At 41.1% G+C, this 57,671-nt stretch carries 60 protein-coding genes (1 of these 60 running past the window's edge); 22 read left to right on the top strand and 38 right to left on the bottom strand.

From position 1 onward, the window contains the following. The 17 genes from AB4513_RS18650 to rfbB all read right to left on the bottom strand — a co-directional run. Positions 1–939 carry the 5' portion of a DUF563 domain-containing protein gene (locus AB4513_RS18650; protein ID WP_009847942.1) on the bottom strand. It extends 360 nt beyond the left edge of the window, so only the first 939 of its 1,299 coding nucleotides appear in the window; it begins with the start codon at positions 937–939; its stop codon lies beyond the left edge, outside the window. 68 nt (positions 940–1,007) lie between these two features. After that, positions 1,008–1,964, bottom strand: a complete 957-nt coding sequence (locus tag AB4513_RS18645) for a hypothetical protein (protein WP_009847943.1) — start codon at positions 1,962–1,964, stop codon at positions 1,008–1,010. Continuing rightward, positions 1,951–2,610: an acetyltransferase gene (locus AB4513_RS18640; RefSeq protein WP_009847944.1), complete on the bottom strand. Its 660-nt coding sequence runs from the start codon at positions 2,608–2,610 to the stop codon at positions 1,951–1,953. The genes AB4513_RS18645 and AB4513_RS18640 overlap by 14 nt, the downstream gene beginning before the upstream one ends. A gap of 9 nt (positions 2,611–2,619) precedes the next feature. Continuing rightward, positions 2,620–3,249 (bottom strand): class I SAM-dependent methyltransferase, encoded by a 630-nt coding sequence (locus AB4513_RS18635; RefSeq protein WP_009847945.1) that lies wholly within the window; start codon positions 3,247–3,249, stop codon positions 2,620–2,622. Positions 3,250–3,320: 71 nt separating this feature from the next. Next, positions 3,321–4,511 (bottom strand): glycosyltransferase, encoded by a 1,191-nt coding sequence (locus tag AB4513_RS18630; RefSeq protein WP_102257562.1) that lies wholly within the window; start codon positions 4,509–4,511, stop codon positions 3,321–3,323. Between the two features lie 23 nt (positions 4,512–4,534). Next, on the bottom strand, positions 4,535–5,206 hold the full coding sequence (locus AB4513_RS18625; protein WP_009847947.1) for a WbqC family protein: 672 nt from the start codon (positions 5,204–5,206) through the stop codon (positions 4,535–4,537). Then, positions 5,203–6,312 (bottom strand): DegT/DnrJ/EryC1/StrS aminotransferase family protein, encoded by a 1,110-nt coding sequence (locus AB4513_RS18620; RefSeq protein ID WP_009847948.1) that lies wholly within the window; start codon positions 6,310–6,312, stop codon positions 5,203–5,205. Before AB4513_RS18620 ends, AB4513_RS18625 begins: the two co-directional genes overlap by 4 nt. Next, entirely contained in the window at positions 6,309–6,947 is a 639-nt protein-coding gene (locus AB4513_RS18615; RefSeq protein WP_009847949.1) for a sulfotransferase, read from the bottom strand. The genes AB4513_RS18620 and AB4513_RS18615 overlap by 4 nt, the downstream gene beginning before the upstream one ends. Before the next feature lie 54 nt (positions 6,948–7,001). Next, complete coding sequence (locus AB4513_RS18610; protein WP_009847950.1) at positions 7,002–8,321, bottom strand: ABC transporter ATP-binding protein; 1,320 nt, start codon at positions 8,319–8,321, stop codon at positions 7,002–7,004. A gap of 12 nt (positions 8,322–8,333) precedes the next feature. Beyond that, on the bottom strand, positions 8,334–9,140 hold the full coding sequence (locus tag AB4513_RS18605) for an ABC transporter permease (protein WP_009847951.1): 807 nt from the start codon (positions 9,138–9,140) through the stop codon (positions 8,334–8,336). Positions 9,141–9,206: 66 nt separating this feature from the next. Further along, complete coding sequence (rfbC, locus tag AB4513_RS18600; RefSeq protein WP_009847952.1) at positions 9,207–9,752, bottom strand: dTDP-4-dehydrorhamnose 3,5-epimerase; 546 nt, start codon at positions 9,750–9,752, stop codon at positions 9,207–9,209. 1 nt (position 9,753) lies between these two features. After that, positions 9,754–11,343 carry a hypothetical protein gene (locus tag AB4513_RS18595; RefSeq protein ID WP_009847953.1) on the bottom strand — a complete coding sequence of 530 codons (1,590 nt, stop codon included), beginning with the start codon at positions 11,341–11,343 and terminating at the stop codon, positions 9,754–9,756. Positions 11,344–11,362: 19 nt separating this feature from the next. Further along, on the bottom strand, positions 11,363–11,701 hold the full coding sequence (locus AB4513_RS18590; RefSeq protein WP_032555297.1) for a hypothetical protein: 339 nt from the start codon (positions 11,699–11,701) through the stop codon (positions 11,363–11,365). Positions 11,702–11,703: 2 nt separating this feature from the next. Further along, entirely contained in the window at positions 11,704–12,663 is a 960-nt protein-coding gene (locus AB4513_RS18585; protein ID WP_009847954.1) for a glycosyltransferase family 2 protein, read from the bottom strand. After that, positions 12,656–13,537 (bottom strand): dTDP-4-dehydrorhamnose reductase, encoded by an 882-nt coding sequence (gene rfbD, locus AB4513_RS18580; RefSeq protein ID WP_009847955.1) that lies wholly within the window; start codon positions 13,535–13,537, stop codon positions 12,656–12,658. The genes AB4513_RS18585 and rfbD overlap by 8 nt, the downstream gene beginning before the upstream one ends. Further along, the gene (gene rfbA / locus AB4513_RS18575) at positions 13,537–14,424 is read right to left on the bottom strand and encodes a glucose-1-phosphate thymidylyltransferase RfbA (protein ID WP_009847956.1); all 888 of its coding nucleotides are present in this window, start codon (positions 14,422–14,424) and stop codon (positions 13,537–13,539) included. Before rfbA ends, rfbD begins: the two co-directional genes overlap by 1 nt. Then, complete coding sequence (rfbB, locus tag AB4513_RS18570; RefSeq protein ID WP_102257561.1) at positions 14,424–15,521, bottom strand: dTDP-glucose 4,6-dehydratase; 1,098 nt, start codon at positions 15,519–15,521, stop codon at positions 14,424–14,426. The genes rfbA and rfbB overlap by 1 nt, the downstream gene beginning before the upstream one ends. Before the next feature lie 288 nt (positions 15,522–15,809). On the opposite strand from rfbB, the gene AB4513_RS18565 reads away from it, so the two are divergent. The 5 genes from AB4513_RS18565 (at position 15,810) to AB4513_RS18545 (ending at position 20,345) form a co-directional block, all read left to right on the top strand. Continuing rightward, complete coding sequence (locus AB4513_RS18565; protein ID WP_009847958.1) at positions 15,810–16,244, top strand: rhodanese-like domain-containing protein; 435 nt, start codon at positions 15,810–15,812, stop codon at positions 16,242–16,244. 99 nt (positions 16,245–16,343) lie between these two features. Then, on the top strand, positions 16,344–16,811 hold the full coding sequence (secB, locus tag AB4513_RS18560) for a protein-export chaperone SecB (RefSeq protein WP_009847959.1): 468 nt from the start codon (positions 16,344–16,346) through the stop codon (positions 16,809–16,811). A gap of 178 nt (positions 16,812–16,989) precedes the next feature. Continuing rightward, entirely contained in the window at positions 16,990–18,036 is a 1,047-nt protein-coding gene (gpsA, locus tag AB4513_RS18555) for an NAD(P)H-dependent glycerol-3-phosphate dehydrogenase (protein ID WP_009847960.1), read from the top strand. Between the two features lie 262 nt (positions 18,037–18,298). Further along, entirely contained in the window at positions 18,299–19,120 is an 822-nt protein-coding gene (gene cysE / locus AB4513_RS18550; RefSeq protein ID WP_009847961.1) for a serine O-acetyltransferase, read from the top strand. Positions 19,121–19,193: 73 nt separating this feature from the next. After that, positions 19,194–20,345 carry a murein hydrolase activator EnvC gene (locus AB4513_RS18545; RefSeq protein WP_261879032.1) on the top strand — a complete coding sequence of 384 codons (1,152 nt, stop codon included), beginning with the start codon at positions 19,194–19,196 and terminating at the stop codon, positions 20,343–20,345. 281 nt (positions 20,346–20,626) lie between these two features. On the opposite strand, the gene AB4513_RS18540 is transcribed toward AB4513_RS18545, so the two are convergent. Then, entirely contained in the window at positions 20,627–21,265 is a 639-nt protein-coding gene (locus AB4513_RS18540; protein ID WP_009847963.1) for a TetR/AcrR family transcriptional regulator, read from the bottom strand. Positions 21,266–21,486: 221 nt separating this feature from the next. Between AB4513_RS18540 and rfaD the strand changes: the two genes are divergently transcribed. Beyond that, the gene (gene rfaD / locus AB4513_RS18535) at positions 21,487–22,428 is read left to right on the top strand and encodes an ADP-glyceromanno-heptose 6-epimerase (protein ID WP_009847964.1); all 942 of its coding nucleotides are present in this window, start codon (positions 21,487–21,489) and stop codon (positions 22,426–22,428) included. 75 nt (positions 22,429–22,503) lie between these two features. Beyond that, positions 22,504–23,457: a lauroyl-Kdo(2)-lipid IV(A) myristoyltransferase gene (gene lpxM / locus AB4513_RS18530; protein WP_032555298.1), complete on the top strand. Its 954-nt coding sequence runs from the start codon at positions 22,504–22,506 to the stop codon at positions 23,455–23,457. Between the two features lie 79 nt (positions 23,458–23,536). Here the strand turns inward: lpxM and AB4513_RS18525 are convergent, their stop codons facing one another. From AB4513_RS18525 to AB4513_RS18500, 6 genes are read right to left on the bottom strand one after another with little or no spacing between them, the layout of a single operon-like run. Next, entirely contained in the window at positions 23,537–24,211 is a 675-nt protein-coding gene (locus AB4513_RS18525; RefSeq protein WP_009847966.1) for a CatB-related O-acetyltransferase, read from the bottom strand. Between the two features lie 7 nt (positions 24,212–24,218). Then, positions 24,219–25,106 carry a lipopolysaccharide biosynthesis protein gene (locus AB4513_RS18520; RefSeq protein WP_102257560.1) on the bottom strand — a complete coding sequence of 296 codons (888 nt, stop codon included), beginning with the start codon at positions 25,104–25,106 and terminating at the stop codon, positions 24,219–24,221. After that, the gene (locus AB4513_RS18515) at positions 25,096–26,052 is read right to left on the bottom strand and encodes a glycosyltransferase (RefSeq protein WP_009847968.1); all 957 of its coding nucleotides are present in this window, start codon (positions 26,050–26,052) and stop codon (positions 25,096–25,098) included. Before AB4513_RS18515 ends, AB4513_RS18520 begins: the two co-directional genes overlap by 11 nt. Positions 26,053–26,078: 26 nt before the next feature. Further along, on the bottom strand, positions 26,079–26,558 hold the full coding sequence (gene coaD / locus AB4513_RS18510) for a pantetheine-phosphate adenylyltransferase (protein WP_009847969.1): 480 nt from the start codon (positions 26,556–26,558) through the stop codon (positions 26,079–26,081). 9 nt (positions 26,559–26,567) lie between these two features. Continuing rightward, on the bottom strand, positions 26,568–27,632 hold the full coding sequence (locus tag AB4513_RS18505; protein ID WP_009847970.1) for a glycosyltransferase family 9 protein: 1,065 nt from the start codon (positions 27,630–27,632) through the stop codon (positions 26,568–26,570). Further along, complete coding sequence (locus tag AB4513_RS18500; RefSeq protein WP_032555300.1) at positions 27,625–28,725, bottom strand: glycosyltransferase family 9 protein; 1,101 nt, start codon at positions 28,723–28,725, stop codon at positions 27,625–27,627. Before AB4513_RS18500 ends, AB4513_RS18505 begins: the two co-directional genes overlap by 8 nt. Positions 28,726–28,796: 71 nt before the next feature. Between AB4513_RS18500 and AB4513_RS18495 the strand changes: the two genes are divergently transcribed. Further along, positions 28,797–29,519 carry a 3-deoxy-D-manno-octulosonic acid kinase gene (locus tag AB4513_RS18495; RefSeq protein WP_009847972.1) on the top strand — a complete coding sequence of 241 codons (723 nt, stop codon included), beginning with the start codon at positions 28,797–28,799 and terminating at the stop codon, positions 29,517–29,519. 1 nt (position 29,520) lies between these two features. On the opposite strand, the gene AB4513_RS18490 is transcribed toward AB4513_RS18495, so the two are convergent. The 10 genes from AB4513_RS18490 to radC form a co-directional block, all read right to left on the bottom strand. Next, positions 29,521–30,414: a hypothetical protein gene (locus AB4513_RS18490; RefSeq protein ID WP_009847973.1), complete on the bottom strand. Its 894-nt coding sequence runs from the start codon at positions 30,412–30,414 to the stop codon at positions 29,521–29,523. A 3-nt stretch (positions 30,415–30,417) separates the two neighbouring features. Beyond that, positions 30,418–31,158 carry a glycosyltransferase family 25 protein gene (locus AB4513_RS18485; RefSeq protein ID WP_009847974.1) on the bottom strand — a complete coding sequence of 247 codons (741 nt, stop codon included), beginning with the start codon at positions 31,156–31,158 and terminating at the stop codon, positions 30,418–30,420. Then, on the bottom strand, positions 31,155–32,459 hold the full coding sequence (gene waaA, locus AB4513_RS18480; RefSeq protein WP_009847975.1) for a lipid IV(A) 3-deoxy-D-manno-octulosonic acid transferase: 1,305 nt from the start codon (positions 32,457–32,459) through the stop codon (positions 31,155–31,157). The genes AB4513_RS18485 and waaA overlap by 4 nt, the downstream gene beginning before the upstream one ends. Positions 32,460–32,472: 13 nt before the next feature. After that, positions 32,473–33,528 (bottom strand): lipopolysaccharide heptosyltransferase II, encoded by a 1,056-nt coding sequence (waaF, locus tag AB4513_RS18475; RefSeq protein ID WP_009847976.1) that lies wholly within the window; start codon positions 33,526–33,528, stop codon positions 32,473–32,475. Further along, entirely contained in the window at positions 33,525–34,475 is a 951-nt protein-coding gene (locus tag AB4513_RS18470) for a glycosyl transferase family 90 (protein WP_009847977.1), read from the bottom strand. Before AB4513_RS18470 ends, waaF begins: the two co-directional genes overlap by 4 nt. 208 nt (positions 34,476–34,683) lie before the next feature. Further along, positions 34,684–35,493: a bifunctional DNA-formamidopyrimidine glycosylase/DNA-(apurinic or apyrimidinic site) lyase gene (gene mutM / locus AB4513_RS18465; RefSeq protein WP_009847978.1), complete on the bottom strand. Its 810-nt coding sequence runs from the start codon at positions 35,491–35,493 to the stop codon at positions 34,684–34,686. A gap of 2 nt (positions 35,494–35,495) precedes the next feature. Further along, positions 35,496–36,044 carry a hypothetical protein gene (locus AB4513_RS18460; RefSeq protein WP_009847979.1) on the bottom strand — a complete coding sequence of 183 codons (549 nt, stop codon included), beginning with the start codon at positions 36,042–36,044 and terminating at the stop codon, positions 35,496–35,498. A gap of 291 nt (positions 36,045–36,335) precedes the next feature. Beyond that, the gene (rpmG, locus tag AB4513_RS18455; RefSeq protein ID WP_002535344.1) at positions 36,336–36,503 is read right to left on the bottom strand and encodes a 50S ribosomal protein L33; all 168 of its coding nucleotides are present in this window, start codon (positions 36,501–36,503) and stop codon (positions 36,336–36,338) included. 13 nt (positions 36,504–36,516) lie between these two features. Then, entirely contained in the window at positions 36,517–36,753 is a 237-nt protein-coding gene (gene rpmB / locus AB4513_RS18450; RefSeq protein WP_004728407.1) for a 50S ribosomal protein L28, read from the bottom strand. A gap of 292 nt (positions 36,754–37,045) precedes the next feature. After that, positions 37,046–37,720 (bottom strand): DNA repair protein RadC, encoded by a 675-nt coding sequence (radC, locus tag AB4513_RS18445; protein WP_012603038.1) that lies wholly within the window; start codon positions 37,718–37,720, stop codon positions 37,046–37,048. A gap of 223 nt (positions 37,721–37,943) precedes the next feature. On the opposite strand from radC, the gene coaBC reads away from it, so the two are divergent. The 3 genes from coaBC to AB4513_RS18430 all read left to right on the top strand — a co-directional run bounded on the left by coaBC (position 37,944) and on the right by AB4513_RS18430 (position 40,919). Next, positions 37,944–39,185, top strand: a complete 1,242-nt coding sequence (gene coaBC / locus AB4513_RS18440) for a bifunctional phosphopantothenoylcysteine decarboxylase/phosphopantothenate--cysteine ligase CoaBC (protein ID WP_102257559.1) — start codon at positions 37,944–37,946, stop codon at positions 39,183–39,185. A gap of 139 nt (positions 39,186–39,324) precedes the next feature. Further along, entirely contained in the window at positions 39,325–39,915 is a 591-nt protein-coding gene (gene slmA, locus AB4513_RS18435) for a nucleoid occlusion factor SlmA (RefSeq protein WP_004741428.1), read from the top strand. 23 nt (positions 39,916–39,938) lie between these two features. Next, positions 39,939–40,919 carry a Kdo(2)-lipid IV(A) acyltransferase gene (locus tag AB4513_RS18430; protein ID WP_029223859.1) on the top strand — a complete coding sequence of 327 codons (981 nt, stop codon included), beginning with the start codon at positions 39,939–39,941 and terminating at the stop codon, positions 40,917–40,919. A 133-nt stretch (positions 40,920–41,052) separates the two neighbouring features. Here the strand turns inward: AB4513_RS18430 and pyrE are convergent, their stop codons facing one another. Next, positions 41,053–41,694 carry an orotate phosphoribosyltransferase gene (gene pyrE, locus AB4513_RS18425; RefSeq protein WP_009847982.1) on the bottom strand — a complete coding sequence of 214 codons (642 nt, stop codon included), beginning with the start codon at positions 41,692–41,694 and terminating at the stop codon, positions 41,053–41,055. Between the two features lie 105 nt (positions 41,695–41,799). After that, positions 41,800–42,516 carry a ribonuclease PH gene (gene rph / locus AB4513_RS18420; protein WP_004735726.1) on the bottom strand — a complete coding sequence of 239 codons (717 nt, stop codon included), beginning with the start codon at positions 42,514–42,516 and terminating at the stop codon, positions 41,800–41,802. Between the two features lie 248 nt (positions 42,517–42,764). Here rph and AB4513_RS18415 point away from each other — a divergent pair, with 248 nt between their 5' ends. After that, positions 42,765–43,631, top strand: a complete 867-nt coding sequence (locus tag AB4513_RS18415) for a YicC/YloC family endoribonuclease (protein ID WP_029225400.1) — start codon at positions 42,765–42,767, stop codon at positions 43,629–43,631. Positions 43,632–43,956: 325 nt separating this feature from the next. On the opposite strand, the gene AB4513_RS18410 is transcribed toward AB4513_RS18415, so the two are convergent. Together AB4513_RS18410 and ulaR are read right to left on the bottom strand one after the other, a co-directional pair. Then, on the bottom strand, positions 43,957–44,169 hold the full coding sequence (locus AB4513_RS18410) for a cold-shock protein (RefSeq protein WP_004735656.1): 213 nt from the start codon (positions 44,167–44,169) through the stop codon (positions 43,957–43,959). A gap of 429 nt (positions 44,170–44,598) precedes the next feature. Beyond that, complete coding sequence (ulaR, locus tag AB4513_RS18405) at positions 44,599–45,375, bottom strand: HTH-type transcriptional regulator UlaR (protein WP_009847985.1); 777 nt, start codon at positions 45,373–45,375, stop codon at positions 44,599–44,601. Between the two features lie 211 nt (positions 45,376–45,586). Here ulaR and AB4513_RS18400 point away from each other — a divergent pair, with 211 nt between their 5' ends. The 10 genes from AB4513_RS18400 to AB4513_RS18355 all read left to right on the top strand — a co-directional run bounded on the left by AB4513_RS18400 (position 45,587) and on the right by AB4513_RS18355 (position 57,558). Then, positions 45,587–46,429: an HAD family hydrolase gene (locus tag AB4513_RS18400; protein WP_086050247.1), complete on the top strand. Its 843-nt coding sequence runs from the start codon at positions 45,587–45,589 to the stop codon at positions 46,427–46,429. A 9-nt stretch (positions 46,430–46,438) separates the two neighbouring features. Next, the gene (locus AB4513_RS18395; RefSeq protein WP_012603032.1) at positions 46,439–47,170 is read left to right on the top strand and encodes a ribulose-phosphate 3-epimerase; all 732 of its coding nucleotides are present in this window, start codon (positions 46,439–46,441) and stop codon (positions 47,168–47,170) included. Positions 47,171–47,286: 116 nt separating this feature from the next. Beyond that, the gene (locus AB4513_RS18390; protein WP_102257558.1) at positions 47,287–48,447 is read left to right on the top strand and encodes an iron-containing alcohol dehydrogenase; all 1,161 of its coding nucleotides are present in this window, start codon (positions 47,287–47,289) and stop codon (positions 48,445–48,447) included. 53 nt (positions 48,448–48,500) lie between these two features. Beyond that, positions 48,501–49,244, top strand: coding sequence for an HAD family phosphatase (locus tag AB4513_RS18385; RefSeq protein ID WP_017099279.1), 744 nt, complete (start codon positions 48,501–48,503; stop codon positions 49,242–49,244). Then, positions 49,241–50,194, top strand: coding sequence for a transaldolase (gene tal, locus AB4513_RS18380; protein WP_102257557.1), 954 nt, complete (start codon positions 49,241–49,243; stop codon positions 50,192–50,194). The genes AB4513_RS18385 and tal overlap by 4 nt, the downstream gene beginning before the upstream one ends. A gap of 10 nt (positions 50,195–50,204) precedes the next feature. Then, positions 50,205–52,199 (top strand): transketolase, encoded by a 1,995-nt coding sequence (tkt, locus tag AB4513_RS18375; RefSeq protein WP_102257556.1) that lies wholly within the window; start codon positions 50,205–50,207, stop codon positions 52,197–52,199. A 1-nt stretch (position 52,200) separates the two neighbouring features. Continuing rightward, positions 52,201–52,914, top strand: coding sequence for a ribose-5-phosphate isomerase RpiA (gene rpiA, locus AB4513_RS18370; RefSeq protein ID WP_017099276.1), 714 nt, complete (start codon positions 52,201–52,203; stop codon positions 52,912–52,914). Positions 52,915–52,994: 80 nt separating this feature from the next. Next, the gene (locus AB4513_RS18365) at positions 52,995–54,425 is read left to right on the top strand and encodes a Sapep family Mn(2+)-dependent dipeptidase (protein ID WP_102257555.1); all 1,431 of its coding nucleotides are present in this window, start codon (positions 52,995–52,997) and stop codon (positions 54,423–54,425) included. A gap of 9 nt (positions 54,426–54,434) precedes the next feature. Beyond that, positions 54,435–56,018, top strand: a complete 1,584-nt coding sequence (locus tag AB4513_RS18360) for a PTS transporter subunit EIIC (protein ID WP_009847994.1) — start codon at positions 54,435–54,437, stop codon at positions 56,016–56,018. Positions 56,019–56,139: 121 nt separating this feature from the next. Next, positions 56,140–57,558: an alginate export family protein gene (locus tag AB4513_RS18355; RefSeq protein ID WP_009847995.1), complete on the top strand. Its 1,419-nt coding sequence runs from the start codon at positions 56,140–56,142 to the stop codon at positions 57,556–57,558. Positions 57,559–57,671 lie beyond the last annotated feature (113 nt).

Below are 57,671 nucleotides of genomic sequence, written 5' to 3'. Positions count from 1 at the left end.
CTTCCTTAGCTTGGTGTTTTCTCTTTGTAAGTATATTTTTTTATTTTTCAAAATATAATTGTTCGATAGTGTGTTTTTTGACAATTTATCTTTAACTTTTTTCAAACAATCAGAAGAAACAAAAAATTCCTTTTTCGGATTAGGCAAAGACCGAGTATTATCAAGAGAAGTCCATAAAGGAGTACAATAGATTAAACTTTCGCAATAAACTAACTGACCCTTTTTTACGTGACAGAGATGATATTCAGTATTTTTTAACTCAGACAAGAGAAGTTCGATAAGGGAAAGACTTTGTTGAGGGGTTCCCTCTTCAACTAAAATGGTTATTTTTTCATCTTTAGATTCAATATACTCCATCATATTAGCTAGCTTTGGTATAACTTCTGTAACCCAGTGATAATAATTAGTCGAATGTTCTTTTAATAAACTTACCACTAATCCATCTAGAGTTAACTTTTCACGAATAAACGAAATCTGAAAATCAAAACCTTCCAGTTCTTCATATTTCAAGAAAATATCTGGCCGCTTTAAATCATGAATATTTTCCATTAGGCTTAATTCATGATGGTACATATTTATTCCGGAAATTACAGCATCTGTAGAACCAATAACCTGAACTCCGCTTAAACGCACAACTTTAGTATCAGGTAATCTACCTTCAAGCGATGAACGTTTACATTCCTGATTATCTACATACAAGAGTGGACCTTGTACACTTGCATAGCGTTCAGATACATGTTGGATAATTTCACATCCCCCCCCCAATAACTCTAAATCCCCGACTAGTCTTACATCGAAACGATTTTCTTCGGGTTTATTTTCCTTAGATTTAAATAAACTTATTAGCCTAAAAAAAACATGGCGGTAGAATATAATACTGTCAATATATTGGTGACGAATAAACCTAGGGAACAAATAATATAGACTTCTCAATAACATTTAAAATCCATTTGTAATTTTACAAACTAATAAAACAAAAATTTCAATTCAATATCGAACGATAATTATCATTTCAACAAACGAGCATACCCAAAGCCTGATCGGCCAAAACCATTACCGTTATAAAACATAAGATAACTCTCTTTTACTTTTATTACATGGGGATATGCTATCATTTCAGAATCCCAGCCCGAAGCGCTAATATCAATTCCTGCAAGGTCGTCATTTCGATTCCAAACAATGCCATCCTTCGACTCGGCATATCCAATACGATAGCTAGCTTTTGGATCAGTTCTATAGTTTGTGAAATTACGGTATGAAAACCACATTCGATATCTTCCGTTTTCTTTGACTACAGAAGCTTTTACGATACCTGCCTCTTCCTCATTTTTATAGTCTATAGCGACTTTTCCTTCTCTGACCCAATTGATCCCATCTTCAGACTCAGCATATTTGATATGGTAACGTGGTTCCGATTTACCATTGACAACCTTCCAACCAGTACAGGATAAGTACCAATTTTTCCAAACACCATCATCAAATAAAACGCAAGTAGACGCCGAAAAATAAGGTTCTTTCCAATCTCTATCCCACAACGGCCCTTCGGAGAACCTAACAAATTTATCATCGGAAGAAGAAGCGATTGCTAAACCTACACTGTTGTGATAGGAAATATTATCCCTTACATTCCACCCGATATAATATAACCATCGTTCATCACCTCGATTAACAACCCATGATGGCATTACACCTCTATCATCAAATGTACCTAAGCTTCCAAGGTCAAGTAGAGGGCTTTCATTAATATGAATAATTTCTAAAGGGTTATCTGCATTAAGATCGACAAATGTTGGTAGACTTAAACCATCAATATTTCTAGTGGAAAAGTATACACGTATAATATTCTTATCTTCAATATAATCAGCAACTGGAGCTTGGGCATGAGTAACACTCCAAGGTATAGTGTTGTTGGGTTTATATATCAGCCCCACCTTTTCCCATTTATAATGATTAAAATACGTCATAGCTAAAACGAGTCCCTTTTTTCTTTGCGGGATGACCGATATACACTCCCCACTCTTCTGTTTCTTTTAAAGTTAGACACGAAGACATTGATAAGAGTGTGCCTTTGGCTAGATTGGAACCATCTCTTATAGTCGAATTAACACCTAGAAAGCAATTCTCGCCAATTACACAGTGCCCTGACATTACGACATGTGAAGTAAAAAAAACATGGTCTTTAACTATACCATGGTGCCCAATATGGTTCCCACTCCACAACACTACATTATTCCCAATTACAGAAAATGGTTGAATAGTATTATTTTCCAATATAAAACAATTCTCTCCAATTACATTGTTAAAAACTGTAGCTTTTGAACTGACATACGAAATGAAGTCATACCCTTTTTCTTTACCTTCTAAGTATACTTTTTCTCTTAGAGTATTCATTCTCTTTGCCATCATTGGCGCAAACAAATCATATTGTTCTGGAGGGTATTTTTTTTCCAACTCTTCAAAAGGTATAACAGGAAGATTATTATATCTTTTACATTTCATGTATTTTTCATGGACTGTAAAAGCAACTACTTTGTAAGGTGAATCCGTAGTCAAATAGTAATACGCAAGTTCGGCAAAGTCTTCAACCCCAAATACAACAATTGGCTTCATCACTAGTCCCTACTTATAGACGTAAACTGTATATTCATATAAACCATAGTCATTCCGTATGATATATTTCCTTGAGACATTTTTTGACAAGAACTCTGTGAGCAAGTCCAGAGAAAGGTGAAATAAATCATCCCTCTCCCAATCTACATTTTTTGACATTACATTGAACGCCATACCTATATTTACCTTTGCAAAAACACGAGTAAGTACAGCTTTGAAAAAGGATAACATTTCTTCGAATGAGAGGTCACATTTTTCAGTAAATACTCCATTTAGAATAGCGTAGTCAAACTGTGGTAATTCGGTATCGTTATTTAATATATCAACACAATAGTAGCTGTTGCCTGGAAATTTCTCCTTAGACAAGGTCACAAACTTCCTTGATATATCAAGGCCTGAATAATCTACATTATTAAGCTCTACATCTTTCAAGTATTCAAAAAAATGAGAAGCCCCACAGCCAAAGTCTAACAAGGAAATACGCGAGTTAAGATCTTCTTGTACAATTAAATCTTTCATAATTGCATATCGTAACCTCGCATCTTCTTTATTTGGCCAATCGACACCTAAATGAGTGTCACCATATAAATCTAAACATTTTTCGTAATGTTTCATTATCGTAAGATGTTGATTTTTCATAACTAGCCCTATGATTAAATCTTAGCAAAAACTGTTTTCAATCGCTAAGGTATTAAATTTGACTTAAAAGATCAGGAAAAAATAGCAAGGCAACGTTTATATATATTTATAAAAAGCCTTGATAGTTTATTTAAAAAAGTAGGTCTATCTAGACGTTCAAGTAATTGATTGTTTATAGCTTTCATTTCAATAACTTGGTCATTTATAGCTCTAATTTCATAATTTTTCACTTCTAATTTTTTTTGCATGACCTCAATGAAATCTTCCTTACCTTTTATTTTGCTTTTTAAAAGGTCTATTTCATCTTGCTGATAGCCGATTGACAACTGCAAACTCTGTATTACTTCAGAATTTTCATTAATCCTTTTCTCACTAGATTGATTATGTTCATAGAAATACTCAACTAACTTTAAAAGCTCGTTGTATTCAAAAACATTCAAATTTTCAATAATTTCTTGCTTATAATTCTTGTATTCACATAAGGAAGATCTAATGTATAACGGCATATAGTTTTGTTCATATCTTTGTCTAAAGCCACGATTATATCTAACGATCGATTCTAAGTTTTTCTTTAATTGAAATAGCTTACTTAAACGACTCCACTCGCCATTTTTGTGAATCCTATACGATGACATAGATTCATCAATATAGTGAATCGGACCAAGTTCCGACATCAATGTTAATAAGAGCCAGTCGCCAGGATTTTCCCTAAAGAAGTCAAAATCTATTTTTTTCATCATATTTATTCGATATAACATCGACGATGTATGAAAATATGCTAGTCCCTTTGTAAAATCGTCAATCGTAAAAGTATTTTTTATACTTTGATTAACAATATATTCGTTGTCGCTTTTGCTTTGGTTTTTAATAACTTTAGTATTGTGTGAACAACCGGCGTGATCAGGTAGTTTTTCCAACATTTCAAACTGTTTTTGTAGCTTATTTTCATCAGTCCAATAATCATCGCCTTCACAAAGAGCAATATATTTAGCACCACTATTAAGGCATCTAGGATAAAGATCATCAATAACAGATTTTCCCCCTGTATTTTTTTCAGGAAGAATCAACTCCAATTTAGAGCCATACCTACGTCGAAGATCAAAACACTTATCTCTCGTACCATCAATCGAACAATCATCTAAAAGAATCAATTTAAATGTAAATGTTGTCTTTTGACTCATGACTGATTCAACAGCTTGTTCAATATAATCTATATGGTTATAAGTACACATCCATACGATTACTAAAGGAGGATTATTCATTATAACTCCATGAAAAACAGTTATTATAGATACGTCTTCCCATTGAACATAAGAACGTCTATGATCGAAAGATTACTGACAAACTCATTAGAAAACTGGTCATAGACCAAAGATTTGTTCTCCATAAATCTTAGTTCAATATTGTTATTTAAGAATGCACCTCCAGCATAGAGGTCCCTCCCACCGAGTGCATTTATATATACACTAGCACATTCCTTTTGGCATATGTCGATTATTCTATCTTGCCCTTTTAACTGGGAGTTATTGTAGCGAGACGAGCTTATAACGAACTCTGAATTAATATCTAAGTGTTTAGAAATATTAACTATGCTATTGGTTATAAAGTCAGATAAGCTCTCTGATTTATAACCAATGATTTTACTTACCAAAGCGTAAGTTTCTTCAAAATGAGGGGCTCTTTTATAATTTAACTCAATTGTTTTAAGAAATTTGCTCTTCCATAATGAGATTTGGGGAGATAGCAATATTTCATTTATACGCCTATTCTGGCTAGCATTAACCAGAGGCATTGTAAACATTTTTGGCTCTCCGGATATTAATATCCGATTCCTATTTACCCATCCTTTTTTTATATAGTTGACATCATCATAAATTATAAATTTGTCGACTGACTTAATTAGCTCAAAATAACCGAAGTATGGGAAAAAGTAGGGTTGCATTATTGCTACTTTCATCGTGAGGCCCTAATCACATCAATTACGTTACTTGCATCATCTATATTAAGGTCAGAGTATATTGGGAGGCATAAAACTCTAGCACTTATTTTTTTTGCAACGCTAAGACTACCTTGTCTAAAAATTTCTCGATTGTTTTTATAAACATCAAAATCAGATACTAGCGGATAAAAGTATTTTCTAGATAAAATATTGTTATCTTTTAATATTTCATAAAGCATATCACGATCAATACCAAATTCACGTTCATTAACTACTATTGGAAAGTATGAGTAATTATATTTTACGTTATCAGATTCCTTCAGAACTTCGATACCAGGCACGTCAGATAGCTTTTCACGGTACAAATCAGAAATGCTCTTGCAATGAGTGATTTGCTCCTCAACATACTTTAACTGAGCTAAGCCAAAAGCAGCCTGTACTTCATTCATTTTGCCATTAATCCCAATATCAACCACCGATTCTTCTCCAGCAAAGCCAAAGTTTTTCAAGAAATCGATCTTTTTCTTCATATCAGGACAGTTTGTTATTAGAGCTCCACCTTCAATCGTATTGAATACCTTTGTTGCATGAAAACTCATCATTGATAAGTCACCGAAATTTAAAATAGACTCACCGTCAACTTCAACACCAAAGGAATGAGCTGCATCATAGAAAACTTTCAAATCATATTTATCAGCAATAGATTTTAGAGCTTTTACATCACATGGGGTTCCATAAACATGAACTGGCATTATAGCTTGCGTTTTTTCAGAGATTAAGCTCTCTATCTTAGAGGGATCCAAATTATAGCTATCGGGATCTATATCACAAAACACAGGGGTACAACCATTCCATTCAATTGCATGAGAAGTTGCTACAAACGTAAAAGGAGTGGTGATAACTTCTCCAGTTATCCCTAAAGCTTTGAGACCAGTCAATAAAGCAATAGTACCATTACAAAATAAAGAAACGTACTTAACTCCAAGATGGTTGGCTAAAGCTCTTTCTAGTTCTTGGTGATAATGCCCCCCATTAGTAAGCCATTTCCTATCCCAGATATCCTCTAGCATTTGGTTAAATTCACTAAGAGGCGGAAATGAGGGCTGTGTTACTTTAATTTTCATGTCTTATTCTCCCAAGGAAAAGAGCCATCGCTCTCAACACGAACCCCTACAAAATCCGCAAGCTTTTGATAAGAGTTTGTCTCCGCAACATTTAAAACCAATAAATTTTCTGGCTTATCTTTAAAGAATTCTTTTACGTCCTTCTCGTGCTTTTCGTATAAATCCATGTAATGCTTCTTATCATAAAGCGGTACGTTTGGATAACCATACATAACTTTCATTGCATCCAAACTATACCCTTTATAGCGATACATAGAGTTATCTAGATCATGTTTAGAGGGTAAGCTATTCTTATCAGTTGAAAAGACTTTGGAATGAAACCGAGTAAGAGACTCATACCACTGCTCTGAAGAATCTCTCAACGTCAAAATAAACTTGGCATTTGGGTATTGTTCAAAGATTTTTATATATGTTCCAGGTAGAGAAAAAGGAATATCTTGAAAAGCGTCAGCCATTTCACAAAATCTGAGTATTTTTTCAAATTGATTATTATTCCAATCAAATATTAGCATTTCCGCTGTTGCTTGGTCCCCTAAAGTAAAACCAAATAATCGAAATGCATTTTCTAATGAAGTTGTACCTGTTTTATTGAACCCTATACAGAAATACTTTGTGTTATTGTTAATTGCACTCATTTATATATCAACCATTATATATCACTCTAGAATTACAGTAGCCTCTGATTTTTTCTAAATCTCTTTCACTGTTAACTTAGGAAACACATGAACTTTGGACCATAATGTTATTTCCGGTCTAACTTTAACTTTAAACAAGTAGGCATTAGGTATTGCATCTATAAAATTATAGGACACATTTTCCACTAGTGTTGACGTAATTGTAGCTTGGATTGAGTAATGGTTATATTGTAATGGAAGTCTAAAGTCATAATCGACAATATGACGACTTCCTTTCTTTATATCAATTAACTCCCCCTCAGAAAGAAGGCAACCTCCTGATATAATATTAATTTTCTTGTCATCAAAAACCTGAAAATTAACGCTCACTTTGTCTTCTATATCACTTTCGATATGTATTCTTAGTCTAACTTCTTCATTAAAGTCAGCCTCATGCACTAATTCGCCATTCTTGTCTAAAAGTTCAACTAAAGTTATGTTTGCGCCGCCTGAACCGTATCGAAATTCTGCAACACGCGTCTTAAACACTTTTAAGCTCTTTAGATCTCTTGTCTCTTTGAGCTCAGCACGTGGTAATATATTGGAATTCAGTTCGGGTTTATCAACCACAGCAAGGTCTTTAGAAATACGATCGCTTTGTGCCTCTCGCATCTCTCTCATATATAATTCAGCGACTTCTCCAGCGTGACCTTCAGCATGAAGAACTCCATTTTTTATGTAGATTGCCCTCTCACACAAACTCTTCACACTACTGATATCATGACTAACGAAAAGAATAGTAGTGCCATTCTCTTGAATTCTTTTCATTGCTGTCATACATTTAGCTTGAAAGTTCATGTCACCGACGGCTAATGCCTCATCCACAATTAGTATGTCGGGATCAATACTGATAGCTATAGAAAATGCTAATCGTGCAAACATCCCCGAAGAATAACCACGCACAGGTTGATTAATGTGATCACCTATGTCTGCAAATGCAATGATCTGATCTAGTTTTTTGTCGACACTTTCTTTAGACACTCCCATCAAAGAACTGTTAACATAAATATTTTCAATTCCAGTCAGTTCATTATTGAATCCGGTTCCTAGCTCCAATATAGATGATACAACGCCGTTTACTTGAGAAGCTCCTGATGTAGGAGTTAGAACTCCAGTGATAATCTTGAGAAGTGTTGACTTACCTGCACCATTTTGACCAATTATTCCAACAGTTTCACCTTTGTGGATATCGAAGCTTACATCTCGAAGTGCATAGAAGTCTTCATGGTAGACTTTTCTAAATGGGTGAAGAGCCTCTTTAAAGCGGTCCTTTGGATTATGGTACATTGGATAAGTCTTGGTTACGCCTTTGCAACTTATGGCAAGTTCATTCATAATTTAAACCTTCTATAATACATCCGCAAAGTGCGGCTTTAATCTTTTGAAACAAACAACACCAAATAATAAAGTAACAAAAGTCACAAACCAGAAGTATGCGGTCCAACTCATAGACTCCCAAAACCAAAGATCCGTTGTTAATGTGTTTCTATAGCCTTCAGTAATATAGAATACTGGGTTTAATTTAAATACCCACTGATATTGTTGGGGCACCATTGCGATATCCCAAAAAATCGGAGTGCCCCAAAAACCTAATTGTATTAGAACTGCGATAAACTGACCGATATCACGGAAGAAAATAACTATAGACGAGGTAATCCAAGACACTCCAATCATCAAAAGTAGTGAGCATATTAAGTAGTATGGTATTTGAAGCCAATTTAAACTTGGGTAATAACCATAAGCAAACGCAATTGAAAAAAGAATGGCTATAAAGAATAAGTGAATAATTAGTGCTGATATCAGTTTTACTATCGGTAGTAAACTAACCCTAAAAACAATTTTCTTTACAATATTTGCTTGTTCTACAATTGAATTAGTCGCATTTGACAACATTTCTGCTATGAAGAACCAAGGAATCATAGCTGAGACAAGCCAAAGTGTAAATGGAACTCCATTGGATGTAGGCTGCGCCTTAAAGCCAACTTGGAAAACGAACCATATAACCATAATCGTAACAAGTGGTTGAATAAATGCCCAAACACCACCAAATAGAGAGCCTAGGTATCTATTTTGGATATCTCGCTTGGCCATAGTAATTAATAACTCACGACTACTATAAATGCCCTTAATGAACTTTAATGGTATTTTATACATTTCCCTACCTTAAAATTTAATATAATAGCTTCTTAAGTTTAAGCTATTTAATCACGAATTATCAAACTATAGTGGAATGATTTCGTTAATTCTTTTTCCTATACTATCTTTTTCTGACAGAGTTGGTGGACTCTCAATTGGCCATTTAATATTTACGGTTTCATCTTTCCAGAATAAACAGTGCTCAGCTTCAGGGTTATAATAGTCCGTACATTTATAAACGAACTCTGCTTCTTCACTAGTCACATAAAATCCATGAGCAAAACCTTCCGGAACCCACAATTGACGTTTATTTTCAGCAGATAATAATTCCCCCACCCATTGTCCAAAAGTCGGTGAGTCTTTTCTAATATCAACAGCCACATCAAATACCTCACCGGACACAACTCGAACTAGCTTTCCTTGGGTATTTTGGGTTTGGTAATGTAAGCCACGTAAAATACCTTTTTTAGATTTGGAGTGGTTATCTTGAACAAATGACGTTGCTTTACCGGTTACGAGCTTTTCAAATTTATCTTGGCTCCAAGTCTCCATAAAGAAACCACGCTCATCACCAAACACACTCGGCTCTATAATTTTTACATCGCGAATAATTGTATTAATTACTTTCATTTTATTCTACCAATGATTTATAATAAACTGTTACTGCGTCACTGTTAATAATACTACCCTTATATTCTTTGTATCCAACCTTAAATTTATTATCATTAGTGTCATCAATAACAAAATCATAATCATCATTTAAGTTAAAGTTAGCTTTCTTGCACTGATAGTATCCATCCTCATTGGATTCATGCCACACATAACAACCTGACCTTGAATATAATGTGAATTTATTGTCTATTTTTGTTCTTATATATAAATTCATTACTGAAGAGGAATAGTCCAAATAATTACCCTCTTTCAAGTTGTAGTAAATATTCAAATCCTTATTTCCTTCCACCTCGTTCAAATAACTTGAAATAACCCCTAGCCGAACCTGCTTTGCTTTCGAACTTGAAAGTTGGGTGACACTAATAACACATGTTTGATACGTAAAAAACACAAAAGTAACTATAAAAATAGCTCTCGCTGATCTATTCTTCCACTTTAACATCTCAGAATTTTCAAACATATCAGCGAATACATAACAGCATGAAAGAAAGATTAATAGGTTTGCAGCACTAAAATAGTAAAAACCTGAGGGCATTTTCAATGCAAATATTCCAAATGCATATGCATTTGCGCCTAGAAACAAGACAAACGCTCTCTGCAAATATCCACTACTTAATCCATTAATAATAAAAACAATAGATATAGCCAATGATAATAATAAGAATGGATAGTGGTATAACCCTTGAATACTGAAAGTGTATTCTAAGTATTGGATTAAGTCTCCTCCTTGCGTATATAATTCCCCCTTTGTTTGTAGTGATTGAATAATAATATACGAAATAAAGAACAGTACACTCATTACTAGCAAATACAATTCAAACGATAACTTTTTATACCAAAATTTCAAGTCAAGAATATCTTTATAGCTAATGATATTTTTTGATATCTTCAGGATAATCATTGCAGCTGAAAAAGCCAAATATATGACTAACGTAGGTTCTTTATAGTAAAGAGAAATACTTGCAAAAAGCAGACCTAATTTAATTCTACGTGTATCAGTTGATTCAAATGTAAAATAAAGGAACAGTAACAAAAAAAACAGTTGGTTTCGTTCCGGTATGATCAGGTTTGAAAATGATACTGATAGTGAGGAAATAAATATAGGGATTATCAATAATAACTTTAAATTATTACTTCTAAGTGGGATTAATTTATACAAGCAGAAAATTGAAATCAATGATTGTATAAAAGGGAGAGAAAACAAGCCTAAGAATCCAAACTTTTCTAATGTCAAAAAGTTGAATTCTTGGTGACCCAATGGAAAAAATCTCCCACTGTATAAAACAGGCCGTATGAGTGAATTTAAATAACCTACAGAGTCAGAGTGACGATATTCCAACGGTAAGAATAAGTTTAGCGCATAGATTGAAACCCCACCAATGAAAATAGCCACAACAATTACACTGAAAAAAGTTTTCTCTTTTAAGATTTTAACTTCAATATTATCTTTAAACATACCACAGACAATCGACTTCGGCTTGATGAAAATTAATATGGGGATTATCACTCCAAGAAAAACTAGAGAGAAGCAAATTTGGTCCAAACTCATGTCTAAAAACCTTATTATTCTATTTAATAGATAGTAATACTATACCAAATATAGTTAATACAACCCCTGATATTTGCAATCCACTTAAATACTCAGAGAATATAAAAACACCACTGAGGGTGATGCATAAAATAGTCAAGCCAGCCATAACAGGCGAAACTATCGATAATGGATACATAGAGTATATTTTTAGTGTAATAAGAAAACTACCGCCATAAAAAAATAGTGCCAATAACACACCATAGAGAAAACCATTACTTATAGATAATGGAAACACACGCCCACTACAGTATTTAAGTAATACCTGTGCAGAAACATTTAGTGAAATAGCAATAGCTATATATAAGATCCCTCCCATAATTATATCCTATTATTATTTTCTGTAACTCTGTCGATAATATACGTAGGTGCTTTATTCACTTCTATGAAAACCCTTCCTATATATTCACCAATAACGCTTAAGCCGATTAATTGAATACCACCTAGAAAATATATTGGCAGTGTAATTGACGCCCAACCAGGAACAGTTCCACCAAATATAATTGACATTGATAAAATATATAGCGACATTAAAATGCAAGTGAGAACAATAAGACCACCAAGTGCTGCAAACAATCTAAGAGGGACTATTGAAAAGGAAATAATTCCGCTTAACGCAAGATTCATCATTTTTTCAAACGTATATTTACTTTCACCATGTTCTCTATCGTAAACATCAAACTCAACAATTGAAGATCGTAAACCTAATGTTGGAATGATCCCACGTAAGAAAGGGTTTTTCCCATCATGTGACGACAAGATATCTAGGGCTTTATTTGACAAGCCTCGATAATCAGCATGACCTGGAACTAGGTCAATGCCTAGTTTTTTTGCTAATCTATAGAAACATTTTGCTAACGTTTTTTTTAATAATCCATCTGTATTTCTATCTTTCCTGACACCATAAACCACATCATTCCCATTCTTAAAGTCCAAAATGAAATCTTCTATTACAGAAGGGTCTTGTTGCAAATCCGCATCTAGGGAAATAGAGAAATCACACTTGTCTACCGAACAATCCAAGCCTGATTTCAGTGCGACTTGGTGCCCTTTATTAATGGAAAGCTTGATTCCTTTTATTTTATCATTATTTTCGGCTAGTGCTTCAATTCGAGACCATGTATCATCTTTTGAACCATCATCCACAAACAATATATCACTGGATATGTCAATCACCGCTCTATCAATGAGGTTTTCATATATAACTAATAGCTTCTCTGCACACTTATTAATATTAACTCCTTCATTGTAAGAAGGAATTATAAGTCTTAGTTTATTCATATCTTTTTATACCTAATTTTAGTCGACTCACCCAATCGCTTGCATTTATCCCAAACGTATTACGTATTAGTGTTGTATTGAGCTTAGAATTTTCTGGACGCTTAGCGAGAGTTGGGTACTCTTCAGTCGTTATTGAGTTAACTGCTGGTGAACACTTCAGGACACCTTGTTCAACCGCTTCATCAAAAATAGCTTGCGCAAACTGGCTCCAGCTTACATGTGGTAATCCAGAGAAGTGGTAAATACCAAACCTATCAGTTTCTCCATTACAAATAGCCTTAGCGATAGTTACTAACGCAGATGCGATATCACCGGCATAAGTCGGCCCACCAAACTGATCTCCCACAATACTTAGAGATTCATAGCTATTTGCTAAACGCAACATGGTCTTAACAAAGTTATTGCCATTCTCACCAAACACCCACGCAGTACGAAGGATAATATGTTTTTTACACTCTTGTGCTACGGCGATTTCACCTGCTAGTTTACTTTTACCGTAAACACCTTGAGGGTTTGTAGCATCCGTTTCTGCATATTCGCCTACTTTATCTCCATCAAAAACATAATCCGTAGAGATATGCAGCATTGCAGCACCAACGCTCTGCGCTGCTTGTGCGAGGTATTTTGGACCATCACGGTTTATCGCATAAGAAAGGTCAAGCTCCTCTTCAGCCTTATCAACCGCTGTATGTGCCGCTGCATTAATAATGATGCTAGGCTCAAATTCAGCCACAATAGCATTAACGGCCTCTTGACTAGTAATATCAAGATGCTCTCTATCAAGAGCTAATACTGCTATATTTTCATTATTGGCTAATTGTTTAGTTAGACAAGAGCCCACTTGACCATGACAACCGGTAATTAATACACGCATTAAGCATCAGCCCTCTTTTGAGATTCACTAACTAGGCGCGTTAAGTACTGACCATATTCATTTTTCATCATTGGTTTAGCTAGAGTCAGAACTTGTTCATCACTCAACCAACCGTTACGCCAAGCGATTTCTTCTAAACACGCGACTTTCAAACCTTGGACATTTTCAATCGTTTGGACGAAAGAAGAGGCTTCGTGTAGGCTTTCATGCGTACCGGTATCTAGCCACGCAAAACCGCGACCTAATAATTCCACATTCAGTGAACCATCGTTTAAGTACATTTCATTTAGCGTGGTAATTTCTAACTCACCACGATGAGAGGGCTTCACTTGCTTGGCCATTTCCACCACGCGATTATCGTAGAAATACAAACCCGTTACCGCGTAATTGGATTTTGGTGTTGCCGGCTTTTCTTCAATCGAAATCGCTTTCATCTCTTCATCAAATTCGACCACACCAAAACGCTCTGGGTCTTTGACTTGGTAGCCAAAAACTGTCGCACCACTTTCACGGCTGGCAGCATTTTTTAAAGTGTCACTAAATGATTGCCCATAGAAGATATTGTCGCCGAGTACTAAACAAACAGAATCATCACCAATAAAATCTTCACCTATAATGAAAGCTTGTGCTAAACCATCTGGGCTTGGTTGAATAGCATACTCAAGACTAATACCAAAATCAGAACCATCACCAAGCAAGCGCTTAAAACCTGCATTATCTTCTGGAGTCGTGATAATCAAGATGTCTTTGATTCCAGCTAACATCAATGTAGAAATCGGGTAAAACACCATTGGTTTGTCGTAGATCGGCAAGAGTTGCTTTGATACACCACGAGTCAATGGGTACAAACGAGTGCCTGAACCACCAGCTAGAACAATACCTTTCATTATTTACTTCCCTTTGATTCAGTTTTTTCTACACCTAAACGCTCACGTTGGTAACTACCATCTTGTACATTTTGACACCACGCTGAATTGTCTAGATACCATTGCACCGTTTTACGAAGACCTGTTTCAAACGTCTCCTCGGGTGTCCAACCTAACTCACGCTGCATTTTAGATGAGTCAATGGCGTAACGGCGGTCATGACCAGGGCGGTCTTGAACATAGGTAATTTGTTCTGCATACGCTGACTCTTTCGGTACTAAAGTATCTAAGATGTCACAAATAGTGTTTACGACTTCGAGGTTTTTCTTCTCGTTGTGGCCACCAATATTGTATGTCTCCCCGACTTTACCTTCAGACACTACTTTGTAGAGTGCCCGTGCATGATCTTCAACAAACAACCAGTCACGAATTTGGTCGCCTTTACCATAGATAGGAAGGTCTTTTCCTTCTAAAGCATTCAAAATGACTAATGGGATCAATTTTTCAGGAAAATGGTAAGGACCATAGTTGTTAGAGCAATTGGTTACGATAGTAGGGAGACCGTAAGTACGTAACCATGCGCGTACTAAGTGATCACTTGATGCTTTTGAAGCAGAGTATGGACTTGATGGTTCATACGAGGTTGTTTCCAAGAACATTGGCAGCTCAGTCCCTTCTGGAACTTCATCCGGATGCGGAAGGTCGCCATACACTTCATCAGTAGAGATATGGTGAAAACGAAATTCTGCTTTTGCACCCTCTTCAAGCTTATTCCAATATTCACGTGTCGCTTCTAGCAAGGTATAAGTGCCGACAATATTGGTTTCGATAAACGCTGCAGGGCCGGTAATAGAGCGATCAACATGTGACTCAGCAGCTAGATGCATGACAGCATCCGGTTTGTGCTCAGAGAACACTCGGTCAAGCTCTGAACGATTACAGATATCCACTTGCTCGAACGCGTAACGTCCATTCGAATCTACTTCTATAAGAGATTCTAGATTACCTGCATAAGTGAGTTTATCAACGTTTACCACACTGTCCGTTGTCTTATTTATAATGTGACGTATAACTGCTGAGCCAATAAAACCAGCACCACCGGTGACTAATATCTTCACAAAAACTCCTAAAATAAACCTTGATAATCAACAGACCAACACGCAGTAGCACTACTATCAGGCACGCTACCGCCCTTTGGTCAATAAGCGAAAACCACACTGCGCATTTAAAACTAAAAATGTAAATACAGCTATTATCTATGTAACGGGAAATATAATCAAAAAAAATCGTTAAACTTTGCTCCTGAGAGTGTTCAAAGTTTGATAATCCTATGTACACCAAACTCCAAATCTCGCTATACTCTTGGCCTATAGTTTTTCGCCCAATAACGAATAAGAGTTCAAGGTATGCAAGAGTTAGTTCCATTTGTTCAAGATAATATGATTTTAGCCATCGTATGGATCGGCTTGGTTGTTGCCATCATTGCGAACGTTATCAAGACATCAAACGCAGCTTACAAAGAGATCACGGCAGCGCAAACCACACACATGATTAATCGTGAAAACGGTGTTGTGGTTGATATTCGTACTAAGGATGAGTTCAAAAAGGGCCATATTACTGACGCAGTTCACATTTTGCCGTCAGATATCAAAGCAAATAGCTTTGGTAGCCTTGAAAGCCACAAAGCCGACCCAATCATCGTAGTATGTAAGACAGGTCAAACAGCTCAAGAAAGCGCTAACCTACTGGTTAAAGCTGGTTTCGAAAACGTAAGCGTGCTGAAAAGCGGCTTAGTGGCTTGGAGCGAAGCTAACCTACCTTTGGTGAAAGGTAAAAAGTAGTTAAAGGTAAGCTGACCTAACTAAACGAATATGACTTTAAGGTTTTGTTCAACAGAGATGGCGAACGAAGCCTAATTATAAATTTTTAAGGATAAGAAAATGGCTGAAGCAGCACAACAAGACGCACAACAGAACTTCGCAATCCAACGTATCTTCCTAAAAGACGTATCTTTCGAAGCGCCAAACTCTCCAGACATGTTTCAAAAAGAGTGGAACCCAGATGTAAAACTGGACCTAGACACTCAAAGCCGTGAACTTGGCGAAGGCGTGTACGAAGTAATCCTACGTCTAACGGTTACAGTTAAGAATGCAGAAGACACTGCATTCCTTTGTGAAGTTCAACAAGGCGGCATCTTCTCTGCAAGCGAAATGGAAGCTGGCCAACTAGCTCATTGCCTAGGTGCATTTTGCCCGAACATCCTGTTCCCATACGCTCGAGAAACAATTTCTAGCCTAGTGGTTAAAGGTACGTTCCCACAACTGAACCTAGCACCAGTTAACTTTGATGCTTTGTTCATGAACTACCTACAAAACCAAGCTCAGCAAGCTGAAGGCGAACAGGCTTAAGTCTCAAAGTAGAACTTAACTCCAACGATTCAAGCGCTAGTTAGCTTTTAAATGCACATCGCAACTTCTGCGATGTGCATTTTTTCTTTACACTGTACTAAAATTGAAAGCTCCTCTGATTTTAGTGGAAAGCTTTTCCAGAACTCTTCGATTTCCCTCATTATTTTTAGGTGGAAGCATGACAGAAACAATTCGCCCGACAATCTCGACAAACGCTTACGGCAAAGAGATCGCCATGACAGTAATTGGCGCAGGTTCTTACGGAACCTCTTTAGCTATCTCTCTAGCGCGTAACGGTGCAAACGTTGTTCTGTGGGGGCATGATCCTGTTCACATGGCTCGTCTCGAATCCGAGCGCGCAAATAATGAATTTCTACCAAATATCGACTTCCCAGAAAGCCTAATCATCGAGTCAGACCTTGAGAAGGCAGTAACAGCAAGTCGTGATCTTCTTGTTGTCGTCCCTAGCCACGTATTTGATATCGTTTTAAATAGCCTTAAGCCTCACTTAACAGATTGTTCTCGTATCTGCTGGGCTACTAAAGGTTTAGAGCCGGAAACTGGTCGCCTGCTAAAAGATGTCGCTCACGATGTGCTTGGTAATGGGTACTCGTTAGCAGTTCTATCAGGACCTACCTTCGCCAAAGAGCTTGCGATGGGTATGCCAACGGCAATCTCTGTGGCTTCCCCTGATGCAGAATTCCTTGAGCAACTTCAAGAAAAGATTCACTGTGGCAAAACGTTCCGTGTGTACGCAAATTCAGATTTTATTGGCATGCAGCTTGGTGGCGCGGTTAAAAACGTTATCGCCATTGGTGCTGGCATGTCGGATGGTATTGGTTTTGGTGCCAATGCACGTACTGCACTTATCACTCGCGGTCTAGCTGAGATGAGTCGACTAGGCGCAGCTCTTGGTGCGCAACCAGAAACCTTCATGGGCATGGCTGGATTGGGTGACCTAGTGCTAACCTGTACTGATAACCAATCACGTAACCGTCGCTTTGGTTTGGCACTTGGCGCAGGTAAAGATGTAGATACAGCACAAGACGAAATTGGCCAAGTAGTGGAAGGTTATCGCAACACCAAAGAAGTTTGGTTACTATCAGAACGTATGGGCGTTGAAATGCCCATTGTTGAACAGATTTATCAAGTGTTGTATCAAGGGAAAGATGCACACCTAGCAGCACAAGATCTGCTTGCTAGAGACAAAAAGTCAGAAAGATAGTAAGAGCAGATACGAAATTAGAGTAAGCGAGATACGAAGAGAGTTAGAGGTACGGGTAATCAAGATGCGAATAGCATAAAGTAAATGACCCGAACAAAGTTCTCCAACTCGCTCGTACCTCACTCTTGAAGATGACGTTAGTATAATGCTCGTCATTGAAGAATGAAGTATCTGGAATCTCATTTACGCTAATTGGCTTTTCTAAGCTCTTCATATCTCTCATCTCGCTACGCGTATCTGGTTTAAAGGAATGGATGGAAAAATGAAACACTGTGAACAGCAAAAAGTTTGGCAATGCATAGTGAAGGAAGCTCGACAGCAGTCAGAGCAAGAACCTATGCTTGCGAGTTTTTATCATGCCACGATCATCAACCATGAAAGTTTAGGCGCAGCCCTTAGCTACATCCTAGCAAACAAGCTAAAGACGGCTTCAATGCCAGCAATGGCAGTACGTGAAGTGGTTGAACAAGCATTTAAGCAGGATCAATCGATTATTGATGCGGCAGCTTGTGATATTTGCGCGACGGTAAATCGAGATCCTGCGGTCGAGATGTACTCGATGCCTCTACTTTATCTGAAAGGCTACCACGCTCTGCAAGGTTACCGAGTAGCTAACTGGTTGTGGAAACAAGGGCGTATCGCACTTGCTACTTACCTACAAAACCAAATTTCAGTTGCTTGCCAAGTTGATATTCACCCAGCGGCTCGTATCGGTAAAGCTATCATGCTCGACCACGCCACTGGTATCGTGATTGGTGAAACTGCTGTCGTCGAAAATGATGTATCGATCCTTCAAGACGTTACCCTTGGTGGTACTGGTAAAGAAGGCGGCGACCGTCACCCCAAAATCCGCGAAGGCGTAATGATTGGGGCCGGAGCTAAAATACTCGGCAACATTGAAGTAGGTGAAGGCGCGAAGATTGGTTCATGCTCTGTGGTACTACAAGCCGTGCCACCTCATACAACAGTCGCAGGCGTTCCTGCAAAAATTGTCGGAAAACCGAAAACAGATAAACCATCTTTAGATATGGACCAAGGCTTCAATGGTCGCTCGCAAAATTTCATTCATGGTGATGGAATATAAGAGCTGATTCTAGGTTCGATGAGCCGAGATACGAAAGACTTAAGAGCAGATGCTGAAAACTAATAAGAGCAACATGACGATAATGATGAAACCAGTCCAAGTAATTAGCACTGTTCTTTTGATATCTTCCAGCCTTTGCGCTGTTCTTTTCTCTGCATCGCCACTTGCCGCATCGAAAGGGGAGCTGAAAGGTGTGTCGAGTGAGATATCTCGTCAACAAAAAACACTATCCTCACAACAGAAGAAGCTCGACAATTTACAGGCAAACCTCAAGCAACAAGAGCTCTCTATCTCCTTGCTTGAAAAAGCCATTAAAACAAGTAAAAAACAACTCAATACCGCCAATGCTAATGTTGCTAGCTTAGATAATAAGATTAAAGCGCTTACAGCACAGAAAAAAGCCCATACCGACAAGTTAGAGCAGCTGATTCAGACTTACTACATGACCAGCAGAGCCAAAGCCTCTTCTCACATCTTAAATACTGGCGTTGAAGAGGACCGCATTAGTCACTATTACCAACACCTCGCCAAAGCGCGATCTGCAACAATCAAAACGATCGAACAAACTCAACTTGAATTAGAAGAAAGCCATAAGCAACGCCAACTTGAGCAAGAACAAATAGCAACGCTGTTAAATCAACAGGTAGCAAAGCGCAACAAACTATCGCAGACCCAAACACAGCGTAAAAAGACTGTCGGCAGTATTAAGAAAAACATCTCTGGCGACAAAAATTACTTAGCCGAACTTCAACGTAATGAAACTCGCCTAAAAGCCGAAATAGCGAAAGCAGAAAAAGCCGCACGAGAGAGACGCAATGCTGTCCCTATGGATGGCTTAGCCAAACGTAAAGGTAAACTGCCTTGGCCAATCAAAGATAAAGTTCTGCATAACTACGGCTCACGCCAAACTGGCCAAGTAAATTGGAAAGGCATGGTGATCAAAGCGAAATACGGTCAGCAGGTAAAATCTGTTTACTCAGGCACCGTCGTATTCGCAGAGTATTTACGTGGGTATGGCTTAGTGGTGCTGCTTGATCACGGTAAAGGCGACATGACACTGTATGGCTTTAACCAAGCGCTTTTAAAGAAAGAAGGTGACAAGGTTAAAGCGGGTGAGGCGATAGCTCTCGCCGGTGACACTGGTGGACAAACCCGACCATCGCTGTACTTTGAAATTCGTAGAAACAGCCAAGCTCAAAACCCGAAAAGATGGTTGGTTAGGTAAAAACAGATACGAGATATAAGTAACCGAGATGCGAAGAACAAGCCCAAAGAGCTGAAAATTTCCGAATTCGCATTAATCAAACTCAGTCATTCCAGAATTGAGGGACGAAATATCTGGAATCTCGCTTGAGATTGCTACCCTCGAGGATAAAGAGAGATTCCCTATCACGCTCGTTCCTCGCTGTAGGGAATGACGTCACGATTTATATCCCACCACTCGAATCTGCGCTTTTCCGCTCTCGTTACCCGAATCCGACTTACCGCTTACCCACATCTTCGCTTTTATTTGCTGTTCAGCGCTCTTACACCATCTTCTAACAATGTCAGTTGCTCAAAGCCTTGAGTCGTTGCAATCGGTTTAACGGTTGCGATCATCTGCAGCATTCCTTGGTGAACAACTTGCTCCGTAATTTGAGATTTTGGAGACATCGCCGACTGATACGCCAACCAACCCGATGCGATCAAGTGGAGAGATGTGACCATCGACTTCATTTCTGTATCTGTTGCTTTTAGCAAGTTCAACTCAACAAAAGCTCTCATAATATCCACAAGATTCGTTTGCAGCTTTTCTTGAACGGCCATGTAATCAAGATGCAGCTTTTCATCACGAGACAATATTTCAGGCAGGTTCGCATAGAAGAATCGGTACTTCCACATCAATGTGAAGATTGAATCTAAGTAGCTTTTTAGTAGCGTCAGGCTTTCTTGCTGCCCTTGAATCGGAGTAAACCTTTCAAGTAACTCAGTCGAGTAGAGAGTAAAGATATCACGTACAATTTCTTGTTTGTTGCGGAAGTGGTAGTAGAGGTTACCTGGGCTGATTTCGATGTGCTCAGCAATATGATTGGTCGTAATACTACGCTCGCCGTGCTCATTAAAAAGCTCTAGAGCTGCGTAAACAATCTTGTCACGTGTTTTCATTAGTAATTAGATCCCTATCCGTTTAGTGGTTCAGTATATCGCCACTAAACAGATAGATCGACCTGTTCACATCTGGTCGAATTAGCTCTGACGAAAATGGATAGAATATCTCAATTAACATCACTACATTACACTAGAATTAAAGAATTATTCCGCTAGCTCGCTTCGTTTGTTCCTTGCTATACTCGTGTGAGTTTGTATTCAAAAAAGTAGGAAGAAATATGATTATCGTAACTGGTGGTGCAGGCATGATTGGCAGCAATATTGTTAAGGCGCTCAATGAAGCAGGCCACAACGATATTCTAGTTGTCGACAACTTAAAAGATGGCAAAAAATTTAAGAACCTGGTTGACCTAGATATCACCGATTACATGGATCGTGATGACTTTCTAACTCAAGTTATGGCTGGCGATGATTTCGGTCACATTGAGGCTGTTTTCCATGAAGGTGCATGCTCAGCAACCACAGAGTGGGATGGCAAATACATGATGCTAAACAACTACGAATACTCGAAAGAGTTGCTGCATTACTGTATCGAGCGCGAGATTCCGTTCTTGTATGCTTCTTCTGCTGCCACTTATGGTGAAACCGATACCTTTATTGAAGAGCCGCAGTACGAAGGCGCGCTAAACGTATACGGCTATTCAAAACAGCGATTTGATAACTATGTGCGTCGCTTAACTGCAGATGCAACCGCACACAACGAAACGCTTTCTCAAATCACTGGGTTTCGATACTTCAATGTCTACGGTCCACGTGAACAGCACAAAGGCAGCATGGCTTCTGTCGCTTTCCACCTAAACAATCAAATGAACGCTGGTGAAAACCCGAAATTATTCGCAGGAAGCGAAACCTTCAAGCGTGATTTTGTGTATGTTGGTGATGTTGCGGCCGTAAACCTGTGGTTCTTAAAAAATGGCGTATCAGGTATCTTCAACCTAGGTACAGGTAATGCCGAATCATTTGAAGAAGTCGCAAAAGCGGTGATTAAGCATCACGGTAAGGGAGAGATTGAAACTATCCCATTCCCTGAGCATTTGAAAGGTGCTTACCAAGAGTTTACTCAAGCTGATTTAACTAAGTTGCGTAATGCCGGTTGCGATGTTCAATTTAAATCGGTTGCTGAAGGCGTCAGCGAGTACATGCAGTCAGTTAATCGCTAGATTACACTCTCCCGAAAACAAGCTAACGGTATACTGTTAGCTTGTTCAATATATATCGCCAGTTAAAGGTTTACAGTGACAACTCAACGCGACGACTACGATCCTAAAGCATACAACCCCAAATTCATCAGTGCGTTTTTATCACCAAAACACTGGGGAACTTGGCTCGGGCTATGCCTATGTCTACCCATTTCTTTGCTGCCAAACTCGATTCGAGTAGCCATAGCAAAATTCGTGGCGACAAAAATGGCGAAGAAGCAACGTGGCTCAGTACAAAAGGCACGTATAAACCTCGCGCTTTGTTTTCCAGAAAAGTCTGTTCAAGAGCGTGAAACCATTCTAACCAATTGCCTAACAACTGCTGGCGCCTTTTTACTTGGTTTTCCTGCCATATCATTACGCAGTAAACGTTGGCTTGAAAAACACTCAGAAATCATTGGATTAGAACACTTACAACAGCTACAAAAAGACAATCAAAGTGCTATTTTGCTCGTACCTCACTCTTGGTGCATCGACATTCCGGCTATCCTTTTAGCTTCAAGAGGCTTGCCCGTTTCTGCGATGGCAAATAGCCAGAAAAACCCTCTGACCGATTTGCTCATGCACAAGCAAAGAGTTCAGTATGGCGGACGAGTTTATGATCGCAGTGGAGGCATTAAGCCTTTTATCAAATCAGTCAAAGATGGCTACTTGGGATATTACCTGCCAGATCAAGACCATGGCCCAGAGCAAAGTGTATTCTCAGATTTCTTTGCGACTGAAAAAGCAACCTTGCCCGGACTAGGAAAACTAGCAAAAGTAAGCCGAGCGAAGATCGTTCCAACCTTTGCCAGCTATAATATTGAGACGGGTAAATACGAAATTGAAATCAAAGCACCCATTGAGTTATCCGGCGATGAACATCAAGACGCTAGGGCAATGAATGAAGTCGTTGAAGGTTTTGTTAATCCGAAACCTGAGCAGTACATGTGGATTTTAAAGTTATTAAAAACACGTAGGAACGGACAAGACCCATATGTGGGTTATTAACCTACATATGGGTATAAACCTACATATGGGTATAAACCTACACGTAGGCATATAGACTCGATTGATTAGTTAGAAGTTTCTAACTAATCAATAACTTAAAATCTTTGATGTTAATAAAGGCACCTTGATGCTCTTTGATTTTTTCAAGTGGCCATTCCCACCACTGTTCCATTAAAAGAGCTTCCCTTTCCTCTTCAGTAAAGCGCTTCTTAATCTCTTTCGCTGGAACACCGCCCACAATACTGAATGCTTCTACATCTTTGGTCACAATAGAACCTGTTGCAATCACTGCACCATGCCCGATAGCCACTCCTGGGAATATTTTCACGTCTTCACCAATCCAAACATCGGATCCAACAACAACTTGATAATGCTCCTCAACATACTTAGTATGCGAGTAAATAGTACCTTTGTTAAAATCCAATCCTTGTTTCTGCATCAATCGATGATCTGCTCGATGAAAGCAAGGGTGAGTCGACACATAATCATTGATCGGGTGGTTATTTAGGACAATTTTCACATTATTAGCAATCGAGCAAAAACGACCTATTTTGACATTGTTCATATTACAATGAGTATCAATATAAGTACCGAAGCCAATATATGAAGCATTCACATCACAATCGCTTGCTACAGAGTTACAGCCTTCAAATTGAGTGTCTGTAAAGTTTGATTTTCGAGAAAGGAAGTTCTTCTGTTTTTTTTGATCACGAATGAATATTAGCTTCTTAATCTTGCGTATGATTTTTTTCATAATGAGTCTATTCGCCATTACCAGATAGGAGTTTGTGATAAAAACCATCAACAGTGTAATCTTCAAGCTTAATCAAAACTGATTCGTCAAACTCGCTAGAAATAAAGTATTCCATACTACCAGTAAGTTCATTTAGAGAGTCAAATATAAGAAAGTTATCTTTTGAGTATAAAGGATGATTATAAAGACTCGTATTATTCGTGATTACTTTTTTTCGAGCATACAATGCTTCTTTAACCCTCATAGTATCAGACGTCTGTCCATCAAGAACCATTTCCAATACACATTTGGTATTGAGCATCACGGTTAGGTATTCAACATAGGAATAAGACGGTTTCTTGTCAAAAACAATAAAATTGCACTTAAAACCATCTAATGCACCTTTTATTTTCTGAACCTTTTCTTTCCTTCCTTTATCCACGCCGACAAAAGAAACATCGAAATCAGACGATTTTTCTATCTCATCGATGATTTTTAGTTGAGGCATAGGTAGGTAAATATGCTTAAAGTCATACTTTGCTGCATCACCTTCATCAAAAGTATATGTTTCAAAACCTTTTAGGTGGTGGTTCAGGCTTCCATCTGTGACATTTCTAAAAACAATCACCTTCCTCCCATCAATCTTTGATATCGACTTTATATCTCTCAGAGAATCGGTGGTGAATATGACATCGAAGCCATTTAGTGCCTTTATTTTTCGTCTTATGATCGCTCCATAAGCCTCATGATAGTGTTTTTTACTATAGAAAAATAAAAAGGAAACTAATTTAACTAGCCACTTACTTAGGAAAATATGATGCTTTTCATAATCAGACGATAGGACATCAATTTCTAGTTTTTCATACTGTTGCTTATAGCCTACGAAAACCAGTTTCGGTTTCAATTTATCGTTCATAAGGCAACCTTTTAAAAGACTCGACAATACTTCCTAATGCACTATTGGCTTTATTACCTTCAACTACCTTCTCGTAATAACTAACATACGCTGCAGCCATGACATTGGCATTGAATTGCTCTCTCGCGTATTCATTACAACGAGCAGATTCATAGGTGTCAGAATTTAAGATCCCTTCTACGAGATCTTGTTCACAGCTCGATAAAAGACCTACCTCACTAGAAACTAATTCCGGCAGTGAGCCATAAGGTGTACCAAACACTGGGCAACCAAAATACAAACTCTCTGTAATCGCTAAGCCAAACGGTTCATGCCAAGTCACGGGGAATATCAGACCTTTTGACTGAGTCATGATCTGAGATTTCGTTGTATCGTCCACCATCCCTAAAAAACGAACATGACGATCTAACGTTAACCTGAAACCCATTTTTAGGTTCAATCGATGGCCGCCCAACACATCAAGCTGCTGGCCAGCTTTCTTGGTAATATCAATGGCACCTTGAACATTTTTAACTCGCCACGCCGCTTTCCCAAGAAAATGGAAACGTTCTCGTTTCAAGTTAAAGTTAGGCTTTTGGTAGTTGTCCCAATTCAAGCCATTGTAAACATAAGCTTGTGCACCATGATTTTTTGCATGCTGAGATGAAACAAAGACGGTATTAGGGTCAATAGGGCCGTCTGAATTACCATGCTGCGTTAAAATGTAGGGATAAGAGATAGGCTCAAGATCAGAGTGGAAATGCACAACATCAATATCATTTGGAAGCTGACTTTGCAGTGGTACATTCGGTTGATACTCTATGACTCTCGCCCAATCACACTTTGTTCCTTTACCAGCGAGCAGCGTCACTCGGTGCCCGGCTAGGTGCAAAGCATAAACTAAGTCCCAAATGACTCGTTCGGTTCCACCATAATTCACCACAGGTAACGTGGCTCTTGTATACATTAGAATATTCATAATTACTTAATTTTTTAAAGCTTTACTTTAGCGACAACAGCTTGATGAACACACCCTGGAACAAATTGCTCTATTTCTCCACCATGAATAGCGACTTCACGAACCAATGTTGATGATAAAAAAGCAAACTCTTCTGAAGGTGTCAAAAACAGGCTCTCTAGTTCTGGTTTTAATCGACGATACATTGTCGTCAAACCAAATTCATACTCAAAGTCCATTGTTGTTCTTAAGCCACGCACCAAAATTGAGGCGTTTTGCTCGGTCGCAAAATCAACCAACAAACCGCTAAAACCTTCAACGGAAACATTAGGTAATTCATGGCAAGTTTCTCGCAATAAGGCCACACGCTCATCTAAGCTAAATAAGGTGGCTTTACTTGGGCTCTCTGCGACACCAATGACAAGTTTTTCAAACATACATGCGGCACGTTTAATTAAGTCATAATGGCCGTTAGTCACTGGATCAAAAGTACCTGGGTATATTGCTATTTTCATGACATTCCTTTATTCACTGGATGTTTTCTTGTTTTTCAATCGGCCTAATACACGGTCTAGCTGCTCAATCACCGATTCTGTAGAAATAAGAGCCATAAGATCTTTTCCTTTTACTCGGGTTCCCCATGGAAGCTCGTCAACCGCTTTACCGTGTTGCTCTTCAGCAATCTGTTCATAGACAGAAACCACACTGTCTAAACTATGGTAAGGCCCTGTTCGCATTGGGTTACTGTGCGCATACAAACCAATCACGGGGACACCTTGAGTCGTCGCGATGTGTGCAGGCCCTGAATCAGGAGCGATCACTACACTGGATTGACCAATCACTGCGGTAAGCTGCTTTAACGAGGTTGAGCCTACTAAGTTAATACAAGGTGATGTCATGTGCTGAGATATATTGTCAGTTAAATTGCGCTCTCTATCCGTTGGAGCACCACAAAAAACCACTTTAAAGCCTAACTGATAAGCGTGATCGGCGACAGCGGCATAGCGCTCAACTAACCAGTTTCTCTCATCTTTACTCGCGGCAGGGCTAATAACAATATACGGCTCATGCGCAAGCTCCATCGATAGTTTTTGGTCTTCATCAGACAAAGCAAGATCCCATGTCGGTATCTGCTTAGGACACCCCAAAAAGTAAGCAAATTCAGAGAAATTATCTAACACATGAGATGCGTCCGTTTTTGGTAGCTTGCGATTGGTAAAGAGCCACTGCCCCTCTTTGGCACGTGTCCAACTAAAACCAAGTTTTACTTTTGCCTTTACTCCGATCGTTAACAGGCTGGCTCTTAATGCAACTTGCATATGCAGCAAATAATCAAACCGAGTTGAACGCAGGGCTCTCCATACTTCTTTCATTCCTTTTAGGCCGCGTTTTTTATCAAACACTACAACTTGAATTCCAGGTATATCACCAAGTAATTGAGCTTCGATTTTTCCCATCACCCACGTGATCTGACATTCTGGATAGGTAGCTTGAATAAGTTGCACCACAGAAAGGGCATGACAAACGTCACCAATGGCAGATAAACGCAGAATACAAATAGATTTTGGAGCAGAAAGAGCGTTATTCATTGATCGATTCCAATGGCATCATTTCTAGAACAGCAGAAACAACGTTATCTGGCTTGATATCTTGAAGGCATGGCGAATAGACATCATCGCTAATTTGACATCTGTTTTTATAACAAGGGACGCAGTTACGTTCAGATTGCACAAGTCTAATATTGGCGACTCTTTGGGAGCTAACACCATTGCTGTATAAATTGTTCGTTACATCAATTGGCTCTTCATATGGCCAAGGTGACCACATGCTTGCTGGCGCTACGCTAATAATAGATACAATTGGGATAGAGTAACCTGATGCGAGGTGACCAGGGCCACTATCAGGTCCAACAAAACCATCACTGTGTTTTATTAATACAGAGGTTTGAGCTAATGATAATTCCCCCAAAACACTGACCAGTTGATTCGATTCAGGAACTTGGCTAATGATTTGTTCAACAATGGTCTCGTCTCGTTCTAATTTAGCGCCAGATAAGACAATATTATAACCTGCAGATATCAGACGATTGATGACTTCAACCCAATACGAGACTGGCCACTGCTTAATTTCGTTGGAGGATGGCGCATGCACAACAATGTAGTTTGATGGCAATCTCTTTTGAACCGCTGAAGGTAATAACTCTTCGGGAGATACAAGCCGTGCAATACAATTAACATCTATGGTATCCAGCATACGAGCAACGCGACTCATTTTATGCTCAAAGCGATGTTGTTCTTTAATGTAATGAGTATAAATTAACTTTTTAACCCAGGCGCCAGAAAGCGATTCATCAATTGCACCAAGTCTTTTCTTGCCAAAGATAAAACTATAGATAGCGGTTCTATCATTAAGCATTTCATTGACGACTAAATCATATCGACCATGCGTTTTTAAAATTCGGTAATAGTCCTTAACGGATGCTCTTGGCGGAATTTCAACTAAAGAGTCAACGTCTGGATTGGTACCAAAAACCATCTCCCCTCTAGCATTAACTAAAACATCTATTGTTGCGGTCGGAAACGCTTTTCTCAGACTATGGGTAAAAGCAGAGATCAACAAACTATCACCAATGCAATGAGTGGCAACAACTAATATTTTTTGGTAACTACATGAATCGTTCATTAATCTGTTCGGCGTTTGATATACTGTTCTACCAAGTATGCCATAAACTCCCCAATACGAGACAGTGATTCATGTTTACAACAAAGCAAATCCATAAAACAACGTACTGGTATAATCCTAAATTACTCACCGAAGACGTTGAATTGGCTTTTTCTGTGGATTATTGGAAGGCGAATCAAGCAATACTGGGGCACGCTCAAGGTAGAGGAACAACATGGTTTGTTAAGGGAGAAAAAAGCAATTTCGCTCTTCGACATTATCATCGCGGCGGCTTGTTTGGAAAGCTAGTTAGAGACAGCTATTTATTTACTGGATTAGAGAACTCACGAGCATACCAAGAGCTAATGTTACTTGAGCTTCTAGCCACACATAAAGTTAATGTCCCGACACCCGTTGCTGCGAAAGTTTCGCAAGAAGGGCTCGTTTACAAAGCCGATATTTTAATTGAAAAGATTTCCGACGCAGAAGACTTAGTAAAGATACTATCAAACAAAAAACTATCCGATTCCCATTTCAACGATATTGGTCATCAAATTCGAAAAATGCACGATGCCGGGGTCAATCATACCGACCTCAATATCCATAACATTCTCGTTGATAAAGCAGGCAAGGTTTGGATTATCGATTTTGATAAATGCCTAACGCAAACAGGTAATAGCTGGAAAGAGAGTAATTTAAAGCGACTTAAGCGCTCATTCGAAAAAGAAGTTCGATTAGGAAGGATTGATGCTCAGCACTTTGATTTTTCACAAATTGAACAAGGGTACAAAGTGAGTACCCTTGAGAGTCTATGATTTATTCTTCTTTCAAACCAAATAACTTACGAAGTTTCTTTTTCTTTTTATAGATATGCCCTCGAATCACTTCAGCAAGAGGGCGCTTGAAGGACACTTCTTTAGCTAAGCGTATTTGCTCTTCAAATGGTTTATCTCCGTGTTCTTCAAAGAACTGTTCCAACACCGTTCTCGCCCAGTCTTTTCGTCCACTCGTTGAATAATGATTGAGCCAAGCTTTCGCTGGTTCAATATTCACCTGTGTAGAGAGCGCTTCAGATAACGCAAACTGTTCTAGAGTGTGTGCCTCACACCCTTCTTGACGTAACGCTTGAATCAACACATCGGCATAATCAAAAGCTGATGTGTGTTTCCCGGTGATACCGATGACTGCCGACGCCCACATAACTGAGTCTGGATTGGTGCGGTAGACACTGCCATCCATAAGCTTTATATCTCTATCTCTGATATGTGCGTATTCATTGGTGCTTGGCAAAGTATTGATGTTCACTTCTGAGCAAAACAGTAACGCGTTTTTATCCGATATAGAGTCGAAATAAACGTTTGTTGGCACGTTAAAGTACGTATCTGTATCTAAAAAAAGCAGTTTATCTTCAGGACTCAACTCTAAATTATCACAAAGATATTTTAAGCCGCGGTTCTTGATTCTGAAGTGATAAGTATTGCCTAGACTCCATTCAGCCTTTTGAGCTGGCGATATCGGAAACACTTTAATTGGCATATTAGCGAAGTGCTCAGGCTCTTCTGCTAGAACAGAAATTTCAGGCCTAGTTCCATTTGCCTCAACCCAATTGGCTAAAAAAGACAAAATGCAAAATCTTGCGCCTTGATAGTAAGTTCTATCATTGCCATAAATGACAAATGTTAAGTGTTTTCTAGCCAATTCTGATTTCATAATTTAGTACTTCGTAATATTTTTAAAAAGTGCTTTGTGCTTGCTGCTGACATGGCTTCGAACATGAGTTCGGTATCCCTCTTTAAACCAACTTCTAACCGTCGCATAAAGTCCTGAGGTTCTACCACTCAACTCACTATCAAATGCACCGGTTTTACTGCCCTGACGAACCAAAGGTGGGTGTGTCCAAAAAATATTGTACTCTAATGTCGTTCGCTCATTACCAATATAACCATCAATAGGTGCGTCAGTTATATTGCTTTCCATATGCTCTACCATTGCACGAGCAAAACTAAGGTCATAAAGCAAACCACCAGTAAGCTTGTTCGTTTTACACAAGTACAGATGTTGATTTGGAACTCTTACTGATGCAGGTACTAAGCTCGATGCCTCTTCAATATTTACAAGATACTTTTCTTCACCACGAAGTTCATTTTGGAAAGCTTCTAGTTGCTCAATAAAATCGCTATTTAAAAAAGCATCATCTTCTAACACTAATACTTGTGGAATTTGTTCTTCTACGACTTTTTTCATCACTAAGTAGTGCTTATAAAAGCAAGACTTCTCAGGGAGCCTCAGGGAGTCGTCAAAAAAACCATTTCTAACCTCATCAGATAGATCATCGATATCACCAGCTAACATATATTCGTAATCAGTGATGCCCACTTCTGGCAGGTGCTTATCTATATGTTTTCTACGTTCTTCGTAGCCTTTGCTTACATGAATAACAAAAGTTTTGATCATGGTGATGTCTCAATATTGGTGGCTGAATGATGTATCAATTGGAGTGTTTGTTGTAACGCACCTTGATTCTGTTGAACTATACCATAGCCTATTCGCCCTTTTTCAATTAACTCTTTAGGCTTGGATAATGCACTGATCATTTGTAAAGCAAGCTCATTCTCATCGGCTACAACAGACAGTGCGCTCGAGTCGATCAATTGATTCGCCAGGTCTGCAAAATTGAAATAGCTCGGCCCTGTTAAGCAGTATTTTTGAAGCAGCGCAGGTTCGATGAAGTTATGTCCTCCTACTTTCTTTCCAAGTAGGCTTCCTCCCATAAAAACAAGATCGCTCGCAGAAAGCATAACCATAAGCTCTCCCATCGTATCCCCCAAGTAGACGTCGACATCGAGCGGTATCTCGTCAACAACTTCGGTTCGACGAACCAAAACTAAGCCTTGGTTTTTGGCCAATTCAGCAACTGAATCAAACCGTTCAGGGTGACGAGGCACTATCACTAACAGCAATTCTGGCCGTTGGATTTTGGCTTGTTGGTAAGCTCTAAAAATTTGTTCATCTTCGCCCGCATGAGTGCTCGCGGCGACAACAATCTGCCTACCCTGCCCCAAAATATCTTTAAGATGCTCGCCTTGTGCGATTACATTATTATCAATCGACACATCGTACTTAATTGACCCTGTGACAATGACTTTTTCGCTCGGCGCACCTAGTAACTCAAATCGAGATTTATCATCAGAGTGTACCGTCAATATTAAATTTAACTTAGAGATAGTCGGATAAATTAACGAACTCATTTTTTGATAATTACTGGCTGATTTTTCGGATAATCGTCCATTAACTAATATCATCGGAATATCATTTTTAGCAACGGTGTTAATGGTGTTTGGCCATAATTCCGTTTCAATAATGAGCATGTTATCAGGCTGAACGCGGTTGATAAAACGTTGAACACACCAACTAAAATCAATAGGCATATAACGATGGCTAATCGAACCGCTCATCTTTTCGACCTGCTCAGCGCCTGTACTCGTTGTTGTAGTGATCAGTATTCTTTTATCTGGGTTTTGTATCGCCAGTTGTTCAACTAACTTTTTACTCGCCAGCACTTCCCCTACTGAAACGGCATGAATCCAAATCACACCCGATTGTCTATTCTTAATAGGCGGTGTAAATCCGAAATGCTCTTTCCAGCGATGACCAAAAGGCGGTTTGTTTGCTTTGGAGCGATATAAGCCCCAAAGCAGAATAGGGCTAACAAGGAAAAGTAGCGCGGTATAGGCCCAACGAACGACGATGCTCATATAACGACCTTATTTATATTTTGCCTTGGGAAATAACATCAAACTGCTCAATAGCACTAATGACTCTACTCGGCATTAACTCAGTGAGGCACTTTAGGTGCTGCTTGGGACAAGTTCGTTCAAAGCAAGGTCGGCACTCAATATCGGTATTGATGATCGCCAGTTTGTTCGTTAGCGGAGGCGTATATTTAGGTGAACTAGAGCCGTAAACAGCCACGACATTACAGCCCACCGCAGCGGCCACATGCATCAGCCCAGAATCATTGCTAACGACAGTACGACAAGCCCCGATCAAGTCTACAGCCTGAATTAAGCTCGTATCTCCAGCTAAATTGAAGCAATGCTGCTGCATATTAACAGGGACTTGTTCGATTATCTTTTGGGTTACTTCACGATCTTTAGCCGAGCCAAACAACCACACTTGGTAACCTTGCTTTATCATCGCTGTCGCTGCTGTTGCAAAGTGATTATCAGGCCAACGTTTCGCAGGGCCAAACTCAGCACCAGGACATAAACCAAGGACAGGCCTTTGATTGTTTAAACCAAATTGCTCCATAGCCTCTTGTTGGCTGGAGTCAACAACTTGTAGGCTTGGAAAAGGTAATGATGACAATTCACCTAAACAACCACTACCCGTCATTTCAGCTTTAGGGTGCGCTAACGCTACATACCGCTCTAACATGTATTGAAACGCTTTTTTATTGGTTCTAACGTCATTAAGCAAACCAAAACGCATTTCACCTTTCCAGCCAACTCGTTCAGGAACGCGTGCAAACAGGGGAATTAAAGCTGATTTCGCGGAGTTAGGTAATACGTACGCTTTATCGTACTGTACTTCCCTCAACGATTTGCCGATCTTATAACGAGATTTCAGATCAAATTGCCCATGCCCTAGTGGCATTTCAAGAGCTTGATTGACTTGTGGCATTCTTTCCAAAATAGGCTTACACCACGCTGGCGCTAAAACATCAATTTTTGCGTCAGGATACTGTCTTTGCAACTCAATATATAAGCCTTGAGACATTACCATGTCTCCAACCCATGACGGGCCAATAATCAGAATTTTCATTTGTCTTGCTCGTTAATAGCGTGTTCGTTAATAGCTTGGCCAGATAGTCTAAAATATTCTTGAAGTGTTTTAATGCAAACCAATTTTTCTAGTTGTTCATCTTGGAAAGGAGCAAGGTATTTATGCGCATTTTTGATCATCTGTTCAGACTCTTTAGGGTTGTCTAAATAGTATTGAATTTTTTGCTCAAAATCCGACCAGTCATCCTTCACCTCTACATAATGTATGCCTGGCTGCAGAGTGCCTTCCATAAACCACGTTTCAAATTTCATTTTTGGAGTAACGACAAGTGAGTTTGAAGACATTGCCCATTTCAAGTTTGATGCAACATCGTTCCCTTCAAGGCAAATAATGAATTTGTATTGAAGCTGCTCTTCTACTGTCATAAATGGCTGTTGCCACTCTGGGTGTTGCTCTGAAGTATTCGATTGACCTGCATTCATCAGTGGATGACCATACAGAGTTTTCATAAAACGAATTCTATGTGGTTGAGTCACAGCACCACGAAATACGGCCATATTTTTTTTATCAGAAAAACTTAAGTTATCATCCACGAATCGGAAATGACGACGCTTATCTAATTTAAATAGTACAGAGTTACTATTGTTCCCATCAATCGGACGAGCTTTAAATAACGTTGGAACTGGCTCTATATGCGTTTCATCACCAAAATAGTAACTGAAACGAAAGTACTTTGGAAAATAATGAAGAAACTCTTTAAGATCAAAGAAATAAGATGTATAGCCTTTTCGAGAATAATTACTAATCTCGCAGTTTAGACTAGCCTTATCAAAGTCGCCGAGCCCTTTCACATAATAACTTACTCTGCTTTTTATATAGTCAGCTTGATCGGAATATGACTTTTCCAGCTTTTCAAACTGTTTTGAAAAATACAAACGAGGTGCGATAGAGAGCAAGGCATGTTTTAGATAATAAAATATCTTCATAGTTTCTCTTTATATTTTATTTTTACGTAATGTAACGAAGGCAAAGCCAGCAGCCATAGGCAAGGAATTATCAACAAAGCTCTAGAGGTAGACTCTGCCTTTAGAAATGAAGACGACAAGTTCCACAATAATATCCGTAATTTTATCAGATAAAGTGCCCTAGACACAGCCTCAAGTGATATCAACTTCTGTATTGAGAAGGACACATCTATACCTGACAGCTAGAGCAATAAAACGTGTTTCTTTGCCCGATTTTAAGTTCCTGAATCAGCTCTTCACAGTTAGGACACTGTTCACCAGCCTTACCATAAACCTGCAGCTCTTGAGCAAAATATCCCGGTTTTCCATCCGCTTGGGCAAAGTCTTTTAGCGTTGTTCCACCCTGTCTGATAGCCGTCGTGAGTACTTGCTTGATCTCTTTAGTTAACAAGAGCCACTCTTGTTTTGTAACCTTACTTGCAGAGCGCAAAGGATTAATACGTGAAGAAAACAGAGCTTCATTGGCGTAGATATTACCCACACCGACCACTACTTTGTTGTCCATGATGAACTGTTTGACGGCAACCTTACGCTTTTCTGCTTTCTCAGCAATGTAATCTGCGTTGAAGTCGTCAGTTAGTGGCTCAGGACCAGAACCCAGTAATACTGTATGTATTTCATCAGGCGCCGACCATAACCACGCACCAAAGCGACGCGGATCGTTGTAACGCAATATCTTGCCATTGGTTAGCTTAAGATCCACGTGGTCGTGTTTTGCTGGCGGGAAATCTGCGTCTAACACGCGCAGTGAGCCAGACATACCAAGGTGCACAATGGCTGTTCCGGTATCAGTTTCTATCAATAGGTACTTAGCTCGGCGTGAGATAGAGCGAATCACCTGCCCTTCTAATTTCTTAAGTTCTTGAGGGATATCCCAACGCAGTTTGGGGGTACGAAAAGTCAGAGTTTTAATCGTCTCGCCAACTAAATGAGGCGAGATCCCCATGCGGCTTACTTCAACTTCGGGTAATTCAGGCATAGTTAGTCGTCCGATTTAGGTGGTTTGTCTGATATAGATAGCTTGTCTGCTTTAAAGAGATGGTCTGATTTAAATGAATCTTCTGAGCCAAAGCTTGGAAACAAGTAACTCTCTTCAATAGACACCGCCAACCACTGATCATTCCAGTTTTTTAGCAACCAAAACTCAGCAAGCTGATAATAGGTAATACGCTGTGGCTCTTCTTGGTCTTGATACCAAACTTCAATGGTGTACGGCGTATTAAGCTGGGGAGTCAGGTCAGTATAAGTTTTAGCGTCGACTTCCGTGCCTACTAGCTGTTGCCAGCGTTGCGATAACTCTTGGGCACTCACACTTTGCTCTGAGACAGACTCTTTCATTTGATAAACCCAATGGCCGTCTTCTTGCACTACCGACCACTTAGTAAAGTGTAAGGCTTGAAGTTCTGCTTTTGGGTTTAAAAGATAAGGGTAAGGGCTGCTTGCCTGAAGTTCAGGCTCAGGTTCGATAAGGTACGTTTTGATCAATGTTGGAAGGTTTAGCACCCCAATAAAAGCGATCACGCTTAACATGAGTATGTTGTTCCATCGACGTCCACGATATCTCATCTGATTCTGCTCATCTAACCTATTGAGTGTTCAGTATATCGTGAAAATGGCGACACATTCTATCCTGAGTAATTTTCTATCACATAAGCTCATCGGCAAGTGTAACGTCTGTACGGTAGGTGCCAAATTGAGCCAATAATGCTTACCCTTATCAAAAACACTGGGGCTTCCCAAATTTTGGGCATAAAAAAACCCAGCTATAAGCTGGGTTTTTAATTTATTCTTCTATAAAAGAAGAGACAAAGGGGCTATCAATTACTTGATTTTAGCTTCTTTGTACATAACGTGCTGGCGAACTACTGGATCAAACTTTTTGATCTCAAATTTGCCTGGCATGTTACGCTTGTTCTTGTCAGTTGTGTAGAAGTGACCAGTTCCAGCAGAAGATACTAGACGGATTTTCTCACGAATGCCTTTAGCCATTGCTTAATTCCTCTTAAACGTTTTCGCCACGTGCACGGATATCAACAAGAACAGCATCGATGCCTTTCTTATCAATAATACGCATGCCTTTAGCAGTTAGACGTAGTTTAACAAAACGTTTTTCGCTCTCTACCCAGAAACGGTGAGTTTGTAGGTTCGGCAGAAAACGACGCTTGGTAGCATTGCGTGCGTGTGAACGGTTGTTACCCGTTACTGGACGCTTACCAGTTACTTGACATACTCGGGACATGAATGTCTCTCCAAATCGTTTCAGCTCGATATCAACCTTGGTGGCCGAACCTCTCTATCAATTCTGAAAATAGAGGTAAAAACCATAATGGAAAATCCATTCAAGGCTATCAAAGGTCGCGTATTATACTAACTTGACATGCATTGCTCAAGACCCGAACAGATCCTTTTTAAGGATTTCGTGATCTTTTTTTGAACAGGGCAGCTATTTGAGTAATCAGAGCTGATTTAAGGTTCTAAAATGTGGGCGGAATGATAGCAGATTTAACGCAACTAACAACCTAAAATGTGATTCAAATCCATCCGCGCTCTGCAAAAGAGATAACTTCGCCATCTCCAACGACAAAATGGTCGAGAATTCGGATGTCCACTAGTGCCAATGCGTCGGTTAATCTACGTGTAATTCGCCTATCTGCTTGGCTTGGCTCCGCGACACCGGAAGGATGGTTGTGCGCTAGGATTAAAGCGGCTGCATTATGATGAAGTGCCCGTTTAACCACTTCTCTCGGGTAAACAGATGCTGCATCGATGGTTCCTTCAAACATCACTTCATCTTTTATTACTCTGTTTTGGTTATCTAGGAACAGTATATAGAAGGCTTCTCGCTGGCGATCACGCAATATACTCGAAAGATACAACTTGGTGTGACTTGGGCTAGTTAGTGCATCCCCTCGAGATAAAGTCTCGGCCAAATAACGTTGCGTCATCTCCAAAACAGCCTGCAACTGGACATATTTCGCCTGCCCCATCCCTTTATGGGCACAAAACTCAGCCTCCGTTGCAGAAAAAAGATGGCGAAGCGAACCAAAATCTTTGATCAACTTGTCTGATAACTCTAAAACATTCATTCCTTGTGTGCCCGTTCGAAGAAATATCGCTAACAACTCCGCATCACTTAAGGAGTCGGGGCCTCTACTCAGTAACTTTTCTCTTGGCATCGACTCAACAGGCATTTTACTTATAGGCATATAAAGGCTATCTAGGGTGATGAATACGATCCATCAGCCTAAACCGTTTGTCTACGGAGAGCTTCCACTGCGTTATAAAGAAGACTAATGCCTAGCAAAACCGTGTAATTGATAAGTTTGATAACATCAACTTGATGAGTGTCAAACCTGTTCCAATTCTGCTTCTAGGCACTAATCCTTTGTTCTGATATCGTTAGTCCCAGAGAAATTAAGGAACAGAATCATGCAAACATTGGTTAATCAACTGGATAACGCTGACCAACAAGGCCTAGCTGGAAAAAAAATCCTACTTGGCATTAGTGGTGGTATCGCAGCTTATAAATGTGCCGAACTGACTCGACGCTTAATCGAACGTGGTGCGCAGGTACAAGTCGTCATGACTAATGCGGCTAAGGAGTTCATTACTCCTCTCACCATGCAAGCTGTCTCTGGAAGGCCAGTGTCTGATAGTTTGCTTGATCCTGCTGCTGAAGCTTCCATGGGGCACATCGAACTGGCGAAATGGGCTGACCTAGTCTTATTAGCACCCGCAACCGCAGACCTTATTGCGCGTATGGCCGCAGGCATGGGTAACGACCTACTGACCACTTTGGTTTTAGCAACCGATGCGCCAGTTGCGGTATCCCCAGCAATGAACCAACAAATGTACAGCCACCCTGCAACTCAAGAGAACATCGCAACGCTAAAACGTCGTGGATGTGAAATCTGGGGTCCGGCAGCTGGTGAACAGGCCTGTGGCGATGTTGGTATGGGGCGTATGTTAGAGCCAATGCAACTGGTCCATCGTTGTGAAGACTTCTTCCAACCTAAACCTCTGACTGGCCGTTCGGTGTTAATTACTGCGGGTCCAACTCGCGAAGCGATCGACCCAGTTCGTTACATTACCAATCATAGCTCGGGCAAGATGGGCTATGCACTGGCTGAAGCGGCCGCGAAACAAGGTGCTACGGTAACTCTAATTAGTGGCCCTGTATCACTCGCGACACCAAATCAGGTTAATCGCATTGATGTAGACAGCGCACAACAGATGTTTGATGCCGTGAATGCCAATGCTGCTCAGCATGATATTTTCATCAGCTGCGCTGCGGTTGCTGATTACCGCCCAGAGACCATTGCAGACCAGAAGCTTAAAAAAGTCGATGGTAAAGATGACATGACCATTCAAATGGTTAAGAACCCAGACATTGTGGCTTCCGTTGCCTCAATGATCGAAGATCGTCCATTTACTGTCGGCTTCGCAGCAGAAACTCAAGATGTCGAGAAGTATGCGCGCGGAAAATTGGAAAGAAAGAACCTCGACATGATTTGCGCCAACGACGTTTCTGTCGAAGGCCAAGGCTTCAATACCAGTAGTAATGAGTTGCACCTTTATTGGAAAGGTGGCGATAAATCTCTACCTCTAGATAGCAAAAACTCTCTTGGTTTCCAGATCCTTAATCAGATCCAACAGCTTATTGACGTATAAACGCACAAATTTTACCCTGACAATACGCTGACACCTCTCGATTCTGTTGACCTAGGTCTTACAAAACTAGGAACAGAATTGAATGGTGTTTATAATCCTTCTTCACTCAATCCTCATCTTTAGGAAAGGAAGTAAATAGATGGCCGGTACTCGAAAATCAAACCGTCGTGAAGAAATCCTGCAAGCTCTAGCACAAATGTTGGAATCGACCGAAGGCGCTTCTCGTATCACAACGGTAAAGTTGGCCAAGCAAGTTGGTGTTTCTGAAGCTGCGTTATACCGCCACTTCCCAAGCAAAGCTCGCATGTTTGAAGGCTTGATCGAGTTCATTGAAGAAGCGTTGATGTCTCGAATCAACCGTATTCTAGATGAAGAGAAAGACACACTAGAGCGCATACGCCTAGTGCTACAACTTATCTTGGTTTTCTCAGAACGTAACCCAGGCCTGACTCGAATTTTATCGGGTCATGCTCTAATGTTTGAAAATGAACGCCTACGCGATCGCATCAATCAGCTTTTCGAACGTATTGAGACACAACTTCGTCAAATTCTACGAGAAAGAAAGCTTCGTGAAGGGAAGTCATTCCCGGTTGATGAAAAAATCTTAGCGGCTCAATTGTTAGGTCAGGTTGAAGGAAGTTTAAATCGATTTGTTCGCTCGGACTTCAAATATCAACCGACAGAAAACTTTGATGCTTATTGGGCTCTACTCAGCGCTCAGATTAAGTAAACTCAATATCTTAAGTGATGGTTATGACGACGAAAAACTCTCCTGCAAGTAGCACGGTACAACACGTTATTAATAAGCCACCTTTTACCCTAGCACTACTGCACCCTAAATATTGGGGAGTTTGGTTTGGCTTTGGGTTACTGGCTTTTATAGTCAACATTCTACCTTACCGAGTATTACTACTATTAGGCCGTTCGTTAGGTGCTCTTGGTGCCCGCTATGGAAAAAAACGCGTAGCGGTAGCGACACGTAACTTGGAATTAGCCTTCCCCGATAAGCCAGCAGATGAAGTCGCGGCAATGGTCAGCGAGAATTTTAAAAATACTGGTATGGCATTGGTTGAAACCGGTATTACGTGGTTTTGGCCAACATGGCGCTTCAAGCGCATCCTAGTTGATAAAGATACCGAAGTTCTTCGTAGTCATCAGGCTAACGGTAAAGGCGTTCTACTATGTTGTGTTCATGCCTTGAATCTAGAGATCACAGCCCGAGCAATGCCGATCTTGGGTATTCCTGGCCTAGGTGTTTATCGCCCGCATAACAACCCAGCTTATGAGTTCATTCAATACCGCGGTCGAACTCAAAACGGCAACCGTCTAGTTCACCGTAAAGACGTAAAACGTATGATCCGAAGACTGCGACAAGGTGAGACCCTTTTCTACCTCCCTGATCATGACTACGGTCGCAATAAATCTGTATTCGTACCTTTCTTTGCAGTAGAGGATGCAAGCACCACCACTGGAACCAGCATTTTGGCTTACACCAGTCGATGCGCGGTCGTTATTGGGTCTGGCTTTAGAAATGCCGACGGAAAATATGAAATCATGGCCGACGAATCAATCGAAGATAACTATCCGCAGAAAGATGAAAAAGCGGCAGCAGCGTATATGAACCGCTATCTTGAGAAGATTATCTTAAGAGCCCCAGAACAATGGATGTGGCTACACAAGCGCTTCAAAACCATGGAAGATCCAGAAGCGGAAAAAGGCATTCGTTACAAGTAAGCGAGCCTTGTTCTGTCCAATAAGATTTAAGTAAAAAAATGCCCGAAAGAGTTTCATCTCTCGGGCATTTTTCTTTTTTAAGCTCTAAACCTAAGGCACTAAACCATTAGGTTCAACTTCTTCAGTTTACGAATTAGATTCCGTATTGAGTTCGGTACGCTTTTACTGAATCAAGATGTGCTGCGTCTGTGCCTTTCTCTTCAAGAAAAGTCACTAAATCAGTCAGGCTAACGATTGAGATAATCGCACAACCAAAGTCACGCTCAACTTCTTGAATCGCAGACAACTCTCCTTTGCCCTTCTCTTGACGGTCGATAGCAACAAGCACACCCGCTAAATCAGCGCCGTTTGCTTGGATGATTTCCATCGACTCACGAATCGCAGTACCAGCAGTGATCACGTCATCCACTAACATGATGCGACCTTCAAGTTCGCTACCGACTAGGTTGCCACCTTCACCGTGGTTTTTCGCTTCTTTACGGTTGAAGCAGTAAGGCGTGTCCACATCGTGGTGATCAGCAAGTGCAACCGCTGTTGTTGTTGCGATTGGGATGCCTTTGTATGCAGGGCCGAATAGTACGTCGAACTCAATACCTGAATCTGCTAATGCTGCTGCGTAGAAGCGACCTAAACGTGCTAGGTCACGACCTGTATTAAACAATCCAGCATTGAAGAAGTAAGGGCTCTTACGGCCAGACTTTAAAGTAAACTCACCAAACTTAAGTACTTCTTTCTCTAGTGCAAATTCAATAAATTCACGTTGATATGCTTTCATGTTTTTCCTCTACGTTTATCCAATAAAACTTAACTTACGCTCTGCACCACCCTTTCGAGTTTTGCAGACAAAAAAATAGCCCCCAATGTGGGAGCTATCTAGAAACTAATCGGCCAACGCAGCTTTCTGCGCTTCGACGATATCGGTAATGCCCTTATTCGCCAGGGCTAAAAGCTGCATCAGCTCTTCGTGGCTGAACGGTTCGCCTTCTGCGGTGCCTTGAATCTCAATCATCTTACCGTCTTCCGTCATTACAACGTTCATATCGGTATCTGCTGCTGAGTCTTCAACGTACTCAAGGTCACACAATGCTTGTGCCCCAACGATGCCCACTGAAACTGCCGCTACATGGCCTTTCATCGGGTTCTTTTTCAGTTTACCGCTTGCTAGTAGGCTGTTGATAGCATCAGCCATTGCAACGCTTGCACCTGAGATAGAAGCAGTACGAGTACCGCCGTCTGCTTGGATAACATCACAATCGACAGTGATCATGATTTCACCCATTACTTTTAGGTCAACAACAGCACGTAGGCTACGCGCGATCAGACGTTGGATTTCCATCGTACGACCACCTTGCTTGCCGCTCGCCGCTTCACGACGGTTACGAGTGTGCGTTGCACGTGGAAGCATGCCGTATTCAGCCGTTACCCAACCCTTTCCTTGGCCTTTTAACCAACGCGGTACGTTTTCTTCTACCGTCGCATTACATAGAACTTTAGTGTTGCCGAACTCAACTAATACAGAACCTTCAGCATAAGCTGTGTAGTTACGAGTAATTTTAATTGGACGAATTTGATCTACAGCGCGGTCATTTGGACGCATTGGTATCTACCTTATTAACAGTCTGAAGTGATTTACTATCGAAAGAGTGCATCACCTAAGAAAGGGGTGAGACAGTTTTGATTGGGGCAAGATTATATAGCAGTTTATCTTTCAAATCTATTTACCGTTCAAAGCTATTTATCATGAAAGGCTATTTATAGTGAAAAGCGACAAGCTTCGGGAGCACACCATATCGTGATACTATGCGTGCGCGTTATTTTCAGAATGATAAAAGACAGGAAAATTCGATGATTTATAGTATGACCGCGTACGCGCGCAAAGAAGTAAAAGGCGATTGGGGTACAGCAGTATGGGAAATCCGTAGTGTAAACCAACGCTACCTAGAAACTTACTTCCGTATGCCTGAACAGTTCCGTGGTTTAGAGCCAATCCTACGCGAGCGTTTCCGTAAGCGTCTAGCTCGCGGCAAGGTTGAATGTAACCTACGTTTTGAAGCAAACCCAGCAGCGAAAGGCGAGCTAAGCATTAACGAAGGTTTGGCTCAGCAAGTAATCAGTGCTGCTAACCAAGTAATGACGATGACAGGTGAAGACAGCCGTCTGAACCCATTCCAAATCATGAATTGGCCTGGCGTAATGGAAACGCCAGAGCAAGACATGGATGCCATCAACAAAGATCTACTTGAAGCATTCAACGATGCAATCGCAGAGTTCATTGACGCTCGTGCTCGTGAAGGCGAAAACATGAAAGCGCTCATCGTTCAGCGTTTAGATGCAATAACTGAAGAAGTCGTTAAAGTTCGTGCACGCATGCCTGAGATCCTAGAATGGCAACGTGAGCGTCTTCTTACCAAATTTGAAGATGCGAAGATTGAACTTGAAGGTTCTCGTGTTGAGCAAGAGCTGATCCTACTGGCTCAGAAGTCAGACGTAGCAGAAGAGCTAGACCGTTTAGACTCTCACGTGAAAGAAGCAAATGTAGTACTGAAGAAAGGTGGCGCTTGTGGCCGTAAGCTTGACTTCATGATGCAAGAGTTCAACCGTGAGTCAAACACGCTAGCGTCTAAGTCTATCAGCACAGACATCACAGCATCGGGCGTTGAGCTTAAAGTTCTTATCGAACAGATGCGTGAGCAGATCCAGAACATTGAATAACAGTTCGTCAGTAACACAGTGTGGATAGTCACTAGCTGAATCAGTGTTGATTAGATCAAGAGAAGCTCCTAGTTTTAGGGGCTTTTTTTATGGACACAATAATGACAATCAGGATGACTAAGTGAGCAAATTATTACCCGGAGATGTACTTAGCACAAAAAATAGATACAGCGATAGATAGAACGGATCAGGTGTACAAAAGGATTTTTAATATTTAGAGGAGGTATTGCAAGTGGAGAAGAGTGTTACGGTAAAACTGAAGGAAAACTGGTTTGAGAGAGAAAGTGACGCAAGTTGCTAATGCAACCTGCGTCGACTTAAAATCTTATAGAGCTACAACGTTTGCAGCTTGAAGACCTTTTTGGCCTTGCTCTACTTCGAAAGACACTTGTTGGCCTTCTTTAAGAGTCTTGAAACCTTCAGAAGCGATTGCACGGAAGTGTACGAATACGTCAGCGCCGCCGTTGTCTTGAGTTAGGAAACCGAAGCCTTTCTCTTCGTTAAACCATTTTACTACGCCGTTTGTTTTGTTAGACATGATGTGTCCCTTATATAAAAATAAAAAATTAATCGCCAAAAGTGCGATGCGCTGAAAGCTTGAATTATTTAATGTATCTATGAAGCCAAGGGAAACACTGAGAATAACAATGAAGCAATACTAAGGGTTTTACTTTACAACTGGATGTTTCATTTAATAACCCTGAAAACAGAGCAAGCACATTCTTGGTGATCCTGACCAGGTTGTAAAGCGTTATTTGAATAAAATGACTATTTTTTGTTCAATTAACTTCTATTCAGCCCCACAACATCACTGAACTTCATTTACAAAGCTATGATCTGAAGAAATTTACTCTTCCGCGGTTTGGTTCGGACAACACACACACGGCCAGTAATAATGTTCTACTAGAATCAAGAGTACGACAAAAGCAAAAACAAACGCCGCAACAGCACTCTCCACGTAACTAAACTAAACTACCAGTATCTTCACACCAAGTTCTCGTAAAGCATCAAGCACCTTAGGGTCAGCGCCGTCATCTGTAATCAATGTGTCAATCTGAGAAGCGGTAGCGAGTAACTTCCCACCATGCTTACCTACTTTGCTGCTATCTATCAGAGCCACAATACGATCACCATACTCCAGCAGCTTTTTCTCTGCCATATAGACCAATAGATCAGAGGTATGCACACCAGCTGTCGTAACACCCGTACCCGTAAAGAAGACAAAACGACTTTTATGGTCATCTGCTGCTTCTTCATCTGGAGAAATAGTGATCTGACGTTCGGGTAGATATTGGCCACCAAGTATGATGATACTTTGATGATCTTGACTAATCAGCTGATAAGCCAATGGCATAAAATTCGTCACAACTTGCACATCACGATGCGCTAAATGCTCTCCCATCAAAAAAGTCGTATTGCTACCACTCACAATAATACTGTCGTGTTCTTCACACATATCTGCCGCAGCTTTAGCAATTCGCTTTTTCGCTACATAGCTTTCTATATCTGTTTCGCAGGGGATAAAGCTGCTTGGTGCATGAGTTGCGGCTAGGGACGAGTCAAAATTGATTACCTCTGCCCCATTACGGATTTTTTTCAGCCTCCCTTCTTCCGCCAACTTTGTAATGTCCCGACGAGCTGTAGATAAAGAGATATCTAACATCTTCACATAGTCATTTGTCGTTATAAACGTATGACTCGTTAGATGATCTAACAAGCTTCTATGACGCTGAGCTTCATTCATTGTTCATACCATTAAGTTCTTTTGAATTATTTTGACGCATTATGAACTTTTGAGCAATTAGATTCTCGAAATGAACTCTTTTGAATTAATTTGACTCAAAATGTGTGATCAAAACCATTCTTTTGTTCATAATAAATCAAAAATGACTTTACGTGACCGCATTTGACCACTTATAGTCAACTTGCGTCATGAGAAGTCACTGGAGAGTAAAATGAAATACCAAGCAGTAATGATTGATTTAGATGGAACACTGTTAAGTGATGCTGAGCAGATCTGTGTGACTAACAAACAAGCGATTTGTCTTGCCGTTAATAATGGATATCAGGTGAGCTTGGCGAGTGGTAGACCGCACCAGCTGATGATGCCATATGTTGACCAACTTCAATTATCGCTACCAATCATCTGCTGCAATGGTGCCTATATTTATGATCCTAAAACACAACGTGTTCAACATCAGCACACAATTAGTCATGAATCACTAACGGGTCTGTTGAGCTTACTGAATGATGGACATTTCACCTTCACCATCTATTCAAGTAAAGGCATCTTTGCTCAAAAAGAATCAACTCATACAAAGGGTTTAGAAAAAAAGGCTGAGGTTATTAATGCCGCAATGGAGCTGCAGATTATCCCAACGCTGACCGAACTCATCGCTCGCAGTGGCGATGTATACAAAGTATTAGTGTCTAGCCAAGACAAAGAATCTCTAAACCAGTTACGAGATTCCTTAAAAACGCACTTCCAAGCTGACTTATCAACACCGAATAAATTGGACATTACGTCTAAAGCAGCCACCAAAGGCCACGCTCTTCAGCAGTGGCTAAATGACCAAAGAATTTCATCTCATAACACCATTGCTTTTGGGGATGGGGACAACGATGCCTCTATGTTCCGACTTGTCGGAGAACCTGTCGCAATGGCTAATGCCAGCCCTGCTTTAAAAGGCATGGCTAATCTAATTGTTACCAATAACAACGGCTGTGGAATTGGCCAGTACCTTCGCTTGATAGTGCAAGAAGGCCAACACACATGCCAAAACACTTTTAGTTACTAAGGATAAATCATGAAAAAAGTAAAAATTGCCGCAGGATTAGCACACGTAGATTACGGCCACATTGCAGACGTAGTGAAAGAAGTATCTGATGCTGGTGCCGATTACATCCACTGTGATGCAGCAGATATGCATGACCTGAAAAACCTACAATTGATGGGGGGGCATCAAATTGTTGAAGGCATTCGTCCTTACACTGAAAAGCCAATTGAAGTTCACGCTTACTTCAAAGATTGCGACAAATTATTTATCGATAAAATCGCAGCTGCTGGTGCAGACATGCTGATTCTACCAGCTGAGCATTTTATCGGTGCTCCTCTGTGTTACATCATTAAGTACTGTCAAAACCACGGAATGAAATTTGGTTTAACCGTTGGTGCATTAACGCCAGTGTCATTTGTTAAAGAATCTATCTACTACCTAGACCGTTTACACATTGTTATTCACGGCATTACTGATGGCGATGATGAGTGGTTATGGCGCAAATCTGCGATTGCAATGATCCGCGAAGCACGTGAACTCATCAACGAACGCAACCCTAACTGTGAGCTATGTGTAGATGGCGGTATCCGTAACCACAACATCGAAGAACTGCTTAATGAAGATATTGATGTGATGGTTGCATCGACAAATATCTTTGGCCACAAAGACGGCATCACAGCAGGCGTTCGTGACTTCCGCGCAGCAATCGACCAACTGGAAGATAAAGCAGCGGCAGACACAAAAGAAGTCGAAACCGTTTAAGTAATTGCCTAGCGCAGTTTCTATCGAATCGATGCGCCACAGCAATCTAGAAATAACGGTGCTAAACCTACCCCCCCTCTATGCTCGGGTTTGGCACCACTACCAAGGATTAAACCATGACACAGTTTCAACACTATCAACCGACCAAGCTAACCTTTGGTGCGGGTGAGATTCAGAAAATAGGTCAGCTTATCGCTCAATATGGCACACGTTGCCTAGTAGTATCCGAACCTGTTTTTGATGCAGTAAAGCCAGCCTATGACCGCATTTTTACTTTGCTTTCAGAGCAAGGAATTGAAGTGACTCATTTTGATGGTGTCGTACCGAATCCGCCTACAACCGTCGTTGAACTTGGCCGCCAAGTGGCCATCGGAAATAACTGTGATGTGGTTTTGGCCATTGGTGGTGGTTCATCGATTGATACAGCAAAAATCATTTCGGCAACGATCAATGCAGAGTCTCTAGATTGGGCCCATTGGTTTGCCACTTATGATTCACCGTTTGGGGACGTCAACCCACTACCCGCGAAAGTCGTACCTTTGTTCGCTGTACCTACAACATCGGGAACTGGCTCTCAAGTGACGCAAGCGGCAGTGATTACCGACCTTGAGCAACATGCAAAACTAACACTGTTTCACCCTGAATTTTTCCCTTGTGAAGCGTTAATCGATCCAGAGCTCATGCTGACACTGCCTCCACGTATGACAGCTATGACAGGATTTGATGCTTTTTCACATGCGTTTGAATCATTTACGGGTACTCGACCATCTCCATTTGTTGATGGTATGGCGTTAGAAGCAATGAAGCTTGTCATTGATCACCTACCGAGTGTTGTCGACAACGGCGCAGATTTACATGGCCGCTGCCAACTCGCGAAAGCAGACACACTTGGCGGGATCTCGCTAGCTAATGGCGGTGCGGGGGCACCACACCCTTTAGGCGAAATCTTAGGTAGTAGCAAAACAAACCTACCACATGGGTTAACACTCGCAGTGGTTTATCCAGCTTATGTACAACTTCAATGGCGCAAGCAACCAGAGAGATTTGCTCAAGTGGCTGAGTTATTTGGTGCTGTGGGAAGTACCGAAGAAAAAGCTCAATCATTAGCGGCTGCTCTTGTGAAATTCCTTGAACGTATCGGTCTTGAATCGAACTTAACTCAAGTCGGTGTCACCAAAGAAGATGTTCAAAAGTTGGAGCCGGCTTTTTGCTTTGATCTACCACTAACCAGTGGTGACGAAATGAAAAAAGTATTGCAGGCCAGTTTGGTTGAATAAGCGACAGTCACAAATTCACGTTTGTCATAATTAAAGAAAATGGAGATTGAAACATGGAATGCAAGAACAACACTTTAGGTCATACAGCTTTGAAATTGGAAAGAGAGGAATTCATTGCCAGTAACCTAAAAGCGTTGGTCTTTGACTTCGATGGCCTTCTCGTCGATACCGAAACCTGTATGTTCAAAGCCTGGGAAGCTTTGTTAAAACCATACGGAGTTGAAGTTTCGCCACTCCAGGTTGCTGGCCTAGTTGGGAGCTCAGCGCCAGCAACCTACCTTTATCAACTATTCAACAAAGCGTCGAATCAAAAGCTGTCCGATTCACAAATTCGCGATCGAGTGATCGCTCATGCCTACCAATTAATTGCTTCAATAACAGAACGAGAAGGTGTCCGTCAGTATCTAGACTTTGCTAAATCACACTCATTGAGCATTGCACTGGCCACCAGCTCAGAGGCTGAACATTACATGCCAATTCTGAATCGTTTGAACCTTACACCCTATTTTGACTGTTTTATCGGAGCAGAAGACATTGCCTCAGATAGACGGAAACCACATCCCGATGTGTATTTAGCGGCATTAGAACAACTCGGTGTATCTGCCCATCAAGCCATCGCTTTCGAAGATTCCCCTCCTGGAATTATGGCGGCTCGATCGGCAGGAATACCAACAGTTGCAGTAACCAATTTGCTCACTCGTCACCTCGATGTCTCGCTAGCCAACGTGGTGCTGAGTTCGATGAATGATCAAACGCTACTGCAATTGATAAACCAACTTACCGAGAATGAACGATGAATAAATTAGAACAACTGAAAAAGCACACCACTGTCGTTGCCGACACAGGTGATATTGATGCTATTGCTGCATTTCAACCTGAAGACGCCACAACCAACCCATCTCTAGTACTAAAAGCCGCAGAAATGCCGCAATACGATCACTTAATCGCCGATGCGATCACTTGGGCAAAAGCACAAAGCAACGACAAATCACAACAGTTGATCGACGCTGGAGACAAACTGGCGGTCAACATTGGTTTAGAAATTCTAAAAACGGTACCGGGGCGCATCTCAACAGAAGTTGACGCTCGTATGTCATTCGACAGAGTCGCAAGCTTGGCAAAAGCTCGAAAGCTTATCGGCATGTATAACGAAGCTGGCATCAGTAACGACCGAATCCTAATTAAGTTAGCGTCAACTTGGGAAGGCATTCGAGCAGCTCAAGAGCTAGAGAAAGAAGGCATCAATTGCAACCTAACGCTGCTGTTCAACTTTGCACAAGCCAAAGCCTGTGCAGAAGCCGGTGTATTCTTAATCTCACCTTTTGTCGGTCGTATCCTAGATTGGTACAAAACCAATACCGATAAAAAAGAGTACCTTCCTCATGAAGATCCTGGTGTCGTTTCAGTCTCTGAAATTTACAACTACTACAAAGATCATGGCTACAACACGGTTGTGATGGGCGCGAGCTTTCGCAATGCCGATGAAGTCCTAGCATTAGCGGGCTGTGACCGTTTGACCATAGGCCCTGCAATTTTAGACCAACTTGCAGCACAAGAAGGCTCTGTTGAGCGCCTACTCTTTGCCGACCGTGACACCATCAAAAAGACACCAACAGCCATGACTGAAGCACAGTTCCGCTGGGAGATGAACCAAGACCCGATGGCAACAGAAAAGCTAGCCGAAGGCATCCGTAACTTTGCCGTCGATCAAGGCAAATTAGAAACCATGATCGAAGCACGCCTGTAGGAGAAGCATAATGATTACACGAACTAAATTAGCCGACGCTATTCGCGTTCTAAGCATGGACGCAGTACAAAAAGCAGGCTCGGGCCACCCTGGAGCACCGATGGGCATGGCCGATATCGCTGAAGTTCTATGGCGTGATTTTCTAAAACACAACCCGAGCAACCCTAACTGGGCCGACCGCGACCGTTTTATCTTGTCGAATGGCCATGGCTCAATGCTTATCTATAGCTTGTTACACCTATCTGGTTACGAGCTATCAATGGATGACATCAAATCTTTCCGTCAATTACACAGTAAAACCGCAGGTCACCCTGAATACGGTTACGCTCCAGGTATTGAAACCACTACCGGCCCATTAGGACAAGGCATCACCAACGGTGTCGGCATGGCTTTGGCTGAAAAGGTGCTGGCTGAACAGTTCAACCGTGAAGGCCACGATATTGTTGATCACCACACCTACGTGTTCATGGGCGACGGCTGCATGATGGAAGGTATTTCTCATGAAGCATGTTCACTTGCCGGTACGCTTGGACTAGGGAAACTGGTCGCTTTTTGGGATGACAATGGTATTTCGATTGATGGCGAAGTCGACGGCTGGTTCTCTGATGACACACCAAAACGTTTTGAAGCCTACGGTTGGCATGTTATTGCTGATGTTGATGGTCATAACGCTGATGATATTCACAAAGCGATTACTGAAGCTAAAGCCGTAACAGATAAACCAACCTTGATTTGCTGCAAAACCGTGATTGGTTTTGGCTCACCAAACAAGTCAGCCAGTCATGACTGTCATGGTGCTCCGTTAGGTGCTGATGAAGTCGCATTGGTTCGACTCAATCTCGGCTGGGACCATCCTGAATTTGAAATTCCTCAAGATGTATACCAAGCATGGGATGGGAAAGAGAAAGGACAAAGCAATGAAGATGACTGGCAAACACGTTTCAATGCTTATCAAGAGGCGCATCCAGAATTAGCCGCTGAGTTTCTACGTCGTAGCCAGAACCTATTACCTGAAAATTGGGATCAGCACACTCAAGATCTAATCCAGACTTTGCAAGCGAATCCACAAACCATCGCGACTCGCAAAGCATCACAAAATACTATTGAAGCATTCGGACCATTACTGCCAGAGTTTTTGGGAGGTTCTGCCGATTTAACCCCTTCAAACTTAACTAACTGGTCAGGCTCAAAAGCAATTACCGCTCAAGATGCGTCAGGAAACTACTTGAGTTACGGCGTTCGTGAATTTGCGATGTCTGCAATGATGAATGGCGTGGCGTTGCATGGTGGCTTTATCCCATACGGCGGTACGTTCTTGATGTTCATGGAGTACGCTCGTAACGCGCTTCGTATGGCAGCACTAATGAAGCAACGCAGTATCTTCGTTTATACCCATGACTCTATCGGTTTGGGGGAAGATGGTCCGACACACCAACCGGTTGAACAAATAGCATCGCTTCGACTTACCCCAAACATGAGCACTTGGCGTCCTTGCGACCAAGTAGAAACCGCGGTGGCTTGGAAGTCTGCTATCGAACGTTTTGATGGCCCAACGTCATTGATTTTCTCTCGCCAGAACCTTGTTCAATTCGAACGTGATCAAGATACGCTTTCCAATGTAGCGAAAGGTGGATACATCCTTTCTGACTGTGAAGGTGAACCACAGCTGATTCTAATCGCTACGGGATCTGAAGTGGCACTCGCCATGGAAGCAAAAGCACAGCTAACTCATGTTCGTTGTCGTGTTGTTTCAATGCCGGCCACCGATATTTTTGATGCACAAAGCGCGGAATACAAGGAACAGGTTTTACCAAGCCATGTTACAGCACGAGTTGCCATAGAAGCTGGTATCCGTGACTACTGGTTCAAGTATGTCGGGCTACACGGCGACATTGTGGGAATGACAAGCTTTGGTGAATCAGCACCAGCAGAACAACTCTTCGAAATGTTTGGATTTACGGTTGAAAACATCGTTGAAAAATCCCTAGCGGTTCTGGAGAAGTAATATGAGCATGGCACAACGCTTTATTGAAAACCAAAGCCAAGACTGCCTGCGAACTAAGGCTGCAAAAGTAGCCTTAGAGCAAGTCCTAAAAACGCTAACACCTTCTAGCGTGATTGGTATCGGCACAGGTGCAACAGTTGAAGTATTCATTCAACTATTGAAAGAAAGTGGCGCTGAGTTTGCTCACTGCGTATCCAGTTCGGTTCGCTCAAGTCGAGCTTTATCCTCTGCAGGGCTGAATGAGATATCCATATCTGAATGTGGCCGTGTTGATTTCTACATTGATGGCATTGATGAAGGTCTTACAACCGGCATGACCGTGAAAGGTGGTGGTGCAGCACTGGCTCGTGAAAAAGTACTCGCGACGCTTGCGCTAAGCTTCATCACCATCGCAGATAGCGGTCGATTGGTCACTCAACTCGGAAAGTTTCCACTCCCTGTAGAGGTTTTACCTGCCGCACAAACCGCTGTGTTTAATGCCTTACAAAGCCTTGGTGGACACCCGACGTTGCGCCAAGACTGCACCACTGATAACGGCAATATCATTCTCGATGTTGCTCATTTGGACATCGCTGAACCAAAACGATTGGAACTCCAAATTAACGCTATTCCTGGCGTCGTCGAGAACGGTATTTTCGCGCAAAGATCGGCTGATTTCATGGCTTTTTCGAATGCAGAAGGTACGTATTTATTATCAAAGCAACACGTTCAATAGCTGGGATTTATAATCAAAATGAGACCTCGCTTGCAAGTCTATTTACAAGCATGTCAGTAAGGATAATTTAGGAATAAAACATGACGGAAAGCAATTTTTCAGCTCAAACACTGCGCTATTTTGATTCAAATATTGAAACGTTTACGCGTGATCTATCTGAGCTAATTGCTATTCCGTCTGTACGAGATATCAGCAGCTGTTCACCCAATGCTCCTTTTGGTTTACCAATTAGAAACGCATTCGACTTTCTAATTAACTGGGCGAAACGAGAAGGGTTTGAAGTCCGTGATCATGATGGTTATGCCTTGGACATCAGCTTTGGCGAAGGCTTACAAGAAATCGGCATATTGCATCATGTAGATGTGGTAGAAGCCGGTGATTTAAACGCATGGCTGACACCTGCATTTGAGATGCACCAACACGGTGATGACTTATTGGGGCGAGGCGTTACCGACAACAAAGGCCCGTTAATGGCCAGTCTGTATATTCTCAAGATGTTTAAAGCGCTTGATGTAACACTCGACAAAAAAATAAGAGTGATCATCGGTGGCGCAGAAGAGACAACTTGGGAATGTGTAGAGCATTATTTTAATCATAATCCTCAACCGGATTATGGTTTCTCTCCAGATGGCGACTTCCCAATCGTTAATGGAGAAAAAGGCATCCTATATGCGTCATTACAACGAGAATTCCCAACTCACAATGGCCTAGGAACTTGTCAGATCGTAAGCATTGAAAGTGAGCGTGACAGAACATCCACCTGCTATCAATTATCGATTTATCTGACAGGAGAAAAAGCGGCTGAAGTAGCAGCAACATTTGAAACTTCAGCAACGGTCACTCTTGCCAATGTGGCACAAAGTGACAACCACCAACAAAAGGAGTTGTACTGCGTTGAGTTGTCAACGCCGTGGGAGAAATCTCGCAACCCGCATAAGGTCGATAACTGTATGGATCAGTTTGTTCGTCACATGCGACATGTTGAAGGGTTAGACACTAACTCTCGAAATTTAATTGATTTACTAGACGCGTGTTTTAGTGATTCCAATGATGCTTCGAAATTAGGGCTAGCACACCAAGATAATGAAATGGGGTCGACTACATGCTGTGTCTCCTCCATCAATTTGAATCAACATGGCTACAACTTGGATTTTGATTTTCGGTTTCCTAAAGGACTGACTATCGATCAAGCTCGTACCCAACTCCAGTATGTATCCCAACAATACGGAGTGAGATTGATTGAACACAAGTACTTACCTCTATCTTACCTCTCACCCGAAAGTGAACTTATCCAAGCAATGGGAAAAGCTTATTCCGAAGTTACCAAAATGGACGCTCAGTGCTTTAGTAAAGGTGCGGCTTCTTACGCGCGCGCGCTAAACAATGGTGTGGCATTCGGACCTACTTTTCCTGGTGATGTGACTCGTGTCCATGAGCCTAATGAAAGGCTCAGCCTCGAGTCATTAAAAAGAGCAATAACAATATACGTGAAAGTTCTCATATCACTTTAGGAGTAAATTATGAGAGATAAGGTTCAAGCACTTGCTGGAGGTATGATGGTATCCATCATCGTACTGGTTATCGCAGGTATATTTATTGGTGTGGGCGCTGGTGTTGTAAACCAAATGTCTGCTACCGACTCTGTTATTTGGGCATTCTTTAAGCTGATGTTAGATCTTGGCTTGATGGTCATGCGCAATCTACCGCCTTTCTTTGCGATTGGTCTAGCGTTCGCGCTGGCGAAATCTGAAAAAGGTTGGGCAGCCTTCACTGGCTTTACCATGTTCATGTGTTTCAACGTCGCTATCGGATCGATCGCTGCATTTCACGGATGGACTCAAGAAACTACAAGCGTTGCGTCATTAATGAATGATGCTGGCTACGACAAAGTAGCAGCGCAAAACTTCAACTCTTTATGGGGTGAGTCTTTAGGTATCTTCGCTTACAACATGGGGATCTTTAGCGGTATTCTTGTTGGTTGTATTACGGCTTGGATCCACAACCGTTACTACAAATTCGAAATGCCTGCACTCTTGAGCTTCTTCTCAGGCCCTCGTGCCGTAGTGATTTTTGCTTACTTCGCTATCATGCCTATCGCGCTGTTTGTTTACTACGCTTGGCCACCGATCGCTGGGGCACTGCAGTCCATCACTACCTTGATTACTAGCTCAGGTATTTTTGGCTCTTTCCTATTTGGCGTATTTGACAAAGGCTTATTGCCATTTGGCTTACATCACCTTATCGCCTTCCCTATTGAATACACTCGTGTTGGTGGCGTAATGGAGATTGATGGTGTTGTTTACGAAGGTGTTCGTAACATCATGAATGGCCAAATGAGTTCACCAGAGGCAACGAGCTACATTACACATAACTTTACCAGCGGTCGTATTCCAATCCAAATTGGTGGCCTGACGGGTGCTGCTTATGCAATGTACGTAACAGCAAAAACAGCCAATCGTAAGAAGGTAGCCGCTATCATGGTGCCTGCGGTATTTACGGCTGCTGTTATCGGTATTACCGAGCCACTAGAATATACCTTCCTATTCGTCCAACCATTCCTATTCTTTGCAGTGCATGTTCCGCTAAATGGTCTTGCTTATGTGATCACCGAAATGATGGGTGTTTCAATTCACGGTAATCAGCTGCTATTTATGGTGCCTAACCTACTACAACCTGAAAAGGTTCATGCTTGGGCTCTATTGTGGATTATCCCACTATACTTCGCGATTTACTTCTACACATTCAAGTTCTTCATCCTAAAGTTTGATTCAAAAACTCCAGGTCGCGAAGAAGAAGATGGTGATATCGCCCTGTATTCAAAAGAAGACTTTAAAAAGAAAAAGGATCAGACCTCAAAAGGACTGCCTGTTGAAATCATTAAGGCGCTGGGTGGAGCTGACAACATTGAGAACGTGACAAACTGTGCAACTCGACTGCGTGTTTCGCTGCATGACGAATCACTAACGGCAAGCGATAAAGTTTGGAAACAACAGCTCAACGCAATTGGTGTCGTCAGAATGAATAAAGGCATTCAAGTGATATATGGAGCCAACGTTATTACGATTGCCTCTGGTATCAAAGAAGCCCTTGGTGTCGACTCTTAGCTAAGCGTAACTTCCGTAACCCTACTGTTACGAATCTATAGAAACCAATAACTGACAATTCCTCCTGTGACTACAAGTCACAGGAAGGGATTCGTGCACCTGAAATATGGGAAATATAAAAATGAAAGCAATGACAAAACATGCAGTTACTTTACTTGCTCTTTGTGTTTCTGGCGTCCTACACGCAAACGAAAATACAACATCAAGCTGGTCTGAGCGCAACCCGATCGTCTTCTGGGGAGATAGAGCCAATGAGGACTGGAGCTATGTCGATGGTCTAGACGAAAGTCAAAAAAGCTTTTCAGAAAAACTCAAACGCTTGGATATTGATGACAGTGGTGACTGGAAAGTCTCATTTAGCGGTAATGTAAAAGCCGCAGTCGATAACCGTTGGAATCACATGTACGACGGAGAAAACCGCAAGAAAAATGAACTGCGTACTCGCATGCAATTCTCCACCGATGTGACTTACCAAGACTGGATGCGTGTATTTGGTGAAATTCGAACCAACTACACTAACCTCGATAGTCCGGGTCCAGTTGACGATGCCGGTACTGACTTCCACCAGTTGTTTACCGAATTCAAATTACTCGATGACGGTGAGCAATACCTAAGTACCCGCCTTGGTCGCCAAGAAATATACTTAAATGAATGGCAAATGATGAACCGTGAACCAACGCCAGTTCAATCAAGTTGGAATGCAGCCAGCGCAAAATACAGCGTAGCAGGCATCAATTTTGACGCATACTACGGCGAGGAAGTATTCCCTCTCTACAAAGATGGCAGCTTCGGTGGTAACTGGGATGATAAAACCAATGGCAAAAAATCGACCGGCTTATTCGCTAATTGGAGAACTGACTTCGGGGCAATGCAAGCCTACATAATGAGTAATAAACTCACCAATGAAAGCTTTGTTAATGCACCTGACGGTGACGTCGACATTCAAGTTTTAGGCTTACATGCACATGATTTTGTGAGTGAAGGGTTTGGTTACATGCTCGATGGTGTTTACCAATTTGGCGATCATGCAGGTAAAGATATCTCAGCCTACATGGCTTATGCCGATTTGAACTACAACTGGAAAGCAGACTGGAACTATCGCTTAGGTCTGAACCTACATTACGCATCAGGTTCAGATAAAGACAGCGACAAAGTGAACACGTTTAACCCTTTGTGGACAGGTGACCCACTGGGTTTCGCGCATGATGGCGCTTACGGTAACGCAATGCAGGTCGGTTCTTACACTGTGATTGAGTATCAGCCGAAACAATCCATCATCGCTGGCTTTATGTCGACATGGCGTGCCAACACAGATGATGCAATCTACACACTCAACCAAGATGTATTATTTGGTGCAGAGTCTGACGAAAAATACGCTTACACCCAGTTCTATCTGCAATTCCATAATTACATCACAGGCAACTTAAAGTCTGAGTTAAATATGTACTACGCATTAGATAGCGACTACACACGTGACGTAGTCGGCAGTAGCAGTGATGACATTTCCCGTGTTGAAATCGCACTGATCTATAACTTCTAACACTGCTTATCAGGTTAGTATGTTACTAAATGAATTCGCCCAGCAGTGCTGGGCGAATTTTTTAGACCATCATATTTCAGTTAATTGAATTACTCATCCGGCTGCTTGGTTCG

It is taken from the genome of Vibrio sp. 10N.222.54.E6, assembly GCF_041473955.1.
Lineage (GTDB): Bacteria > Pseudomonadota > Gammaproteobacteria > Enterobacterales > Vibrionaceae > Vibrio > Vibrio tasmaniensis_A.
Note: the sequence above shows the minus strand (reverse complement) of the source record. Positions and strands in the feature narration are given on the sequence as shown.

Excerpts from the sequence above, each read along its gene's own strand:
- rfbC (WP_009847952.1), bottom strand. The coding sequence starts at position 9,752 with ATGAAAGTAATTAATACAATTATTCGCGATGTAAAAATTATAGAGCCG.
- AB4513_RS18490 (WP_009847973.1), bottom strand. The coding sequence starts at position 30,414 with ATGAAATCAGAATTGGCTAGAAAACACTTAACATTTGTCATTTATGGC.
- coaBC (WP_102257559.1), top strand. The coding sequence starts at position 37,944 with ATGCAAACATTGGTTAATCAACTGGATAACGCTGACCAACAAGGCCTA.
- AB4513_RS18520 (WP_102257560.1), bottom strand. The coding sequence starts at position 25,106 with ATGAACGATAAATTGAAACCGAAACTGGTTTTCGTAGGCTATAAGCAA.
- AB4513_RS18485 (WP_009847974.1), bottom strand. The coding sequence starts at position 31,158 with ATGATCAAAACTTTTGTTATTCATGTAAGCAAAGGCTACGAAGAACGT.
- waaF (WP_009847976.1), bottom strand. The coding sequence starts at position 33,528 with ATGAAAATTCTGATTATTGGCCCGTCATGGGTTGGAGACATGGTAATG.
- ulaR (WP_009847985.1), bottom strand. The coding sequence starts at position 45,375 with ATGAATGAAGCTCAGCGTCATAGAAGCTTGTTAGATCATCTAACGAGT.
- pyrE (WP_009847982.1), bottom strand. The coding sequence starts at position 41,694 with ATGAAAGCATATCAACGTGAATTTATTGAATTTGCACTAGAGAAAGAA.
- AB4513_RS18620 (WP_009847948.1), bottom strand. The coding sequence starts at position 6,312 with ATGAAAATTAAAGTAACACAGCCCTCATTTCCGCCTCTTAGTGAATTT.
- AB4513_RS18595 (WP_009847953.1), bottom strand. The coding sequence starts at position 11,343 with ATGAGTTTGGACCAAATTTGCTTCTCTCTAGTTTTTCTTGGAGTGATA.
- AB4513_RS18640 (WP_009847944.1), bottom strand. The coding sequence starts at position 2,610 with ATGAAGCCAATTGTTGTATTTGGGGTTGAAGACTTTGCCGAACTTGCG.
- AB4513_RS18470 (WP_009847977.1), bottom strand. The coding sequence starts at position 34,475 with ATGAAGATATTTTATTATCTAAAACATGCCTTGCTCTCTATCGCACCT.
- AB4513_RS18410 (WP_004735656.1), bottom strand. The coding sequence starts at position 44,169 with ATGTCTAACAAAACAAACGGCGTAGTAAAATGGTTTAACGAAGAGAAA.
- AB4513_RS18630 (WP_102257562.1), bottom strand. The coding sequence starts at position 4,511 with ATGAATAATCCTCCTTTAGTAATCGTATGGATGTGTACTTATAACCAT.
- AB4513_RS18565 (WP_009847958.1), top strand. The coding sequence starts at position 15,810 with ATGCAAGAGTTAGTTCCATTTGTTCAAGATAATATGATTTTAGCCATC.
- rpiA (WP_017099276.1), top strand. The coding sequence starts at position 52,201 with ATGAGCATGGCACAACGCTTTATTGAAAACCAAAGCCAAGACTGCCTG.
- AB4513_RS18635 (WP_009847945.1), bottom strand. The coding sequence starts at position 3,249 with ATGAAAAATCAACATCTTACGATAATGAAACATTACGAAAAATGTTTA.
- AB4513_RS18415 (WP_029225400.1), top strand. The coding sequence starts at position 42,765 with ATGATTTATAGTATGACCGCGTACGCGCGCAAAGAAGTAAAAGGCGAT.
- AB4513_RS18400 (WP_086050247.1), top strand. The coding sequence starts at position 45,587 with ATGAAATACCAAGCAGTAATGATTGATTTAGATGGAACACTGTTAAGT.
- AB4513_RS18645 (WP_009847943.1), bottom strand. The coding sequence starts at position 1,964 with ATGACGTATTTTAATCATTATAAATGGGAAAAGGTGGGGCTGATATAT.
- AB4513_RS18360 (WP_009847994.1), top strand. The coding sequence starts at position 54,435 with ATGAGAGATAAGGTTCAAGCACTTGCTGGAGGTATGATGGTATCCATC.
- AB4513_RS18605 (WP_009847951.1), bottom strand. The coding sequence starts at position 9,140 with ATGTATAAAATACCATTAAAGTTCATTAAGGGCATTTATAGTAGTCGT.
- AB4513_RS18460 (WP_009847979.1), bottom strand. The coding sequence starts at position 36,044 with ATGTTAAGCGTGATCGCTTTTATTGGGGTGCTAAACCTTCCAACATTG.
- radC (WP_012603038.1), bottom strand. The coding sequence starts at position 37,720 with ATGCCTATAAGTAAAATGCCTGTTGAGTCGATGCCAAGAGAAAAGTTA.
- rpmB (WP_004728407.1), bottom strand. The coding sequence starts at position 36,753 with ATGTCCCGAGTATGTCAAGTAACTGGTAAGCGTCCAGTAACGGGTAAC.
- AB4513_RS18495 (WP_009847972.1), top strand. The coding sequence starts at position 28,797 with ATGTTTACAACAAAGCAAATCCATAAAACAACGTACTGGTATAATCCT.
- rpmG (WP_002535344.1), bottom strand. The coding sequence starts at position 36,503 with ATGGCTAAAGGCATTCGTGAGAAAATCCGTCTAGTATCTTCTGCTGGA.
- tkt (WP_102257556.1), top strand. The coding sequence starts at position 50,205 with ATGATTACACGAACTAAATTAGCCGACGCTATTCGCGTTCTAAGCATG.
- rfbA (WP_009847956.1), bottom strand. The coding sequence starts at position 14,424 with ATGAAAGGTATTGTTCTAGCTGGTGGTTCAGGCACTCGTTTGTACCCA.
- AB4513_RS18385 (WP_017099279.1), top strand. The coding sequence starts at position 48,501 with ATGGAATGCAAGAACAACACTTTAGGTCATACAGCTTTGAAATTGGAA.
- AB4513_RS18500 (WP_032555300.1), bottom strand. The coding sequence starts at position 28,725 with ATGAACGATTCATGTAGTTACCAAAAAATATTAGTTGTTGCCACTCAT.
- AB4513_RS18395 (WP_012603032.1), top strand. The coding sequence starts at position 46,439 with ATGAAAAAAGTAAAAATTGCCGCAGGATTAGCACACGTAGATTACGGC.
- rfaD (WP_009847964.1), top strand. The coding sequence starts at position 21,487 with ATGATTATCGTAACTGGTGGTGCAGGCATGATTGGCAGCAATATTGTT.
- rph (WP_004735726.1), bottom strand. The coding sequence starts at position 42,516 with ATGCGTCCAAATGACCGCGCTGTAGATCAAATTCGTCCAATTAAAATT.
- AB4513_RS18430 (WP_029223859.1), top strand. The coding sequence starts at position 39,939 with ATGACGACGAAAAACTCTCCTGCAAGTAGCACGGTACAACACGTTATT.
- tal (WP_102257557.1), top strand. The coding sequence starts at position 49,241 with ATGAATAAATTAGAACAACTGAAAAAGCACACCACTGTCGTTGCCGAC.
- AB4513_RS18515 (WP_009847968.1), bottom strand. The coding sequence starts at position 26,052 with ATGTATACAAGAGCCACGTTACCTGTGGTGAATTATGGTGGAACCGAA.
- AB4513_RS18355 (WP_009847995.1), top strand. The coding sequence starts at position 56,140 with ATGAAAGCAATGACAAAACATGCAGTTACTTTACTTGCTCTTTGTGTT.
- AB4513_RS18610 (WP_009847950.1), bottom strand. The coding sequence starts at position 8,321 with ATGAATGAACTTGCCATAAGTTGCAAAGGCGTAACCAAGACTTATCCA.
- AB4513_RS18585 (WP_009847954.1), bottom strand. The coding sequence starts at position 12,663 with ATGAATAAACTAAGACTTATAATTCCTTCTTACAATGAAGGAGTTAAT.
- AB4513_RS18390 (WP_102257558.1), top strand. The coding sequence starts at position 47,287 with ATGACACAGTTTCAACACTATCAACCGACCAAGCTAACCTTTGGTGCG.
- AB4513_RS18525 (WP_009847966.1), bottom strand. The coding sequence starts at position 24,211 with ATGAAAAAAATCATACGCAAGATTAAGAAGCTAATATTCATTCGTGAT.
- rfbD (WP_009847955.1), bottom strand. The coding sequence starts at position 13,537 with ATGCGTGTATTAATTACCGGTTGTCATGGTCAAGTGGGCTCTTGTCTA.
- cysE (WP_009847961.1), top strand. The coding sequence starts at position 18,299 with ATGAAACACTGTGAACAGCAAAAAGTTTGGCAATGCATAGTGAAGGAA.
- AB4513_RS18590 (WP_032555297.1), bottom strand. The coding sequence starts at position 11,701 with ATGGGAGGGATCTTATATATAGCTATTGCTATTTCACTAAATGTTTCT.
- AB4513_RS18365 (WP_102257555.1), top strand. The coding sequence starts at position 52,995 with ATGACGGAAAGCAATTTTTCAGCTCAAACACTGCGCTATTTTGATTCA.
- AB4513_RS18615 (WP_009847949.1), bottom strand. The coding sequence starts at position 6,947 with ATGAGTGCAATTAACAATAACACAAAGTATTTCTGTATAGGGTTCAAT.
- waaA (WP_009847975.1), bottom strand. The coding sequence starts at position 32,459 with ATGAGCATCGTCGTTCGTTGGGCCTATACCGCGCTACTTTTCCTTGTT.
- AB4513_RS18505 (WP_009847970.1), bottom strand. The coding sequence starts at position 27,632 with ATGAATAACGCTCTTTCTGCTCCAAAATCTATTTGTATTCTGCGTTTA.
- gpsA (WP_009847960.1), top strand. The coding sequence starts at position 16,990 with ATGACAGAAACAATTCGCCCGACAATCTCGACAAACGCTTACGGCAAA.
- mutM (WP_009847978.1), bottom strand. The coding sequence starts at position 35,493 with ATGCCTGAATTACCCGAAGTTGAAGTAAGCCGCATGGGGATCTCGCCT.
- AB4513_RS18540 (WP_009847963.1), bottom strand. The coding sequence starts at position 21,265 with ATGAAAACACGTGACAAGATTGTTTACGCAGCTCTAGAGCTTTTTAAT.
- AB4513_RS18545 (WP_261879032.1), top strand. The coding sequence starts at position 19,194 with ATGACGATAATGATGAAACCAGTCCAAGTAATTAGCACTGTTCTTTTG.
- AB4513_RS18625 (WP_009847947.1), bottom strand. The coding sequence starts at position 5,206 with ATGAAAGTAGCAATAATGCAACCCTACTTTTTCCCATACTTCGGTTAT.
- coaD (WP_009847969.1), bottom strand. The coding sequence starts at position 26,558 with ATGAAAATAGCAATATACCCAGGTACTTTTGATCCAGTGACTAACGGC.
- secB (WP_009847959.1), top strand. The coding sequence starts at position 16,344 with ATGGCTGAAGCAGCACAACAAGACGCACAACAGAACTTCGCAATCCAA.
- slmA (WP_004741428.1), top strand. The coding sequence starts at position 39,325 with ATGGCCGGTACTCGAAAATCAAACCGTCGTGAAGAAATCCTGCAAGCT.